Origin of the sequence: Faecalibacterium sp., from assembly GCF_052358865.1 — a bacterium.
Classification (GTDB): domain Bacteria; phylum Bacillota; class Clostridia; order Oscillospirales; family Ruminococcaceae; genus Faecalibacterium; species Faecalibacterium butyricigenerans.
The window spans coordinates 1-55,345 of record NZ_DAWCVJ010000003.1; the positions used below are offsets into that span (position 1 = coordinate 1).

55 protein-coding genes and 1 tRNA gene (1 of these 56 cut by a window edge) are annotated in these 55,345 nt (G+C 62.1%); 25 read left to right on the forward strand and 31 right to left on the reverse strand.

Features of this window, described 5'->3' with window-relative positions:
- The 4 genes from ACT8X9_RS00885 to ACT8X9_RS00900 all read right to left on the reverse strand — a co-directional run.
- The coding region (locus tag ACT8X9_RS00885) for a hypothetical protein (RefSeq protein WP_444267812.1) at positions 1-345 on the reverse strand (345 nt) is incomplete at its 3' end.
- Between the two features lie 28 nt (positions 346-373).
- Entirely contained in the window at positions 374-1,336 is a 963-nt protein-coding gene (locus ACT8X9_RS00890) for a TIGR03943 family putative permease subunit (RefSeq protein ID WP_227621815.1), read from the reverse strand.
- A gap of 26 nt (positions 1,337-1,362) precedes the next feature.
- Positions 1,363-2,586: a GTP-binding protein gene (locus ACT8X9_RS00895; protein WP_444267813.1), complete on the reverse strand. Its 1,224-nt coding sequence runs from the start codon at positions 2,584-2,586 to the stop codon at positions 1,363-1,365.
- Between the two features lie 203 nt (positions 2,587-2,789).
- Positions 2,790-3,674, reverse strand: coding sequence for a PH domain-containing protein (locus tag ACT8X9_RS00900; RefSeq protein WP_444267814.1), 885 nt, complete (start codon positions 3,672-3,674; stop codon positions 2,790-2,792).
- Positions 3,675-3,845: 171 nt separating this feature from the next.
- On the opposite strand from ACT8X9_RS00900, the gene ACT8X9_RS00905 reads away from it, so the two are divergent.
- On the forward strand, positions 3,846-5,645 hold the full coding sequence (locus ACT8X9_RS00905; RefSeq protein WP_444267815.1) for an aminopeptidase P family N-terminal domain-containing protein: 1,800 nt from the start codon (positions 3,846-3,848) through the stop codon (positions 5,643-5,645).
- Positions 5,646-5,840: 195 nt separating this feature from the next.
- On the opposite strand, the gene ACT8X9_RS00910 is transcribed toward ACT8X9_RS00905, so the two are convergent.
- Positions 5,841-6,800, reverse strand: a complete 960-nt coding sequence (locus tag ACT8X9_RS00910; RefSeq protein WP_444267816.1) for a glycosyltransferase family 2 protein — start codon at positions 6,798-6,800, stop codon at positions 5,841-5,843.
- A gap of 142 nt (positions 6,801-6,942) precedes the next feature.
- Here ACT8X9_RS00910 and ACT8X9_RS00915 point away from each other — a divergent pair, with 142 nt between their 5' ends.
- On the forward strand, positions 6,943-7,674 hold the full coding sequence (locus tag ACT8X9_RS00915; RefSeq protein WP_227621809.1) for a LytR/AlgR family response regulator transcription factor: 732 nt from the start codon (positions 6,943-6,945) through the stop codon (positions 7,672-7,674).
- Between the two features lie 83 nt (positions 7,675-7,757).
- Here the strand turns inward: ACT8X9_RS00915 and ACT8X9_RS00920 are convergent, their stop codons facing one another.
- Positions 7,758-8,408, reverse strand: a complete 651-nt coding sequence (locus tag ACT8X9_RS00920) for an HAD family hydrolase (protein WP_444267817.1) — start codon at positions 8,406-8,408, stop codon at positions 7,758-7,760.
- A gap of 135 nt (positions 8,409-8,543) precedes the next feature.
- Here ACT8X9_RS00920 and ACT8X9_RS00925 point away from each other — a divergent pair, with 135 nt between their 5' ends.
- Both ACT8X9_RS00925 and ACT8X9_RS00930 read left to right on the forward strand, forming a co-directional pair.
- Positions 8,544-9,716 carry a patatin-like phospholipase family protein gene (locus ACT8X9_RS00925; RefSeq protein ID WP_444267818.1) on the forward strand — a complete coding sequence of 391 codons (1,173 nt, stop codon included), beginning with the start codon at positions 8,544-8,546 and terminating at the stop codon, positions 9,714-9,716.
- Positions 9,713-11,323 (forward strand): phosphoenolpyruvate--protein phosphotransferase, encoded by a 1,611-nt coding sequence (locus tag ACT8X9_RS00930; RefSeq protein ID WP_444267819.1) that lies wholly within the window; start codon positions 9,713-9,715, stop codon positions 11,321-11,323. Before ACT8X9_RS00925 ends, ACT8X9_RS00930 begins: the two co-directional genes overlap by 4 nt.
- 46 nt (positions 11,324-11,369) lie before the next feature.
- Here the strand turns inward: ACT8X9_RS00930 and ACT8X9_RS00935 are convergent, their stop codons facing one another.
- Together ACT8X9_RS00935 and prmA are read right to left on the reverse strand one after the other, a co-directional pair.
- Positions 11,370-12,113, reverse strand: a complete 744-nt coding sequence (locus tag ACT8X9_RS00935) for an RsmE family RNA methyltransferase (RefSeq protein WP_444267820.1) — start codon at positions 12,111-12,113, stop codon at positions 11,370-11,372.
- 155 nt (positions 12,114-12,268) lie between these two features.
- Positions 12,269-13,183, reverse strand: coding sequence for a 50S ribosomal protein L11 methyltransferase (gene prmA / locus ACT8X9_RS00940; protein ID WP_444267821.1), 915 nt, complete (start codon positions 13,181-13,183; stop codon positions 12,269-12,271).
- A 206-nt stretch (positions 13,184-13,389) separates the two neighbouring features.
- Between prmA and ACT8X9_RS00945 the strand changes: the two genes are divergently transcribed.
- The 11 genes from ACT8X9_RS00945 to sstT all read left to right on the forward strand — a co-directional run bounded on the left by ACT8X9_RS00945 (position 13,390) and on the right by sstT (position 22,890).
- Positions 13,390-13,821, forward strand: a complete 432-nt coding sequence (locus ACT8X9_RS00945) for a glucose PTS transporter subunit EIIB (RefSeq protein ID WP_227620636.1) — start codon at positions 13,390-13,392, stop codon at positions 13,819-13,821.
- Positions 13,822-13,905: 84 nt separating this feature from the next.
- On the forward strand, positions 13,906-14,508 hold the full coding sequence (locus ACT8X9_RS00950) for a GNAT family N-acetyltransferase (protein ID WP_444267822.1): 603 nt from the start codon (positions 13,906-13,908) through the stop codon (positions 14,506-14,508).
- A gap of 336 nt (positions 14,509-14,844) precedes the next feature.
- Positions 14,845-15,729 (forward strand): phosphate ABC transporter substrate-binding protein, encoded by an 885-nt coding sequence (locus ACT8X9_RS00955; protein ID WP_444267860.1) that lies wholly within the window; start codon positions 14,845-14,847, stop codon positions 15,727-15,729.
- 28 nt (positions 15,730-15,757) lie between these two features.
- Positions 15,758-16,654: a phosphate ABC transporter permease subunit PstC gene (gene pstC / locus ACT8X9_RS00960; protein ID WP_227620638.1), complete on the forward strand. Its 897-nt coding sequence runs from the start codon at positions 15,758-15,760 to the stop codon at positions 16,652-16,654.
- Positions 16,644-17,501 (forward strand): phosphate ABC transporter permease PstA, encoded by an 858-nt coding sequence (gene pstA / locus ACT8X9_RS00965; RefSeq protein ID WP_227620639.1) that lies wholly within the window; start codon positions 16,644-16,646, stop codon positions 17,499-17,501. Before pstC ends, pstA begins: the two co-directional genes overlap by 11 nt.
- 13 nt (positions 17,502-17,514) lie before the next feature.
- Positions 17,515-18,279, forward strand: a complete 765-nt coding sequence (pstB, locus tag ACT8X9_RS00970) for a phosphate ABC transporter ATP-binding protein PstB (RefSeq protein ID WP_444267823.1) — start codon at positions 17,515-17,517, stop codon at positions 18,277-18,279.
- 17 nt (positions 18,280-18,296) lie between these two features.
- Positions 18,297-18,965, forward strand: a complete 669-nt coding sequence (phoU, locus tag ACT8X9_RS00975; protein WP_227620641.1) for a phosphate signaling complex protein PhoU — start codon at positions 18,297-18,299, stop codon at positions 18,963-18,965.
- Positions 18,966-19,211: 246 nt separating this feature from the next.
- Entirely contained in the window at positions 19,212-19,598 is a 387-nt protein-coding gene (locus ACT8X9_RS00980; RefSeq protein WP_227620642.1) for a helix-turn-helix transcriptional regulator, read from the forward strand.
- 171 nt (positions 19,599-19,769) lie between these two features.
- Positions 19,770-20,252, forward strand: a complete 483-nt coding sequence (locus tag ACT8X9_RS00985) for an N-acetyltransferase (RefSeq protein ID WP_444267824.1) — start codon at positions 19,770-19,772, stop codon at positions 20,250-20,252.
- Between the two features lie 14 nt (positions 20,253-20,266).
- Entirely contained in the window at positions 20,267-21,367 is a 1,101-nt protein-coding gene (locus ACT8X9_RS00990) for a dipeptide epimerase (protein WP_227620644.1), read from the forward strand.
- 275 nt (positions 21,368-21,642) lie between these two features.
- Positions 21,643-22,890 carry a serine/threonine transporter SstT gene (gene sstT, locus ACT8X9_RS00995; protein WP_444267861.1) on the forward strand — a complete coding sequence of 416 codons (1,248 nt, stop codon included), beginning with the start codon at positions 21,643-21,645 and terminating at the stop codon, positions 22,888-22,890.
- A 64-nt stretch (positions 22,891-22,954) separates the two neighbouring features.
- On the opposite strand, the gene ACT8X9_RS01000 is transcribed toward sstT, so the two are convergent.
- On the reverse strand, positions 22,955-23,491 hold the full coding sequence (locus ACT8X9_RS01000; RefSeq protein ID WP_444267825.1) for an ECF transporter S component: 537 nt from the start codon (positions 23,489-23,491) through the stop codon (positions 22,955-22,957).
- A gap of 407 nt (positions 23,492-23,898) precedes the next feature.
- Between ACT8X9_RS01000 and ACT8X9_RS01005 the strand changes: the two genes are divergently transcribed.
- Together ACT8X9_RS01005 and ACT8X9_RS01010 are read left to right on the forward strand one after the other, a co-directional pair.
- Positions 23,899-24,750: a transketolase gene (locus tag ACT8X9_RS01005; RefSeq protein ID WP_412588844.1), complete on the forward strand. Its 852-nt coding sequence runs from the start codon at positions 23,899-23,901 to the stop codon at positions 24,748-24,750.
- Between the two features lies 1 nt (position 24,751).
- Positions 24,752-25,699, forward strand: coding sequence for a transketolase family protein (locus ACT8X9_RS01010; protein ID WP_444267826.1), 948 nt, complete (start codon positions 24,752-24,754; stop codon positions 25,697-25,699).
- 81 nt (positions 25,700-25,780) lie between these two features.
- Here the strand turns inward: ACT8X9_RS01010 and ACT8X9_RS01015 are convergent, their stop codons facing one another.
- The 13 genes from ACT8X9_RS01015 to ACT8X9_RS01075 form a co-directional block, all read right to left on the reverse strand.
- Positions 25,781-27,154 (reverse strand): MATE family efflux transporter, encoded by a 1,374-nt coding sequence (locus ACT8X9_RS01015; RefSeq protein WP_444267827.1) that lies wholly within the window; start codon positions 27,152-27,154, stop codon positions 25,781-25,783.
- A 131-nt stretch (positions 27,155-27,285) separates the two neighbouring features.
- Positions 27,286-28,110 carry a histidinol-phosphatase HisJ family protein gene (locus ACT8X9_RS01020; RefSeq protein ID WP_444267828.1) on the reverse strand — a complete coding sequence of 275 codons (825 nt, stop codon included), beginning with the start codon at positions 28,108-28,110 and terminating at the stop codon, positions 27,286-27,288.
- A 6-nt stretch (positions 28,111-28,116) separates the two neighbouring features.
- Positions 28,117-28,752, reverse strand: coding sequence for a bifunctional phosphoribosyl-AMP cyclohydrolase/phosphoribosyl-ATP diphosphatase HisIE (gene hisIE, locus ACT8X9_RS01025; protein ID WP_227620650.1), 636 nt, complete (start codon positions 28,750-28,752; stop codon positions 28,117-28,119).
- A gap of 66 nt (positions 28,753-28,818) precedes the next feature.
- On the reverse strand, positions 28,819-29,574 hold the full coding sequence (gene hisF / locus ACT8X9_RS01030) for an imidazole glycerol phosphate synthase subunit HisF (RefSeq protein ID WP_249233983.1): 756 nt from the start codon (positions 29,572-29,574) through the stop codon (positions 28,819-28,821).
- 11 nt (positions 29,575-29,585) lie between these two features.
- Positions 29,586-30,305 carry a 1-(5-phosphoribosyl)-5-[(5-phosphoribosylamino)methylideneamino]imidazole-4-carboxamide isomerase gene (hisA, locus tag ACT8X9_RS01035; RefSeq protein ID WP_249233984.1) on the reverse strand — a complete coding sequence of 240 codons (720 nt, stop codon included), beginning with the start codon at positions 30,303-30,305 and terminating at the stop codon, positions 29,586-29,588.
- Between the two features lie 137 nt (positions 30,306-30,442).
- Complete coding sequence (gene hisH / locus ACT8X9_RS01040) at positions 30,443-31,051, reverse strand: imidazole glycerol phosphate synthase subunit HisH (protein ID WP_444267829.1); 609 nt, start codon at positions 31,049-31,051, stop codon at positions 30,443-30,445.
- On the reverse strand, positions 31,048-31,638 hold the full coding sequence (gene hisB, locus ACT8X9_RS01045; protein WP_444267830.1) for an imidazoleglycerol-phosphate dehydratase HisB: 591 nt from the start codon (positions 31,636-31,638) through the stop codon (positions 31,048-31,050). Before hisB ends, hisH begins: the two co-directional genes overlap by 4 nt.
- A gap of 3 nt (positions 31,639-31,641) precedes the next feature.
- Entirely contained in the window at positions 31,642-32,703 is a 1,062-nt protein-coding gene (gene hisC / locus ACT8X9_RS01050; protein ID WP_444267831.1) for a histidinol-phosphate transaminase, read from the reverse strand.
- Positions 32,704-32,715: 12 nt separating this feature from the next.
- Complete coding sequence (hisD, locus tag ACT8X9_RS01055; protein ID WP_444267832.1) at positions 32,716-33,993, reverse strand: histidinol dehydrogenase; 1,278 nt, start codon at positions 33,991-33,993, stop codon at positions 32,716-32,718.
- Entirely contained in the window at positions 33,990-35,588 is a 1,599-nt protein-coding gene (gene hisG / locus ACT8X9_RS01060) for an ATP phosphoribosyltransferase (RefSeq protein WP_444267833.1), read from the reverse strand. The genes hisD and hisG overlap by 4 nt, the downstream gene beginning before the upstream one ends.
- A gap of 271 nt (positions 35,589-35,859) precedes the next feature.
- Positions 35,860-36,168 (reverse strand): thioredoxin, encoded by a 309-nt coding sequence (trxA, locus tag ACT8X9_RS01065; protein WP_249233989.1) that lies wholly within the window; start codon positions 36,166-36,168, stop codon positions 35,860-35,862.
- A gap of 235 nt (positions 36,169-36,403) precedes the next feature.
- Positions 36,404-37,501: a DUF3048 domain-containing protein gene (locus tag ACT8X9_RS01070; RefSeq protein WP_444267834.1), complete on the reverse strand. Its 1,098-nt coding sequence runs from the start codon at positions 37,499-37,501 to the stop codon at positions 36,404-36,406.
- 21 nt (positions 37,502-37,522) lie between these two features.
- A complete protein-coding gene (locus tag ACT8X9_RS01075; protein ID WP_412588854.1) occupies positions 37,523-38,749 on the reverse strand; it encodes a DUF3048 domain-containing protein in 1,227 nt (408 codons plus the stop codon).
- 259 nt (positions 38,750-39,008) lie between these two features.
- Here ACT8X9_RS01075 and ACT8X9_RS01080 point away from each other — a divergent pair.
- Positions 39,009-39,084: transfer RNA gene (locus ACT8X9_RS01080), tRNA-Lys, on the forward strand.
- Between the two features lie 230 nt (positions 39,085-39,314).
- Here ACT8X9_RS01080 and ACT8X9_RS01085 read toward each other — a convergent pair.
- Positions 39,315-39,689 carry a UxaA family hydrolase gene (locus tag ACT8X9_RS01085; protein ID WP_444267835.1) on the reverse strand — a complete coding sequence of 125 codons (375 nt, stop codon included), beginning with the start codon at positions 39,687-39,689 and terminating at the stop codon, positions 39,315-39,317.
- 169 nt (positions 39,690-39,858) lie between these two features.
- Positions 39,859-40,155, reverse strand: coding sequence for a hypothetical protein (locus ACT8X9_RS01090; RefSeq protein ID WP_444267836.1), 297 nt, complete (start codon positions 40,153-40,155; stop codon positions 39,859-39,861).
- A 286-nt stretch (positions 40,156-40,441) separates the two neighbouring features.
- On the opposite strand from ACT8X9_RS01090, the gene ACT8X9_RS01095 reads away from it, so the two are divergent.
- Entirely contained in the window at positions 40,442-41,320 is an 879-nt protein-coding gene (locus ACT8X9_RS01095) for a LysR family transcriptional regulator (protein ID WP_444267837.1), read from the forward strand.
- Positions 41,321-41,477: 157 nt separating this feature from the next.
- Positions 41,478-43,046: a lipase family protein gene (locus ACT8X9_RS01100; RefSeq protein ID WP_444267838.1), complete on the forward strand. Its 1,569-nt coding sequence runs from the start codon at positions 41,478-41,480 to the stop codon at positions 43,044-43,046.
- 61 nt (positions 43,047-43,107) lie between these two features.
- On the opposite strand, the gene ACT8X9_RS01105 is transcribed toward ACT8X9_RS01100, so the two are convergent.
- Positions 43,108-44,634, reverse strand: a complete 1,527-nt coding sequence (locus tag ACT8X9_RS01105; protein WP_444267839.1) for a sensor histidine kinase — start codon at positions 44,632-44,634, stop codon at positions 43,108-43,110.
- Between the two features lie 18 nt (positions 44,635-44,652).
- Positions 44,653-45,339, reverse strand: a complete 687-nt coding sequence (locus tag ACT8X9_RS01110) for a response regulator transcription factor (RefSeq protein ID WP_227620687.1) — start codon at positions 45,337-45,339, stop codon at positions 44,653-44,655.
- A 269-nt stretch (positions 45,340-45,608) separates the two neighbouring features.
- On the opposite strand from ACT8X9_RS01110, the gene ACT8X9_RS01115 reads away from it, so the two are divergent.
- The 4 genes from ACT8X9_RS01115 to ACT8X9_RS01130 all read left to right on the forward strand — a co-directional run bounded on the left by ACT8X9_RS01115 (position 45,609) and on the right by ACT8X9_RS01130 (position 50,168).
- Positions 45,609-46,922: an SMP-30/gluconolactonase/LRE family protein gene (locus ACT8X9_RS01115; protein WP_444267840.1), complete on the forward strand. Its 1,314-nt coding sequence runs from the start codon at positions 45,609-45,611 to the stop codon at positions 46,920-46,922.
- A gap of 14 nt (positions 46,923-46,936) precedes the next feature.
- The gene (locus ACT8X9_RS01120) at positions 46,937-47,497 is read left to right on the forward strand and encodes a TIGR01440 family protein (protein WP_227620689.1); all 561 of its coding nucleotides are present in this window, start codon (positions 46,937-46,939) and stop codon (positions 47,495-47,497) included.
- Between the two features lie 5 nt (positions 47,498-47,502).
- Entirely contained in the window at positions 47,503-48,222 is a 720-nt protein-coding gene (locus tag ACT8X9_RS01125; protein WP_444267841.1) for a YggS family pyridoxal phosphate-dependent enzyme, read from the forward strand.
- Between the two features lie 161 nt (positions 48,223-48,383).
- Positions 48,384-50,168: an ABC transporter ATP-binding protein gene (locus ACT8X9_RS01130; RefSeq protein WP_249233999.1), complete on the forward strand. Its 1,785-nt coding sequence runs from the start codon at positions 48,384-48,386 to the stop codon at positions 50,166-50,168.
- 61 nt (positions 50,169-50,229) lie between these two features.
- On the opposite strand, the gene ACT8X9_RS01135 is transcribed toward ACT8X9_RS01130, so the two are convergent.
- From ACT8X9_RS01135 to ACT8X9_RS01155, 5 genes are all read right to left on the reverse strand, one after another.
- The gene (locus tag ACT8X9_RS01135) at positions 50,230-51,180 is read right to left on the reverse strand and encodes an ROK family glucokinase (RefSeq protein ID WP_444267842.1); all 951 of its coding nucleotides are present in this window, start codon (positions 51,178-51,180) and stop codon (positions 50,230-50,232) included.
- A gap of 221 nt (positions 51,181-51,401) precedes the next feature.
- On the reverse strand, positions 51,402-52,037 hold the full coding sequence (locus ACT8X9_RS01140; protein ID WP_444267843.1) for a phosphoribosyltransferase: 636 nt from the start codon (positions 52,035-52,037) through the stop codon (positions 51,402-51,404).
- Positions 52,038-52,285: 248 nt separating this feature from the next.
- On the reverse strand, positions 52,286-52,849 hold the full coding sequence (locus ACT8X9_RS01145) for a twin-arginine translocation signal domain-containing protein (RefSeq protein ID WP_444267844.1): 564 nt from the start codon (positions 52,847-52,849) through the stop codon (positions 52,286-52,288).
- A 162-nt stretch (positions 52,850-53,011) separates the two neighbouring features.
- Positions 53,012-53,635 carry a twin-arginine translocation signal domain-containing protein gene (locus ACT8X9_RS01150; protein ID WP_227620695.1) on the reverse strand — a complete coding sequence of 208 codons (624 nt, stop codon included), beginning with the start codon at positions 53,633-53,635 and terminating at the stop codon, positions 53,012-53,014.
- Positions 53,636-53,765: 130 nt separating this feature from the next.
- On the reverse strand, positions 53,766-54,467 hold the full coding sequence (locus tag ACT8X9_RS01155) for a helix-turn-helix domain-containing protein (protein ID WP_227620696.1): 702 nt from the start codon (positions 54,465-54,467) through the stop codon (positions 53,766-53,768).
- Positions 54,468-54,748: 281 nt separating this feature from the next.
- On the opposite strand from ACT8X9_RS01155, the gene ACT8X9_RS01160 reads away from it, so the two are divergent.
- Positions 54,749-55,345: the 5' portion of a histidine phosphatase family protein gene (locus ACT8X9_RS01160; protein ID WP_444267845.1), read on the forward strand. The gene runs 78 nt beyond the window's last position; 597 of the gene's 675 nt are visible here — the first part of the coding sequence; the start codon lies at positions 54,749-54,751; its stop codon lies off the right edge, out of view.

Consider the following 55,345-nt stretch of genomic DNA (forward strand, 5'->3'; position numbering starts at 1 on the left):
CTGGTTGGGGTTCGGGGCCTCGGGGTCATAGACCGGGTGCTCCTCGTCCGGGCTGGCCGGTGCCGCAGGTTCTTCGGCCTCTGCCTTTGGTGCGGCAGGCGTTTCGGCGGGAGAGGCCTCTTCCGCCGGTGCGGCGGCTTCGGCCTCTGCCTTGGCCTCACCCTCGGCGTATGCCTCGGCGGTCTTGGCGGCCTCTGCATCGTCCTGCTCGGCGTCCTCGGGAAACTCGATGGATTCGATGAAAGGAGCGGCCTTCTCGTTCAGGAACTTGTCCATGATGACGATGGCAGCACCAGTAGCCGCCACAGCGGCGGCAGTGCCCAGAATGCGGAAGATTGCTTTCATGTCATGACCTCCTTGGCAGTGTGGTGATTTAAGAGAACGTGACCACGTCGTTCAGCGGCTTCTCGGCAGGCTCCACCGAAAGAGCAGTGAGCACCGGGCCTTTGCCGCGGTAGATGTTGTGGAACTTGTAGCCCACCTTGGCCGTTACCTTGACCCAAGCCCGCTGCTCGAGGGCCTTGTAGCCGTCGTAGCTGCAGGGGAAGCCCACGAACTGGATGTCCTGCACGCAGCAGGTCATGGCGAACCGGCCGGGCACGAAGCTGTTCTTGCCGGCGCGGTTGGTCTGGCAGACCTGCGCGAGGAACTTGACGGTCTTGCCCGTGTACTTCTGCGGCTCGTCCTGACAGTCCATATACCAGATGCCGAAATCCTCGTCCGGGATGTCGATGACCGGGGCGTTGATGTCAAAGGGCAGCGGGTCGGGGATGTCGTCGTAAGCCACGCTGCCGTCCTTGAACTCATAGGCGATGTCGCACTTGCGGGAGGCCTGACGCACCAGCTTGTGCAGCTCCTGACGGGCAGCGTCGTTGTTGACGGCTTCGGCGCGGTTGAAGACGATCAGCTCGCTGCGGGCGATCTTGTCCAGCATCAGCGCGCGCATGGAGTTGTCGCGGGCGTAGGTCAGGGCGGTGGTGCCGTCGGCGGTGGCGATGCACTGGTAGACGATCCAGTTCTCGGGCAGGTTGTTTGCCAGATCCTGCAGCATCCACATACCGTTGTACTCGATGACCACGCGGCCTGCATCGGCCTCCTTGGCCAGCTTGGCGAGGTTCTGGGGGTTCAGCTCAGCCTTGTCCTCGAGGTTGTAGAGGGTCACGCCGGGGAAGGCGAACTTTTTCTGATTATATTCCTCTTCGCCCTCCTCGCAGACCAGCAGAAGGGTCTTGTCGCCGGAGTCGAAGTTGGGGTCTTCAAAGGTCTCCTGAATGAACTTGGTCTTGCCGCTCTCGAGGAAGCCCACAAACAGGTATACCGGGATCTCATTTGCCATAATCGTTTATCCTTTCAGGGCCAATATCAGCAGCCGAACAGTGCTGCGATGGCCTTCTCATCCAGCTTGGAGCCGATGACCACCAGCTTGCCGCCGACATCTGCGCCGCGTGCGCGGACTTCCCACTCGCCGGGAACGTAGTCGAACTCCAGCCAGCCGTCGGCGCCGCCGTCCACGATGCCCTTGGAGCGGAGGATCATGCCGTAATTGCCGGAGTCCAGCTCGGTGAGGGCGTGCTCGATGTCTGCCTTGGAGAATTTCTTGGCCGTCTCGACGCCCCAGCTGGTGAAGACCTCGTCGGCGTCATGGTCGTGATGATGGTGATGATGGCCGCAGCAGCAATGACCGTCGTGGTCATCGTGGTCGTGGTGGTGATGCTCATGCTCGTCCTCATCATCGTCCTCGTCGTGGTCGTGATGATGACCGCAGCAGCAGTGTCCGTCGTGGTCATCGTCATCATGGTCGTGGTGATGATGGTGCTCGTGCTCCTCATCCTCATCATCGTCGTCATCCTCATCGTGATGATGGCCGCAGGTGCAGACGCCGTTCTCATCGTAATGATGATGGTGGTGATGATGCTCTTCCTCCTCGTCCTCGTGAGCGCGCTCCTCGTTGGCCTTGGCCGCCATGGCGATCAGCTCGGCCTTGAAGTCGTTCTTGGTGGACATGGCCTTCAGGATCTGCTCGCCGGTCAGAGCGTCCCATGCGGTGGTGACGATGGTGGCGGTGGGGTTCTTCTCACGCAGCAGGGCCACAGCGGCGGCGATCTTCTCCTCAGAGGCGGTCTGGGTGCGGCTGAGGATGATGCAGCTTGCGTGGCTGATCTGGTCGTCGTAGAACTCGCCGAAGTTCTTCATATACATCTTGACCTTGTTGACATCGGCCACGGTGACAAAGCTGCTGAGCTGGACGTCCAGATGCTCGGCCACGCCCTCGACAGCGCGGGTCACGTCAGACAGCTTGCCGACGCCGGACGGCTCGATGACGATGCGGTCGGGGTGGTACTGCTCCACCACCTGCTGGAGTGCGGCGCGGAAATCGCCCACCAGAGAGCAGCAGATGCAGCCGGCGTTCAGCTCGTTGATCTGGATGCCGGACTCCTTCAGGAAGCCGCCGTCGATGCCGATCTCGCCGAACTCGTTCTCGATGAGCACGACCTTCTGGCCTGCAAAGGACTCCTTGATGAGCTTCTTGATCAGAGTGGTCTTACCGGCACCAAGGAAGCCGGAGAAAATGTCGATCTTGGTCATATTCGAAATGCCTCTTTCTTTTATGCAGCCGCCCGCAAAAGGCGCTGCCCAGCAGGCCCTTCGGGCCTTACAAGCAATCCGGGGCGCTGAGTGCTGACCCGGAAAAATTCCTACACTCCTATTATAACAAGGCTGTCAATGGCAAACTGGCCTTTTTGATGAGAAAATTGTAACATTTTTTGCAATTTGCTTGCGTTTTCGGGTCAGCTCAGCTCTTCCGTGAGCCAGTCCGCTACTTTTTCAGTTTGTTCGTCCGTCTCGTCGGTGAGCCAGAAAATGCCGCCCTCCGTTTCCACTCGCAGGAATTTTCCGGCGGTGGGGTCGAGGCAGAGGTGGACAGTGCCGTCGTGTACCATGACGAAGGTGCCCTGCCAGTAGTGCTCCAAGTCGATGCCGCCGACCCGGCTTGCCTCCGGCAGAGAGGAATAGACCTGTACTTTGGTGATGCTGTCCAGAGGGATGATGTACTTCCGGGTCTTGCCGTGGTAAGATTGCAGCTCTACGGTGGGTGATACCTGCAATTCCAGCCTTGCGGGCGTGTGGTCGAGGACGCCTAGCACCGGCCCGGTCAGCAGGATAGCAGCGATTGCAATGACATTGACCGTCACAGCGAGCTTCCCCCGGAGGGCGGCGAGGTTGGCGGTAGTCCCCTTGCCGATGCGCTTAGGCACAGAGGCGCGCGTGTCGTCAGGAGCATAATAGAACAGACCGTATTTCCATGGGACATCTCCGGGGGCTGCGGGCCAGCCGTGGGCGTCCCGCAGCCTTTGGAGGGTGCGGTTTGCCCACAGACAGGGCAGATACGGCAGAGCCAGACTTCCGAAAAAGAAATAGACCCAGACCATGACCCGGAGCAGCGAATCGGGCAGGAAAAACAGCCCGACGCCCCCGGCGGCGCAGAGCAGGCAGATGATGCGCAACCAGCGCAGATATTTTTGCACGATGCTCTGCACCTCGGGCAGGGCGGCAGCGTCCGGTGGCAGTGTGACGCCCAGCAGAGCGCCGTTCTGGTCGATGTGCTTCAGGCTCAGATAATCGATGCCGACGCAGACGATAAGACAGGTGAGCATGATGATGGAAAATGCCATAAGAACGCCTCCATTCAATAAGTCTATGGCCCTAGGATACACGGAACGCGGCAAAAAGTCAAAATGATGCCCACGAATTGCATTCTGTGGCGCAGAATGATACAATAGACCCGGCAGATCATCGCCGCCGGGCGTTTTTCCGGCAGAACAAAGAAAGAAGGCTTTTTTGATATGAGCATGAATACCGTTCCTGAGCGTCTGGCCGCCCTGCGCGCGGCCATGAAGGCAAATGGTGTGGACGTCTACCTCATTCCGGTGGGCGACCCGCACGCCAGCGAGTATATGCCGGACCACTACACCGCTCTGACCTACTTCTCCGGTTTCCACGGCGAGAACTCCAACTTCGTCGTGACCATGACCGAGAGCGCCGTCTGGGCGGATGGCCGCTACTTTGTGCAGGCCGAGAAGGAAATTGCAGGTACTGAGATCCAGCTGATGCGGATGGGTGAGCCGGATGTGCCCACCGCCGAGCAGTACTGCGCCAAAGTCCTGCCCGAGGGCGGCAAGCTGGGCCTCTGCGGCCTGACGGCCTCCTGCGGTCTGGTGCGCAGCCTGCAAAAAGAGCTGGACGCCAAGAAGGGCACCATCAAGCTGCTGAACCTCGAGGACGAGCTGTGGACGGAGGGCCGTCCCGCCCTGCCTGCTACCCCGGCGTGGATCCTGCCGAAGGAATATGCAGGCTTCTCCCCCGCCGAAAAGCTGGGCCAGCTGCGTGCGAAGCTCTCTGAGCTGGGCTGCACCGCACAGCTCGTGGGCAAGCTGGACAACCTCGCATGGCTGCTCAACCTCCGCGCCATGGACATCCAGTGCACCCCCTATGCCATGGCCTATTGCTACGTTACCCCGGACAAGGCGACTCTCTTCATCAACACCGCCCGCGTCAGCGCAGAGGCAGCGGCCGAGCTGAAGGAGAACGGCGTCGAGCTGGCAGAGTACGACGATGTGCTCTCCTTCCTCGCCGCCCAGACCGAGACCCAGACCGTGCTGGCCGACCCCGCCTCCGTCAACTATGCTGTCTATCAGACGCTGGAGGCCAACCCGGCCCTTACCGTCAAGGATGAGGCCGACCCCCTGCTGCCCATGAAGGGCGTCAAGAACGAAGTCGAGCTGGCCCACACCCGCGAGGCCCACCTCCGGGACGGCGTGGCCATGGTGCGCTTCCAGATCGAGTTGGAGAACCGTCTGGCTGCCGGCGAGGAGCTGACCGAGCTGACCATCGACGAGATCCTCCACAAGTACCGTAGCGCACAGGACAAGTTCCTGACCGAGAGCTTCGGCACCATCGCCGCCTACGGCCCGAACGCCGCCATGATGCACTACCACGCCACCGAGGAAGATCACGCAAAGCTGGAGAAGAAGGGCTTCCTGCTGGTGGACAGCGGCGCGACCTACATGGACGGCACCACCGACATCACCCGCACCTACCCGCTGGGCGAGCTGACCGAGGACGAGCGGCTGTTCTACACTTGGACGCTCCAGTGCCACATCGACATCGCCCGGGCTGTCTGGCTGGACTACTGCGACGGCCATATGCTGGACACCATCGCCCGCGAGCCGCTGTGGCGCCACCTCATCAACTACCGCTGCGGCACCGGCCACAGCGTCAGCCATGTGGGCAACGTCCACGAAGGCCCCCACGCCCTGAATGGCCGCAACACCACCGTCTTCAAGCCCGGTATGATCGTCACCGATGAGCCGGGCGTCTATGAGGGCGGCGTCGTGGGCATCCGCATCGAGAACGAGCTGGAGTGCTATCACAAGGCCTCCAACCAGTACGGCGAGTTCCTCGCCTTCCGTCCGGTGACGTTCGTGCCCATCGCTACCTCCCCCATCGTCCCCGGCGTGCTGAGCCGCGACGAGCTGGATTGGCTGAACGCCTACCACCGCGAGGTCTTCGAGAAGCTGGCTCCCCGCCTGACCGAGGATGAGCGCGACTGGCTGGCCAAGAAGTGCGCCGCCATCGGGGCATAACAAATAAAAGAAGGGCTGCGGCATATCGACAACCTCTCCGTCATTGCTTCGCAATGCCACCTCTCCTATCGAGGAGAGGCCTTGGCATTCCGGAAAGCTTTCCCTCTTCGCCAGAGGCTCCCCTCGGTAGGGGAGCTGTCGAGCGAATGCGAGACTGAGAGGTTGGGATGTGCAACAGCCCGTTTTTGTTTCTCGTCAGGACCTCTGCTCCAGCTCGGCCTTGTGCTCCTTCCAGTAGGCTTTTGCCTCGTCGATGACCTTTTTGAAGGGGCCGGAGGGATAGGTGCTCTCGGCGATGTCGATGAGGAACTTGTAGAGCTGAGGACGCACCTCCTCGTACATCCCGAGGCGGGTGTAGAGGTCTTTGTAGTAGCGGAACACCTGAATTTTGTTCTGCACGAGGGTGGCGGGCTTGATCTGGGTGTGGCAGATGCTCTGGGGGTTCTGGACGTAGTAGTAGCCGGGCTGCGGGATGGACGCAAAGACCTCGGCGTACTGGATATACTGCATATTGAACACGAGGTCTTCGGCCCAGCGCATCTCGCTGGTAAAGCGGATGTCGTGGGCCGCGAGAAGGTCGCGGCGGTAGAGCTTGTTCCAGAGCACGCCGTAAAAATACGAAGCGGGCTTGTCCATCAGGCGGAGGGCGAAGGTGTCCTTGTCGTAGATGCCTGCGGGCAAGAAGCCGTATTCCCTCGTTTCCGGCGGGCGGGCAACGTGCATGACGCCGAGGTCGTCCTGGACCTTTTCCAGCACCTGCTCGGGCTTGGATGCCCCGGCGGGGATGACCATGGTGTAGGGCGAGATGACGAGGTCGGCGCCCGACTGCTCCGCCGCCTCCACCAGCCGGGCCGTGTAGTCCGGGGCGATGTAGTCATCGCTGTCCACGAACTGGACGTACTTACCGCTGGCCAGCTTGAGGCCGAGGTTGCGGGTGTCGGACACGCCGGAATTGGCCTTGTCCACCAGCAGGATGCGGCTGTCCTTTTTGCGGAACTCCTCGCAGACGGGCAGGCTCTGGTCCTTGGAGCCGTCGTTGATGACGATGATCTCGAGATCCTCATACTGCTGGGCACAGATGCTGCCAAGACAGCGGTTCAGATGGCTCTGGGCATTGTACACCGGCAGGATGATGCTGACGAGGGGCATTTCCATAGCAGTTTCTCCTTTTATCGCAATTTTCAAAAATAGCGCCTATCAAAACGGCATCTTTGCGATAGCGCTTTTTACAGCAATGATACTCCCACCGGGCCGAAAAAGCAAGCACCCGGCGGCAGGCCCGAAAGGGGGCTTTGAATTGATCTTCCATATCGCAGTGTGCAGCCCGGACAGCGTCCTCCGCAGCCGGGTGGAGCGGCAGTGCCTCGACTATTATGCCCGGCGGGACGATGCCTGCATCGTCGAGCAGCTGGACGGCCCGGAGGCCCTGCTGGCCCGGGACGACGCCGGGGAGCGGTACGAGCTGTATCTCATCGAGCTGCCCAGCACGGCGGCCGCTGCGTCGCTGCGGGCGGCGGCGGCGCTCCGCAGCCGGGGACGCAGGACGCCGATGGCCTTTCTGGCCCACACGCCCGCCCACGCCTACAGCGCCTACCGGGTGGACGCCATGCAGTATTTATTGCTGCCCGTCCCGCCCGAGCAGCTGATGGCCCTGCTGGCCCGGGCCACCGAGCCGGAGTACGGCCCGGCCATCCCGGTGGCCACGGCGTCGGGGTTGCGGGTGCTGCCCTTCGCGGACATCGAGTACCTCGAGTGTACCCACCATGTGGTGCATTTCCACCTCGCCAGCGGCGAGGATGTGCCTTCCCTCTCGGTCCGGGTCCCCTTCGCGCAGGTGGCCCAGCCGCTGCTGGCAGACGAGCGCTTCGTCCAGCTCCACCGCTCCTATGTGGTCAATCTGGCGGCAGTCTCCCAGCTGGCAGCGAGCGAGTTCTGGATGCAGAGCGGCGCGCGGGTGCCTGTGCCGCGCGGACGGGAGCCTGCGGCCCGGACGGCGCTGCGGGATTATCTGGAAAAGCAGTTTCAATAAACAGCAGTGGGGAGGCCCGGAATGAGCCTCCCCACTGCTGTTTTCATGTTGCTGTAATTCTTGCCTTGCGCTAAAACCGCTTCTTAAAGCTCCGCCCAGTCCAGCTTCGTCCAGTCGGGGATGTACTGATCTGCGAGCCGCTGCAATTCCGGCTTGTCGGCGGCGCTGCACGCATCCTCGATGTCGATGAGGTAAAAGCCGCACTGCTTTGCGGTGCGGGAGGCGTAGACGGCGTCTTCACAGACGACGGCGTCGGCGGGGTCGCTGCCGCCCAGACGGCCCAGCACCTCATGGAACACGGCGGGGTGGGCCTTGCTCTTCGCGCCCTGTGCGGTGCAGAAAAACTCGAAATAGTCCGCCACGCCCAGCCGGGTGAGGACCTCTTCGCACTGGTCAGCCCATGTATTGGAGCAGATGCACATCCGCGCCCCCTCGGCCTTCAGCCGGGCCAGCATCTCCCGGACGCCGGGCTTCAGCTCGACCTTTTGATACAGGTCCCGGATGACCTGCCGCATGGCGGGTTCGTAGTCCCGGAGGGTGAGGGGCAGGTCGTAGGTGTGGATGAGATACTCCGCCCCCTCCACCATCCCCATGCTCAGAAGGACGTCGTGGATGCCGGGCCGGGCCTCGCGGCCATAGCGGCGCAGCAGCTCCAGCGGTGCGCCCTGCCACACCACGGTCATGCTGTCGGTGAGGGTGCCGTCCATGTCGAATATCCATTGTTTGCGGTGCATCTGTGGTCCTCCTGAATCGTTCTGGCAAAGTGAATTTATTATAGCATATTTTTTGTTACAAAAACAGAGAGAAATCTCCCGGGAAATATGCTATAATCTAGGAAAAACCGGAGCGCATCAAAGGAGGCGGCAGATATGGCGCAGAACAACACCCCCATAAGGGCGCTGGTGCTGGCAGGCGGCGGTGCACGCGGCAGCTATCAGGTGGGCGTCTGGCGGGCGCTCACCGAGCTGGGCTGGCGGCCCCAGATCATCACGGGCACCAGCGTGGGCAGCCTCAACGGTGCGATGTTCGCCCTCGACCTCTACGAGACGGCCCGGGATATGTGGCTCACCATCCGCAGTCAGGATGTGATAGAGCTGCCCGCCGAGGACGCGCCCCTGCCGGAGCTGCACGCCTTTCTCAAGGACGCCGTGACGCAGGGCGGCATGGACGTCACCCCGCTGGAAGAAATCGTGGAGCGGGTGCTGGACGAGGACGCCCTCCGCCGCAGCCCCATCCGGCTGGGTCTCGTCACGGTGGAGCAGAAGACGCTCAAGGCCCGGGAGCTTCCGCTGGAAGAGATCCCGGAGGGAAAGGTGAAAGACTACCTGCTGGCCTCGGCGGCCTGTTTCCCGGCCCTGCGCGCCCACACCATCGACGGCGTTTCCTATCTGGACGGCGGCTACCGGGACAATATGCCCACGGCGCTGGCCCAGAAGATGGGGGCGGAAGAGCTGGTCTGCGTGGACCTTGAGGGCGTGGGCATCACCCGCCCCAACCGCACCGGCCTGCCCACGACCCTCATCCGGAGCTACTGGGAGCTGGGCGACATCCTTCACTTCGACCCCGCCACCGCCCGGCGGAACATCGAGCTGGGCTATCACGATACCCTGCGGGCCTTTGGGCGGCTGCGCGGCTGTGCCTACGCTGTGGACAGCGGGGCCGGGAGCAGCGCGGACGCTGCCGCGTTCCACGCGGCCTTTGAGGCCGTCCAGAAGGAGGTGCGGGAGAAGCACCCCTCCACCCTGACGGCGGACATTGCCCTCCTGCTGGCGAAGCTCTCGGATGCCGAGCTGGCCCCGCTGGAAGCCGTTGCCGAGGATGTGGGCGTAGACCCGGCCCCCTACTATACCACCCGCAGTTTGGAAGAAGCGTTCCTTGCAAAATGCGACTTTGGGCGTCTTTCGCGCTTCGGGCCGCTGTTCGAGGGCGAGGCAGGCCCGGCACAGGCCGCGCGGGCCGCGCTGCTGCCCAACACCTTTTTGCAGGCACTGGTCTGCCGGGCGCTGACCGGCAGGGTGCCGCCGGAGGAAATGGAAACATGAAGAGATACAAGGGCTTTACCGCCTCGCCCGGCCTTGTGCTGGGGCAGGTGAGCCGTCTTGAGCGCCCGCCGCTGGTCTTTGGCGAGGGGCCGTTCCATCCCGAGCAGGAAAAGCAGGCGCTGGAAGATGCCATTCAGCTGGCTCAGAAGGAGCTGGACGATATGGCAGACCGCGCCGCCCCCACCGAGCAGGCCATCTTTCTGTTCCAGAGCATGATGCTGGAGGATGAGGGCTTCATGAATGAGGTCAACTTCCAGATCCGGGCCGGTGTGGGTGCGGCCGAGGCGATGGACCGTGTGGGCCGCCGCTATGCGGCCCAGCTCTCGGCCATGAAGGACAACGCCTATATGCAGCTGCGGAGCGTGGACATCCTCGACGTGACCCAGCGCATCACCAACATCCTCTGCCGCCGCCCCCGCAGCTGGCTGGCCCTCGACCACCCGGTCATCATCGCGTCGGACCTGCTCATGCCCACCGACCTGTTCAGCGTCCCGCCGGGACGCATCCTCGGCCTCATCACCGCCGAGGGCAGCGGCCAGAGCCACGCGGCCATCATCGCCCGCTCGCTGAACATCCCGGGCATCACGCAGGTGGGACGGGACTTCCTCGAGGACTGCGATGGCCGCGAGGTCATCCTGAACGCCACCGAGGGCGAGTGCATCCTTGACCCGGACGCCGCCGCCCGCCAGAGCGCCATCACCCGCATCTGCGAGCTGCAGCGCCAGAACGAGGAGCTGAACGCGCAGCTGGAGCTGCCCAACCGCACCCGGGACGGCGAGGAGTTCGAGCTTCTGGCCAACTGCTTCGGCCCGGAGGATGTGGGCACGGCCATGAGCTCCGGAGCGTCCGGCGTGGGCCTGCTGCGCAGCAGCTACATGATGCTGCCCGGCCACGCCATGGACGAGCAGGAGCAATATCTGTTCTATACCTCCTGCCTCGCCGCCGCCAAGGGAAAGATGGTGACGGTGCGTACCTTCGACTTTGGTGCCGACCGCACGATGGCGGACGCCTATCAGGGCGTCCAGTCCTCCAAGCTGGGCCTGCGGGGCATCCGCAGTAGCCTGCGCAACCTGCCCCAGATGGCAGTCCAGATCTGTGCCCTCATGCGGGCCGCCGCCAAAGGCCCCCTGCGGGTCATGTTCCCCATGGTGACGGACATCGAGGACTGGGACTCCGCCATGCAGGTGGTGGATTACTGCCGCCGCAAGCTCACGGAGCGGGGGGAGGAGTTCGAGCCGGATGTGCCCTTCGGCGTCATGCTCAGCATCCCTGCCGCCTGTCTGACGGCAGAGGATTTTACGGCCCACGGCTGCCGCTTTTTTGTCATCGGCACTAACGACCTGACCCAGTACACCCACGCCGTGAGCCGGGAGCTGGCCATTGCAGAGCACTACTACCGCCCCGCCAGCCCGGCCATGAAAAAGCTCATCGCCATGGTGGTGGACGCCGCGAAAAAGGCCGACATCCCTGTGACGATCTGCGGCCTTGCCGTCGGCAACGCCGTCAACGCCACCCAGTATCTCCGCCTCGGCCTGCGCAGCTTCTCCATGAGTCCCCAGAACCTTCTGGCCATCAAAAAGGCCCTGCGGGATGCAGAAGCAAGATAAAGAAGAAGGGCGTCCTGCCGCGGCGGGACGCCCTTTTTGCTGCATATCATTCGAGATTTCCCGTCAGGGTCATGACGGCGGAGACGACGGCCAGCGGGGCCGTCTCGCAGCGGAGGATGCGGGGGCCGAGGCCTACGGTCTTTGCCCCGGCCTGCGCGGCCATCTCGGCTTCCTCGGCGGCAAAGCCGCCCTCTGCGCCGGTGATGACGGCAATCTTCCGCTTTTGGCCGTCGGCGGGCTTTGCCTCGGCCAGCAGCTGGCGAAGGGGCGCGCCGCCGCATTCGTAGCAGAAGAGCACGAGGTCGTACTGCCCGAGGCTGCGGCAGACTGCGCCGAAGTTGGGCAGCGGCAGGGCTACATCCGGCAGCACCCCCCGTCCGCACTGTTTGGCGGCCTCGAAGGCGATGCGGTTGTAGCGCTCGTTTTTCTGCTCCTCCTTCTTGGGGGCGGCCACGCAGTACCGGCTGAAGAAGGGGATGAAGTGGTCACAGCCCAGCTCGACGCCGTGGCGGATGACCTGCTCCAGCTTGTCCTGCTTGGGGTAGCCCACCAGCAGGGTGACGTCCACAGTGGGTTCGGCGGCGCTGGGATAGCCCGGCTCGACGGAAAACTCCACCGTCTCGTCGCCGAAGCCGGTGATGGTGGCGGTGTATTCCACGGCGTTGCCGTCGCAGAGGATGACGGTGTCCCCCGGCTTCCCCCGCATGACGCGGGAGAGATGGTGGGCGTCAGCCCCCCGCAGCACGGCAGTGCCGTCGGAGATCTCGGTGGTAAAATAACGGTGCGGCATAGTTCCTCCTGAGCGTCCTTGCCCTCTCAGTCACCTTCGGTGACAGCTCTCCCAGAGGGAGAGCCAAAGACGCGGCGGTGAGGCTTTGAGCCTCTCCCTTTGGGAGAGGTGGCATTGCGTAAGCAATGACGGAGAGGGCAAGCCCGTTAAAAAATTTACGCCTTCTTGCAGACGATGCACTCCCAGCCGCGCTTCTCCTTCACTTCCAGCACGGCGAGGCCGGCAGCTTCCAGCGCGGCGATGACCTCATTCTTCCGGCTGTCGATGATGCCGCTGGCGATGAAGACGGCGTCGTCGGCCATCAGGCCGGGGACGGCGGGGGCCAGCGCCATGATGGCGTTGGCCACGATGTTGGCGGTGATGATGTCGTACTTGCCGCTGGCCTTGTCGGACAGGTCGCCCACGAGGACGGTCAGCTTGTCGGCCACGCCGTTGAGGGCGGCGTTCTCCCCGGCCGTGCGGACGGCCACGGGGTCGATGTCCACGCCCTCGGCCACGGCTGCCCCCAGTTTAAGGGCCGCGATGGCGAGGATGCCGCTGCCGGTGCCGATGTCCAGCACCCGCTCGCCGCCCCTGACCCGCTCGTCCAGCACCTCAAGGCAGAGGTTGGTCGTCTCGTGGCCGCCGGTGCCGAAGGCGAGGCCCGGGTCGAGGATGAGCTTGACGCGGCTCGTCTCGTAGTCCTGCCACGAGGGCACGACGGCGAGGCGCTGGCCCACGTCCATCGGGTGGTAGTACTTGCGCCAGCCGTTCTGCCAGTCCTCCTGCTCTACGCCCTCGGTCTCGGAGGTGTAGGGGATGCCTGCGGCCTCCATCCGGGCCGCAATGAGGGCCAGCGTCTCCACCGGGGAGTCCCCCGGCTCGAGATACATATGGATGATGACGGTGTCCCGGGGCTTGTCCAGCAGCTCCTGCTCGATGAGGTCTACGTGGGCGATCTGCTCCACCTGCTCTTCGATGTCACTGTAGTCTTCGATATAGATGCCGCCCTCCGCGATCATGGTGGCCACGGCCTCGGCGGCCTCGGCGTCGGCTTTGGATACGGTCAGGCGAATATCAGTCCATTCCATAAGGATGCTCCTTCCGTGTATTCGGGATATACTGCCTTTATAGTACCCGATTCCGGCCCGGGATGCAAGCTCCCGGGGCGAAAGATGTGCGAAAAGGCTTTCTTTTTTTCCGGCGGTATGTTAATATGGAGTCGTACCCGGATCAGACCCGGGCGCTTCCTGCCAGGAGTGCCCGCCGCTGTGTTCCCCAAAGGAGGAATTATCGTATGTTTTTGGGAATGGATATTTATAGCTGGATCGCTGCCATCGTCATTGCACTCATCGTCACCTTCCTTCCGGTCTCTCTGCCGGTGAAGATCGTTCTGGCGATGGCGGCGATGGCCTGCTTTTATTTTGGCCGCAAGTACTGCCACGACCACAAGAACGGCGGGGCGGAGACGCCCAGCATGACCTCGGCCGAGAGCGAGGCAATGGCCTCCGGCCTCCTGAAAGCCCTCGGCGGCAAAGAGAACATTATCAAGATGGACTACTGCGCTACCCGCCTCCGCTTCGAGGTGCACAGCTATGCCTCCGTGGATGAGGCCGCAGCCAAGGCCGCAGGTGCAGAGGGCGTGATCCGCCCGGCCAAGAACGCCTGTCAGGTGGTCATCAAGGGCGATGTGCAGGCCGTGTACGACGCCCTGCGCAAGCAGCTGTAAAACATCCGATGCAGCGCCGCCGGGAGCGGGCCTCAGTGCCCGGCCCGGCGGTATTTTTTAATTCAATAGGAAAGGAAACCCGATATGAAGCCCCAGAACCTCACTTGGAAAAAACTTACCGCCGACGAGCTGACGCGGGTGTATCTGGACGAGATGCGCCGCGACTTCCCGCCCAGCGAGCTGAAACCGCTGAGCATGATATTGAACAGCGAGGCCGCCGGCATGGCCCACACATGGGGCGTGTTCGCGGAGGACACGCTGGTGTCCTACCTGCTGATGGTGCGGCCCGCGGGCTGCGAAGTGAGCCAGCTGGACTATTTCTCCGTCCTGCCCGCCTACCGCAGCTCGGGGGTGGGCGCAAAGCTGCTGGCCGCTCTGCCCGCCCACGAGGAGGGTGCAAAAGCCATCCTCATCGAGGCCGAGTGCCCCGAAAAGGCGGACGACAGGGCGATGGCCGTCCGCCGTCTGGGCTTCTACGCCCGCTGCGGCGCTGTTGACACCGGCTGGACCGAGCATCTCTTCGATGCATGGTTCCGGGTGCTGGTGCTGCCTGCCGAGGGCGGCGCGATGGAGGCCGGAGAGGCCAACAAGGCGCTGGCCGACTGCTACAGCCGGGTCATGGGCGAGGACAAGTGGCGGAAATACGTCCAGCTCTACCGCCCGGACGGCGCAGAAGAAAAATTCTAAGAAAAAAGAACGCAAAAGGCTGCTTCACGGAGGGTGGAGCAGCCTTTTTTGTCCCCTCCGCCGGGCGGGATGCACAAAGGTCAGCGGCTGTTTTTGACAGTTTGACCGGAAATGTAAAATCGACTGCTATGTTTTCCACGCGGACTTTACCAGAGGATGACAGTGGGGCAAAACAACAGCGCAAAGCTTTACCTGCATTTTGCGCCGGCATGGTCGCAGCAGGATGGGCGGCGCGCTACAATAAAGACGTTCCGAGAGAGACAACAGGGAACAAGAAAAAGGAAAACACATCCCGGCCAGAGCGAAGGGCCGGCCCATCCGAAGGAGATATTTATGATGAAAAAGATCACTCGTCGTTCGTTCCTGTCCATCTGCGGCGCTGCTGCCGCTGCTGCTGCCCTGACCGCCTGCGGCGGTGCAGCTTCTTCTGCCGCTGCTTCTTCTGCAGCCGTCTCCAGCACGGCGGAGTCTGCCGCTTCCGGCGCTGCCCTGTCCGGCAATGTGGCCACCGGCGGTTCCACCTCCATGAAGAACGTCATCGCTGCTCTGACCGAGGGCTTCGCCGAGATCGAGCCGGACGTCACCGTCAGCTATGACCCCACCGGTTCCGGCGCAGGCATCACCGGCGCGACCGATAAGACGCTGGACATCGGCCTGTCCTCCCGTGCTCTGAAGGCAGATGAGACCGGCGTCACCGGTACCACCGTGGCTCTGGACGGCATCGCCATCATCGTCAACAAGAGCAGCAAGGTCGAGGATCTGACCGTCGATCAGCTCAAGCAGATGTTCACCGGCGAGATCACCAACTGGTCTGAGGTCGGCGGCGACGACGGCGAGATCGTTCTGGTGGGCCGTGAGGCTGGCTCCGGTACCCGCGACGGCTTCGAGAGCATCGTGGACGTCAAGGACTCCTGCAAGTACGCACAGGAGCTGACCGCTACCGGCGCTGTCATCAGCGCGGTGGAGGCCAACCCTCTGGCCATCGGCTACGCTTCCCTGTCTGCTGTCGGTGACACCGTCAAGGCTGTGACCGTCGGCGGCGTGGAGTGCAGCGAAGAGACCGTCAAGGACGGCAGCTACGAGGTGCAGCGTCCCTTTGTCTTCGTCACCAACGACTCTGTCACCCTCTCCGCTCAGGCTCAGGCCTTCCTCGACTTTGCTACCAGCGCTGACGCAGCCGACCTCATCCGCACCGCTGGCGCTGTCCCGGTGAACGAGTGATTTTGAGCGCGAACGCTCAGGTGTTTTTATGAAAAAGTTTGAGCTGCCCCGCACTCCGGCCCAGTGGCTGGAGGCCATCATGAATGCCATCTTCTTTCTCTGCGGCATCCTCGCGGTGGGCTGTGTGGCTGTCATCACGGTTTATATGTTCCTGTCGGGCCTGCCCGCCATCGGGAAGATCGGCCCGCTGAAGTTCCTCTTCGGCACCGAGTGGGCCTCCACGGCCGCTGAGCCGAAGTACGGCATCCTGCCCTTTGTGCTCTCCAGCATCTACGGCACGCTGGGCGCATCCCTCATCGGCGTGCCGGTGGGCCTGCTGACGGCGGTGTTCCTCTCGAAGGCCGCTGCGCCCGGCGTGCGGAACGTCGTGGTCACGGCGGTGGAGCTGCTGAGCGGCATCCCCAGCGTGGTGTTCGGTCTGCTGGGGATGCAGGTGCTGGTGCCTGCGGTGGCAAAAGCCTTCGGCAAGGCCTCGGGCGCCTGCCTGCTGTCGGCCATCGTGGTGCTGTCCATCATGATCCTGCCCAGTATCGTCTCGGTGTCGGTGACGGCCCTCAACGCCGTCCCGCCGGAGTATGAGCAGGGCAGCCTCGCGCTGGGCGCTACGGACACCGAAACATGGTTCAAGATCAGCATCCCAGCGGCAAAGAGCGGCATCGCAGCGGGCATCGTGCTGGGCATCGGCCGCGCCATCGGCGAGGCCATGGCCGTCATGATGGTGGCCGGCAACAGCCCGAATATGCCGGACAGCCTCTTCCGCAGCGTCACCTTCCTGACTACGGCCATTGCGAAGGAGATGAGCTACGCCAGCGGCCTGCAGAAACAGGCGCTGTTCAGCATCGCGCTGGTGCTGTTCGTCTTCATCATGGCCATCAATGTGCTGCTCAACGCTGTGCTGAAGGGAGGAAACAAGGATGAAACGTGATTTCTCCCCCTCCCGCCGTGCGTGGAACATCGCGCTGACGGCGGCGGTCTGGGCTGCGGCGGTGCTGGTCATCGCCCTGACGGCGGGCGTCATCGGGCTGGTGCTCATCCGGGGCATCCCCCACATCAGCTGGAACTTCCTTTCCACCACCGCCAGCGTCCTCAAGGGCACCGACGGCATCCTTCCCGCCATCCTCAACACCTTGTATGTCATCTTCCTGACCCTGCTCATCGTGCTTCCGCTGGGCGTGGGCGCGGCGGTCTACCTGACCGAGTACGCCTCCAACCGGAAGCTCATCGAGGTCATCGAGTTCACCAATGAGACGCTGGCGGGCATCCCCAGCATCATCTACGGGCTTGTGGGTATGCTGGTCTTCGCCCAGACCATGGGCTTCAAGACCTGCCTGCTCTCCGGCAGTCTGACGCTGGTGGTCATGAACCTGCCCACCATCATCCGCACGACGCAGGAGTCGCTCAAGACGGTGCCTCAGGGCTACCGTGAGGGTGCCTTGGGCCTCGGCGCAGGCAAGTGGCACATCATCCGCACCATCGTGCTCCCGTGCAGCATCGACGGCATCGTCACCGGCTGCATCCTTGCTGTGGGCCGCATCGTGGGCGAAAGCGCCGCCCTCCTCTTTACCGCAGGTGCGGCGGAGGTCATCGCGGGCAGCATCGCCAAGGCCTACACCTCCAACGGCGCGACCCTCTCGGTCCTGCTCTATCTGCGGGCTTTTGAGGACGGCGACTTTGCCTCCGCGTGGGGCATCGGTGCGGTGCTGCTGGTGCTGGTGCTCCTCATCGACCTTGCAGCCCGTCTGGCAAAAACAAAGCTGAAACAGAAACAGTAAGAGGTCATATTTTATGGATAACAATACGCCGGTCATCTCGGCCAAGAACCTGAACCTCTGGTACGGCGACTTCAAGGCCCTCAAGGGCATCTCGCTGGATGTGGGCGAAAAAGAGATCACGGCCCTCATCGGCCCCTCAGGCTGCGGCAAATCCACCTTTCTGAAGACCCTGAACCGGATGAATGACCTTGTGCCGAATGTCCGCATCGAGGGCGATGTCCGGCTGCGGGGCGAGGATATTTTCTCGAAAGAGATGCAGCTGACCGACCTGCGCCGCCGCGTTGGCATGGTCTTCCAGAAGGCAAACCCCTTCCCCATGAGCATCTACGACAACATCACCTACGGCCCCAAGCTCCACGGCGTCCACAATAAGGCGGAGCTGGACGAGTTGGTGGAAAGCTCTCTGCGGGGCGCTGCCCTCTGGGACGAGGTGAAAAACCGCCTCAGGAAGAGCGCGCTGGGCCTTTCCGGCGGCCAGCAGCAGCGCCTGTGCATCGCCCGGGCACTGGCGGTCAAGCCGGAAGTGCTGCTGATGGACGAGCCGACCAGCGCCCTCGACCCCGGCTCCACCATGAAGGTCGAAGAGCTGATGAGCGAGCTGAAGAAGAACTACACCGTGGTCATCGTCACTCACAATATGCAGCAGGCAGCCCGTATCAGCGACCGCACGGCCTTTTTCCTGCTGGGCGAGCTGGTGGAGTGCGGCCCCACGAGTGAGATCTTCAGCACCCCGAAGGACAAGCGCACCGAGGACTACATCTCGGGCCGCTTCGGTTAAAAAGGAGGGTTTGCGATATGAGCACACGCACACAGTACGACGCCGACCTCGCGGCCCTGAAGGCTTTGCTGGCCAAGATGGGCCAGCTGTCCGCCGACGCGGTGGAGGATGCGCTGGAGTCCCTCTGCACGGCTGACGCCGAGGGGGCAAAGGAGATCATCAAGGGCGACTCTGAGGTCAACCGGATGGAGCGGGACATCGAGCACCGCTGCATGACCCTGCTGCTCCGCCAGCAGCCGGTGGCCAGCGACCTGCGCTTTATCTCCGCAGCCATGAAGGTTGTGACGGATGTGGAGCGCATCGGCGACCACGCCGCCGACATCGCGGAGATCGTGCCCCATCTGGCCGGTGTCCGCAAGGCGGGCGACCCCGCCGTGAGCAAGAGCATTGAGATGGGCCGGAAAGCCCACAAGATGCTGAACGACGCCATGGCCGCCTTTGCGGCAGAGGATGAGGCAGCAGCAAAAGCCGTCATCGAGGCCGACGATGCCGTGGACTACGACTTCAACAGCATCAAGCGGATGCTGGCAGCGGAGATCGCTGCCGACCCCGGGAAGATCGACGCCGCCCTCGATGTGCTGATGGTCATCAAGTACCTTGAGCGCATCGGCGACCACGCTGTGAACGTCGCCGAGTGGGTGGAGTTCCTGCGCACCGGCCGGTATCACCACGAGAATATGTTCTGAGTTCTGTTTTCCTCTTTTTCTTTTCCTGAAAAGCTGCTGCCCGGGTGTGGGCGGCAGCTTTTGTTTGTGCGCCGAAACCCCGTCTGAAAAATTTTGGGGATTTTTCCTCTCCGGTGCAATTTCAGGCCGCGCTGTGTCGTATTATAAGCAGAAGCCTCCCAAAGGGGGCGCTTGTGAGACCTGAGCGCGGCCCGGCTCCGACATCCCCTTGTCTCCCGGCGGGCCGCGCCGCAACGGAGGATACCTATGGACACCAAGAAATTCCCGCTGGAAGCCCACGGTGTGGCCGTCAGCCGCGCCGAGCTGGTGCAGGCGGCTTTGGATGAGATCACCCAAAATTACCGCGAGGCCAGCCTTTCCAATGTGGCCCGCAGCTACGGCGTCTCGCTGGCCTATGTCAGCGAGTGCGTCCGGGCGCAGACCGGCCGCACCTACAAGGAGCTGCTTCAGAAGCACCGGATGGAGACGGCCGCCCGTCTGCTGCGCCGCAGCGACTGGAACATCCAGCAGATCATCACCTATGTCGGCTACGAGAACACCAGCTACTTCTACCGCCTGTTCCATGAGCGCTACGGCCAAAGCCCCCGCGAGTACCGCCAGAGCCGCGCCGTCCGCACCCGCACCCCGGCCTGAGCTGGTAAGATCAAGATGCACCAAAAGGCGTCCCGTGCCTTCGGGACGCCTTTTGGTGTCTGTGCATGGAAAAATGAGGCGGAGTGTGCTACAATAGAAGCCAGACGTGCGCCGCGGCGCACAGAAAGAAAGGGTGGAAACGGAATGTTTCGTGGAGCAAGACACTCTGATTTGGAGCAGATCTTAGATATCTATGCCCGTGCCCGGAAGGTGATGGCTGCTTCGGGCAACCCGACCCAGTGGGGTGACGGCTATCCACCGAGAGAGATGCTGGAAGAGGACATCGACGCCAACCGGCTGTTCATCTATACGGTCAACGGCCGGCTTGAGGCGGTGTTCGCCTTCATTCTGGGGCCGGACCCCACCTATGCAAAGATCGAGGGTGGCAAGTGGCTCAACGACACCCTGCCCTACGGCACCATCCACCGGCTGGCCTCGGCGGGCCATCGCAAAGGCGTGACGGACGAGGTCATTACATGGTGTCTCGAACACTGCGAGAGCCTGCGCGCCGACACCCACGAGGACAACAAGATCATGCAGCATCTTCTCGAGAAGAACGGCTTTGCCCGCTGCGGCATCATCTTAGCGGATGACGGCAAGCCCCGCATCGCCTATCAGAAGCTGTCTGCGACTCTGCCTCTGCGGGCAGAATAAGGAGGGACTGGACATTGAAGATCACACAGGTAAAGCTGGGCCGCATCTCGACCCCGCTCCGCGTCCCCTTCAAGACGGCGCTGCGCACCGTGCGCAGCGTGGAGGACGTCATCGTTGAGCTGCACACCGACACCGGCGCGGTGGGCTACGGCGAGGCACCTCCCACCGGCGTCATCACCGGCGACACCACCGGGGCCATCATCGGGGCCATCCGGGACCACATCGCCCCGGCCATCCTTGGCCGCGACCTCGACGAGTTCGAGGATCTGACCGCTGCGGTGCAGAAGGCCCTCGTGCACAACACCAGCGCAAAGGCGGCGGTGGACATGGCCCTGTGGGACCTGCTGGGCCAGAAGTACGGTGCCCCGGTCTACCGGATGCTGGGCGGCGCGCGCAGCAATATCGTCACCGACATCACCATCAGCGTCAACCCGCCGGAGGAGATGGCGCGGGACGCCCGCACGGCCCTCGAGCGGGGCTATGACTGCCTGAAGGTCAAGGTGGGCATCGACCCGGAGCTGGATGTGGCCCGTCTGGCCGCAGTCCGCGAGGCTGTGGGAAAAGAGGTCAGGATCCGCATCGACGCCAATCAGGCGTGGAATGCGAAGCAGGCCGTCCGCATCCTCGACCAGATGCAGGAAAAGGGCCTCGACATCGAGTTCGTCGAGCAGCCTGTGCCTGCCGCTGACCTCGAGGGGATGCAGTACGTCACCCGGAACGCCAGCGTGCCTGTGCTGGCCGACGAGAGCGTGTTCAGCCCCGCAGATGCCCTGCGCATCATGCAGACCGGCGCGGCGGACTTTGTGAACATCAAGCTGATGAAGTGCGGCGGCATCACCAACGCCCTCCGCATCGCCTCGGCGGCGGAGGTCTACGGCGTCGAGTGCATGATCGGCTGTATGCTGGAGGCAAAGATCTCCGTCAATGCGGCGGTGGAGCTGGCCTGCGCCAAAAAGATCATCACGAAGGTCGATCTGGACGGCCCGGTGCTCTGCAGCGAGGACCACATCCTTGGCGGTGCGGTCTTCAACGAGAAGGACATCACCGTCTCGGACGCCCCCGGCATGGGCATCAAGGGCTTCGTCCCCGGCAAAGTGACCTATCTGGACGACTGAAAATAAATAAGAATGACTTTCCCCCGGCAGAGTTTCTCTGCCGGGGGATTTTTCTGCCTTGCTGGGTGAAATATCTTAACTTTGTATGCGGCATAAATACAGCTTTGCCGGCGGGGTCGGGAGGAAAAGGGGGAAATCGGATGGAATCGCCCGAAATATCTGCGGAAAACCTTTGACTTTTCTGCCGTGTGTGCTATAATAACACTTGTCTTTGGGAAAGAGACAGAAAAGTGTGCGCGGTGCACGCACACATTGTGGAGGAGTGTTTTGATATGATGAATGGCGTAAAAGCCGTGGCAAAGAAGTACAATGAGGTCAGCCTCATCCTTCGCATCGTCGCCGGTCTGGTCATCGGTGCGGTGCTGGCGCTTGCGGTGCCGGGTGCGGGCTGGGTCGGCGAGCTGGGCAGCCTGTTCGTCGGCGCGCTGAAGGGTATCGCCCCGGTGCTGGTGTTCGTCATCGTGGCCAGTGCGCTGGCGCAGGGCAGCTCCAAGCTGGACCGCCGCTTCGGTACGGTCATCTGGCTGTATATGCTGACCACCTTCCTTGCGGCGGCCATCGCTTCCGTTACGAGCTTTATGTTCCCCGTGTCGGTCGTTCTGGCTGATGCCGCCCAGTCGGACGTGGTGCCGCAGGGTCTGGGCGAGGTGCTGAGCACCCTGCTCACCAACTTTGTCGCCAACCCCATCAGCGCTCTGATGAGCGGCAACTACATCGGCATCCTGTTCTGGGCCTGTATGTTCGGCCTTGCCATGAAGAACATCGGCTCTGACACCACCAAGAAGTTCCTTGCCGATACCGCCGATGCGGTGTCGCAGGTGGTGCGCTGGATCATCAATCTGGCCCCCTTCGGCATCATGGGTCTGGTGTATACCAACGTGTCGGGCAACGGTCTGGCCATCTTCACCCAGTACGGCAAGCTGCTGGGCCTGCTGGTGGGCACCATGCTGTTCATGGCGCTCATCGTCTCCCCCTTCATCATGTTCATCTATCTGCGCTGCAACCCCTATCCGCTGGTGTTCCGCTGCCTGAAGGAGTCCGGCCTGACCGCATTCTTCACCCGCAGCTCGGCGGCCAACATCCCCGTCAACATGGCCCTGTGCGAGAAGCTGGGCCTCGATAAGGATATGTATTCCGTCTCCATCCCTCTGGGCGCGACCATCAACATGGACGGCGCGGCCATCACCATCACCATTATGACGCTGGCTGCGGCCAACACGCTGGGCATCCCCGTGACTCTGCCTGCCGCCATCGTCCTGAGCGCCATGTCTGCTCTGGGTGCCTGCGGCGCTTCCGGCGTGGCCGGCGGCTCCCTGCTGCTCATCCCGATGGCCTGCTCCCTGTTCGGCATCTCCAATGATGTGGCCATGCAGATGGTCGGCGTCGGCTTCATCATCGGCGTGATCCAGGACTCCGTCGAGACGGCGCTGAACTCCGCCGGCGACGTGGAGTTCGCCGCTACCGCTGAGTATCATCAGTGGCGCAAGCAGGGCAAGCCCCTGCCGGACTTCCTCCGCAAGTAAAGTGCAAAAAAACAATGGCTGGAGCCGCGCGGCTCCAGCCATTGTTTCGTTTTCCGGAAAAGGCTCAGTCGATGACCTTTGCCTTCTGCAGTGCGGTGACGATGAGGGGGATGAGCACCAGCTGGGCGATGATGCCGGGCACAGCGGTGAAGAGTGCGCCGGACAGGAAGGCCGAGAAGGGAAAGCTGGAGCCGCTGAGGCCTGCCAGCAGGAAGCGGACTGCGCCCCAAACGAGGCGTCCGGCCACCATGGCCGCCGCGAGGGCAGCATAGGTCATGGGCAATGTGTGGTTCACCCGGCGGTAGAGCCAGCCGGACACCGCGCCGTAGGCAGCCAGCTCAAAGGCCATCGAGAGGGCGATGGGGTACAGCGGGGGCATCCCGAAGAGCACCGAGCGGAGCAGCGGGGCCGCGAAGCCCACGGCCAGACCCCATGGCCCACCCAGCACGAAGCCGCAGAGCAGGATGGGGAAATGCATGGGGCAGAGCATATTGCCTACCTGCGGCACATGGCCCGTCACCATGGGCAGGACGAAGGCCAGAGCCAGAAAGAGTGCAGCCAGCACGATGCTGCGGGCCGGAGAGGTGTGTTTCGTTTTCATCGGAGTTCCTCCTTGCAGGCCGCACCGGGACAGAAAAAGGGGTCTGCCCTTGGAAATGCATCCCAAAGGCAGACCCCTTCATGGCGTCTGTTGCAAAAAGTACGGCGGAAAATAAGCGTGCGGCGGGCTTCGGCCCGCAGGCCCGGCTTCCTGCCGGAAATCGTGAAAATTATAGCAGAGTGCCGCAGGATTTGTCAAGACCAGTGCAAATCAGACCGCAAATTGACCAAAAAAGGATGCGTTTGGGGCGGTTTTTGACCGCGTGTGTACATTTTGCTGGAAGAAGCTTGACCTTTTTGCACAGAATAGATAATATAAACTTGAATTATAGCGCAATGAGGCGGCAGGAGCCGCACCTTGCGCGGCTGTTACCTTGCAAATTCTGAGGTTCATACGGGAGGACCATCATGACAAATGCAGAAAAGCTCACCCTTGCCAAGCACGCCTGCCACATCCGCATGGGCGTGATCGAGGGAACTCACAGCGCCAAGTGCGGCCATCCGGGCGGCAGTCTGGACATCGCCGAGGTGCTGTCTTACCTCTATTTCGTGGATATGAATGTTGACCCCAAGGCTCCGAAAAAGCCGGACCGCGACCGTCTGGTGCTGTCCAAGGGCCACGCCGCCCCGGCGCTCTACGCTGCGCTGGCCGAGCGCGGGTTCTTCCCGGTGGAAGACCTCAAGACCCTGCGCAAGATCGGCAGCTACCTGCAGGGCCACCCCAACATGAATGAGACGCCGGGCGTGGATATGTCCACCGGCAGTCTGGGTCAGGGTGTGTCCGCCGCCTGCGGCATGGCTCTGGGCGCAAAGATCAGCGAAAAGCCGGTCAATGTCTACACCATCCTTGGCGATGGCGAGGTGGAAGAGGGCGAGTGCTGGGAGGCGTTCATGTTTGCCGCCCACTATAAGCTCTCCAACCTCTGCGTCATGCTGGACCGCAACCATCTCCAGATCGACGGCACTACCGAGACGGTCATGAACAGCGCCCCGCTGGAAGAGAAGCTGAAGGCGTTCAACTTCAACGTCCTGACCATCAACGGCCACGACTACGACCAGATCGAGGCGGCTGTCAAGGCGTTCCACGCTGAGAACGACAAGCCCACCTGCATCATTCTGGACACCGTCAAGGGCACCGGCGTCTCCTTTATGACCAACTCTGTGGATTGGCACGGCAAAGGCCCCAACGACGAAGAGTACGCTGTGGCCATGCAGGAGCTGAACGCAGCCTACGCCGCGCTGGAACAGGAGGACAAGTAAGATGGCAGATGTGAAAATGATCGCGACCCGCGAGAGCTACGGCAATACTCTGAAAGCACTGGCCGCTGAAGGCCATGATGATCTGGTGGTGCTGGACGCCGACCTCGCCGCCGCCACCAAGACCGGGATGTTCCGCAAGGCTTACCCGAGCCGCCACTTCGACTGCGGTATCGCCGAAGCCAACATGATGGGCGTTGCCGCCGGTCTGTCCACCATGGGCTATGTCCCCTTCGTGTCCAGCTTCGCCATGTTCGCTGCGGGCCGTGCCTTTGAGCAGATCCGCAACTCCGTGGCCTATCCCCGCCTGAACGTCAAGATCGGCGCCACCCACGGCGGTATCTCCGTCGGTGAGGACGGCGCTTCCCACCAGTGCTGCGAGGACTTCGCCCTCATGCGCAGCCTGCCCGGCATGACCATCATCTGCCCCGCTGACGATGTGGAGGCCCGGGCTGCTGTCCGCGCTGCCTACGAGATGCAGGGGCCGGTCTACCTCCGCTTCGGTCGTCTGGCCGTCCCTGTGTTCCACGACGAGGCCAACTACCACTTCGAGATCGGCAAGGGCGAGCAGCTCACCGAGGGCAATGACATCGCCATCGTGGCCACCGGCCTGATGGTCAACGAGGCCCGCAAGGCCGCTGAGACGCTGGCCGCCGAGGGCATCCACGCCCGCGTCCTCAACATCCACACCATCAAGCCTCTGGATGAGGAGATCATCCTCAAGGCAGCCAAGGAGTGCGGCAAGATCGTCACCGCCGAGGAGCACAACGTCATCGGCGGTCTGGGCGAGGCCGTCTGCTCGCTTCTGAGCGAGAAGCTGCCCACCCCCGTCCGCCGCGTGGGCGTGCAGGACAAGTTCGGCTGCTCCGGCCCTGCATGGGATCTGCTGCGCGAGTATGGTCTGGACGCCGCCACCATCTGCAAGACCGCAAAGGAGATGCTGGGCCGATAAGCAAGGCGTTTCCTGCATAAGAAAAAAGAGACAGGCTTCCCCGGAAGGGGCTGCCTGTCTCTTTTTTTATGCGAGGATGCTTTATTTCTTCTTCTTCGGAAAGACGAACGAATTGTGCAGATAGACCGTCATCAGCTCGGCGGTCATGAAGCACCAGATGACCGGCTCACAGAGGATGACTGCGTTGTACGCGAAGCGGGGGATGAACACCATGACAAAGACGATCTTGCCCAGAAATTCGATGACGCTGGACAGGAGGGGCAGTACTTTTTCGCCCATGCTCTGCAGTGCATACCGGCTCGCCAGCAGGACGCCCAGCACGGCGTAGAAGGGGCCGTTCCAGATCAGATACCGTGCGCCGTTTTCCAGCACCACCGGCTCAGAGGAACCGGACACCAGCCGTACCATCCATTCTGCCCCCACGCTCATCAGCACCGTGATGGCGGCGGCCACCACGATGCTGTAGAGGATGACGTCCCGCATCCCGCGCCGGACGCGGTCGGGGTGGTTCGCGCCGTAGTTCTGGGATACGAAGGTCGAGCAGGCGGAGGCCATCGCCACCAGAGGCATATCCGTGAAGGAAAAGAGCTTCCGGGCGGCGGTGTGGCCCGCGATGACCAGTGTGCCCAGCCCGTTGATGCCATATTGCAGCACCACCGAGCCTGCCGAGACGATGCTGCTCATAAGGCCCATCGAGATGCTCTGACTGAACAGCTCCCAGTAGAGGCGGCTGCCCACATGGAAGTGCTTTTTCTCGGGCAGGAGCAGCCGGGCACTGCGGAAGACGTACAGGATGCAGAGCGCCACCGACACTCCCTGCGAGATGACCGTGGCCACGCCCGCACCGGCCACCCCCATGCCCAGCACGGCGATGAACCAGAGGTCGAGGATGACATTGAGCACCGACGAGAGGATGAGGAAGACCAGCGGCATGAAGCTGTTGCCGATGGCTCGCAGCAGACCGGCACAGAGGTTGTAAGCGAACATGATGAAGACGCCGTAGTCGATGATGATGATATAGCGGTAGGCGTCCTCAAAGATCTCGACCGGGGTGTCCAGCAGCTCCAGCAGCGGGCGCAGGCCCATCGCGCCCGCCAGTGTGATGACCGCCGACGCGATGAGTCCGATGACGATGGAGCCTGCAACGGTCTGCTTGAGCTGCTCGTTGTCTCCGGCCCCGTAGGAGCGCGCTGCGACGATGGCAAGGCCGTTGCCGATGCCGATGCCGAAGCCGACCAGAAGCTCGTAGATGGCCCCGCAGGCCCCGATGGCAGCAAGGGCGGTGTCACCCAGCACATTGCCCACGATCATGGTGTCCACGGTGTTGTAGAGCTGCTGGAAGAGGCTCGACACCAGAATGGGGAGCATGAAGATGACGAGGCTCTGGAAGATAGGGCCGTTCATCAGGTCCACGCTCTGGCTGAAAAACGATTTTTTTGCGGGGGATCGGGTCATAGGCGTTCTCCTTCATAACTTCAGGCGGCTTGCCCTCTCCGTGAGCGCCTGAGAGGGCGCAGGCCGTTTACCAGAAAACAAGGCCGCCGCACAGATAAACTGCACGGCAGCCTTGCTGCAAAATTCAGGGGTTACAGCTCCTGCGTCTCGAAGCCGTTGGCCGTCAGCACGTCCACGCTGGAGAAGTCTGCGGCCTTGATGGCAGCTGCGGCCTCGTCGAAGCCGAAGGTCAGGCTGCCGATGTCGTGGGCGTCGGAGGTGATGATGACCCGGCCGCCCATCTTCTGCCACTCGCCCAGCATCCATGCGCCGGGGTAGAAGTCCTTGCGGTAGCCGCGGTAGACGCCGCCGGTATTCACTTCCAGCCGACAGCCGTGCTCTTTGGCCACAGCCAGTGCCTTGAGGGCTGCGGCCTTGTAGCGGGGAGCCTCCTCATCGAAGAACTCGCCGTCGGCGTTCAGCTTCTTGATGAGGTCGATGTGGGCGAGGATGTCGGGACCCATGGCCGCCACCTTCTCCACCTCGGCAAAGTAGGCCTCCACAGCGGCCAGCGGGTCGCCGTCGAAGTCGTCGTAGATGCAGTCGTGCAGATCCTGCGGGCGGAAGTCGATCTCATAATACTTGCCGGTGTTCTTGCCGTAGAGGTGGTGCGCCGAGCCGATCCAGTAGTCGTAGCCGGTGCGCTTGTCCTCGCTCAGCAGGTCCCACTCGATGCCGCAGAGGATGTCCACCTTGCCCTTGTACTCGGTCTTGAGCTTGGCGATGGTGGCCTTGTACTGGGCCGTGCGGCTGGGACTCATGCAGTATTCACGGTCGCGCTGGGTGTAGCTATGGCCCGTGAAGCCCAGTGTGGTCAGCCCCTGCGCACACGCGGCGGAGGCCATCTCCTGTAAGGTGTTTTTGCCATCGCACATCGTCGAGTGACAATGGACACTGGACTTCTTGTAATCTGCCATAGTGAATCACTGCATCCTTTCCTGTTTGACCTTGTGGTCGATAACGTGGCGTTTTTCCAGCTCGCGGGTGACGTCCTCCACCGTGATGCCGGCCTGCACCATCAGCACCAGCACATGGTATGCCAGATCGCTGATCTCGTAGACCGTCTCGGCCTTGTCTTCCTTTTCGCCCGCGATGATGACCTCCGTGCACTCCTCGCCCACCTTCTTGAGGATCTTTTCCTTGCCCTTCTCGAAGAGGTAGGTGGTGTAGCTGCCCTCCTTGGGGCTGGTTTTGCGGCCCTTGATGAGGTCATACAGCCCCTGCCAGCTGAACTGCTTCAGCTCGGGGGAAACATACACTTCGTTGAAGAAGCAGCTCTCGGCACCGGTGTGGCAGGCGGGGCCGCTCTTGACGACCTCCACCACCAGCGCATCGGCGTCGCAGTCGGCGGTGATGGACACCACCCGCTGGACGTTGCCGCTGGTCTCGCCCTTGCGCCAGATCTCCTGACGGCTGCGGCTCCAGAACACCGTCCGGCCCTCCGCGATGGTCAGCGCCAGCGTCTCGGCGTTCATGTAGGCGAGGGTCAGCACCTCTTTGGTGTAGTGGTCCTGCACGATGGCAGGGATGAGGCCCTTTTCGTCAAACTTCAGATCCATAATGTTTCTCCTTCCCCGCAGGGGGACAGCTATAGTTTAGCGTATTCGGCGGGCAAACGCAAGCATTTACAGCCGCATTTCCACACCATTTTCGTTTAAGTACTCCTTTAGTGCCCGGATGGTGAGCAGCTTCTGGTGGAAGATGCCCGCCGCAAGGCCCGCGTCGATGCCCTCGTGGCGGAACAGCTCGAGGAAATCTTCCTTTTTGCCCGCGCCGCCGCTGGCGATGATGGGCACGTTCACCCGGGCCGCCACGGCGTCCAGCATCTCAAGGTCGAAGCCGTTGCGCACGCCGTCGGTGTCGATGCTGTTGAGGCAGACCTCGCCCGCGCCGTTGTCCACGCACCACTTGATCCATTCCAGTGCGTCCCGGCCGGTATCCTCGCGCCCGCCCTTGGCAAAGACGCGGAACTGCCCGCCCACCCGTTTGACGTCGGCGGAGAGGACGACGCACTGGTCGCCGTAGCGCTTCGCCGCCGCCGGGATGAGGGAGGGGTCCTTCAGCGCGCCCGAGTTGACGCTGACCTTATCGGCCCCGCACTTGAGTACCCGGTCGAAGTCGTCCAGCGTGTTGACGCCGCCGCCCACGGTGAGGGGGATGAAGATCTCGCTGGCCACCCGGGTAAGGATGTCGGTGAAGAGGGAGCGGCCCTCGGCGCTGGCCGTGATGTCGTAGAACACCAGCTCGTCTGCGCCGGCCGCGTTGTACATCCGGGCCATCTCCACCGGGTCGGCCACGTCCTTGATGCCCTCGAAGTTCGTGCCCTTGACGACCCGCCCGCTGCGGACGTCCAGACAGGGAATGATGCGTTTTGTGATCATGATCCAGCTCCTTACTTCTGCACCAGCGCAACGCAGCGTCGAAGGTCCAGTGCGCCGGTATACAGGCTCTTGCCGAGGATGGCGGCGGCGGTGCCCATCTCTTCCAGCTCCAGCAGCTCCTGCTCCGAGGAGATGCCGCCGCTGGCCGTGATGGCGACGCCGGGCACTTCCCTTGCAAGCTGACGGTAGAGGGCGAGGTTGGTGCCCTGCATCGCGCCATCGCAGGCGATGTCGGTGTAGATGATGGCCTTGCAGCCCGCCTCGGCCAGACGCTGGCAGAAGGCCACGCCCGGCTCGGCGCTGACCTCCTTCCAGCCGTGGATGGCCACATAGCCGTCCTTGGCGTCTACGCCCACGGCGATCTTGTCGCCGTATTTTTTCAGCATCCGGGCCGTGAAATCGAAGTCCGTCACGGCCACGCTGCCGAGGATGCACCGGCCCACCCCGAGGGAGAGGTATCGTTCGATGCGCTCCTCGGTGCGGATGCCGCCGCCCACCTCGATGTATAAGCCGCCCTGTTTGGCCAGCGCGGCGATGGTGTCGTAGTTGGAAAGGGTGCCGTCCTTCGCGCCGTCCAGATCGACGACATGGAGGTTCTTGGCCCCGGCGTCCAGAAAGGCCCGCGCCTGTGCGCAGGGGTCTTCGCCGTAGACGGTCATTTTATCGTAGTCGCCCTGCGTCAGGCGCACGACGTTTCCGCCCCGCAGGTCAATGGCTGGGAATAATTGCATTTCGTTTCTCCTTTAGCGGGCTTGCCCTCTCAGTCACCTTCGGTGACAGCTCCCCCAAAGGGGGAGCCAAAAGCCTCTCCCTTTGGGAGAGGTGGCAGCGCGGCAGCGCTGACGGAGAGGGCAAGCCGCCTTTAAGTTTACAACTCGCTGAACGCCCGCAGCAGCCGCAGTCCCGCGTCGCCGCTCTTTTCCGGGTGGAACTGAGTGCCGTACACCCGGCCCGCCTTCACCACACCGGTGACGGGGAGGGAATAGTCGCTGACGGCCAGCGTGTTGGCGGCGCAGTTCTTGCCGTAGTAGCTGTGGACGTAGTAGAAATACTCGCCGTCCCGGACGTACTTGAAAATCGGGTCGTCGTGCAGGATGTGGACGGCGTTCCAGCCGATCTGAGGCACTTTCAGGGTCTTATCGCCAAGGTCAGGGGCCAGCGGGCAGACCTGCCCCGGCACAAAGCCGAGGCCCGGGTGCTCGCCGTATTCGAAACTCTTTTCAAACAGCAGCTGCATCCCGAGGCAGATGCCAAGGAGGGGCTTTTTCTCCGCTTCCTCCTTGATGACCGGCACAAGGCCGGTGGCCTCGAGCTTTGCCATGGCGTCCCCGAAGGCCCCGACCCCCGGCAGGATGAGCCGGTCGGCGGCACGGATGTCGGCGGGGTCGGCGCTGACCGCTGCGTCCAGCCCCAGATGGGCCAGACTGGACTTCAGGCTGAACAGGTTGCCCACGCCGTAGTCGATGATGCAGATCATACCAGCAGTCCTTTCGTAGAAGGGATCTCGTCCCGGTGGGCGGTGTCGATGCGGACGGCGTCGGCCAGTGCCCGGCCGGCACCCTTGAAGGCCGCCTCTAAGATGTGGTGGGTGTTCTCGCCCGCGAACCGGACGAAATGGACGGTGGCGGGCACGCTGCGGGCAAAGCCCAGCCAGAATTCCTTGGCGCACTCCACGTCGAAGTCGCCCACCTTCTCGGTCTGACAGCGGATGTCCCAGTTCAGGGTGCAGCGGCCCGAGATGTCCACGGCGCAGAGGATGAGGGCCTCGTCCATCGGCAGGTAGAAGCTGCCGTACCGGTGGATGCCCCGCATATCGCCCAGCGCCTCGGCAAAGGCCTGCCCCAGCGCGATGCCCACATCCTCGGTGGTGTGGTGATAGTCCACCTCCACATCGCCGTGGCAGGTGAGCACCAGATCGAACCGGCCATGCCGGGCGAACAGCTCCAGCATATGATTCAGAAAGCCGCACCCGGTGTCCACCTGATACCGGCCTGCGCCGTCGAGGTTCAGGGTCAGCTCGATCTGTGTCTCGTTCGTGTTCCGCTCTATGGTCACTTCCCGCATGGCTCAACCCTCCAAAATTTCATCCAGCGCCCGCAGCAGGGCTTCCATATCCTCCGGCGTGCCGATGGTGATCCGCAGCCAGTCGGTGATGCGGGGCGCGTCGAAATGGCGCACCAGCACCCCCTTTTCCTTCAGCTTCCGATACAGCTCGCCGCCGCCCTTTTTCCCGGTGGAGGCGAAGAGGAAGTTGGTCCGGCTGTCCAGCACGGTGAAGCCCCGCGCTTCCAGCTGCTGCTTCGTCCAGCTGCGGGTTTCGACGATGGCGGCACAGGTCTTTTCGAAATAGGCCGTATCCTCCAGCGCGGCCTTGCCGGCCTTCAGGGTCAGGCGGTTGATGTTGTAGGGGTTGAGGCTGAACTTGACCCGGTTGAGGTCGGCGATGAGCTTTGCACTGCCCATCGCAAGGCCCAGACGGGCACCGGCCAGCTGACGGGACTTCGAGAAGGTCTGGATGACCAGCAGATTTTCGTACTGGTCGATGAGGGGTACACAGCTCTCGCCGCCGAAGTCCACATAGGCCTCGTCCACGATGACCACGTTGTCGGGGTTCGCCTTCAGGATGCCCTCGATGGCGCTGCGGGGCAGGGCCAGACCGGTGGGGGCGTTGGGGTTGGCGATAACGATGGTCTCGTTCAGGCCGTAATAGTCGGCTGGGTCGAGGGTGAAGTCATCCTTCAGAGGGATGATGTGGCTGGGAATGTGCATCAGGCCGCACCAGACGCCGTAGCAGCCGTAGGTGATGTCTGCATAGGCCAGCGGATGCGCCTCGTCGCAGAAGGCCCGCAGGGCGAAGAAGAGGTTCTCGTCGCTGCCGTTGCCGGGCATGATCTGGTCGGGCTGCAAATTGAAGTGGGCCGCTGCCGTCCGCAGCAGCTCGGCACAGGCGGGGTCGGAGTAGAGGCGGAGCTTTTCCACCTCGGCCTCGCTCACCGCCGCCACCACCGCCGGAGAGGGGCGGTAGGGGCTTTCGTTGGTGTTCAGCTTGATGTACTGCTGGTCCTGCGGCTGCTCCCCCGGGGTGTAGGGAGTGACAGCTTCCAGCGTGGGAGAAAGAAAACGGCTCATAATGATCCCCCTTTATTTATCGTATCGTATGGTCACACTGCGGGCGTGGGCGTGCAGGCCCTCCCGCTCGGCGAAGTCAGCGATGCGGGGCGCGGCCTTTTCCAGCGCCTCCCGGGTGTAATAGAGGAAGCTGGACTTCTTGACGAAGTCGTCCACGCCCAAGGGGCTGGAGAAGCGGGCCGTGCCGCTGGTGGGCAGGGTGTGGTTCGGGCCGGCGAAGTAGTCCCCCAGCGCCTCGGGGACGTTCCGCCCGAGGAAGATGCTGCCCGCGTTTTTGATCTCGTTCAGCACGCTGAAGGGGTCGTCGATGCAGACCTCGAGGTGCTCCGGTGCGATGATGTTGCAGGCTTCGATGGCCTTGCGCAGGTCAGAGCAGACGATGATCTTGCCGTTGTCGTCCACGCTGGCCCGGGCGATGGCGGCGCGGGGCAGCTGGGGGATCTGAACTTCCAGCTCGGCCTGCACGGCCTTGGCAAGGTCGGCGCTGTCGGTGACGAGGACGGGGCTTGCCAGCTTGTCGTGCTCGGCCTGACTCAGAAGGTCGGCGGCGACCCATGCGGGGTCACAGCCGCCGTCGGCCAGCACCAGGATCTCGCTGGGGCCGGCGATCATGTCGATGCCCACCTTACCGAAGACCTTCCGCTTGGCGGTGGCGACGTAGATGTTGCCCGGGCCGACGATCTTATCGACGGCCGGGATGGTCTGGGTGCCGTAGGCCAGCGCAGCCACGGCCTGTGCGCCGCCGGTCTTGAAGATCTTCGTCACGCCTGCGGTGGCCGCGGCAGCGAGGATGACGGGGTTCACCTTACCGTCCTTCCCTGCAGGAGTCGTCATCACGATCTCCGAAACGCCCGCCACCTTGGCCGGGATGACGTCCATCAGGACGGTGGAAGGGTAGGCCGCTGTGCCGCCGGGGACGTAGACGCCCGCCTTCTCGATGGGGCTGTATTTCTGGCCCAGCACGATGCCGGGCTTGTCGTTCATCACAAAGTTCTTGTGCACCTGCTGGCGGTGGAAGGCCTCGATGTTGGCCGCGGCCTCCCGCAGCGTCTCGAGGAAGTAGCCGTCCATCCCTGCAAAGGCCTCTTCGATCTCCTCCTGCGTCACTTGGAGGTTCTCGAGCTTTGCCCCGTCGAACCTGAGGGCGTATTCCTTCAGGGCCTCGTCGCCCCGGGCGCGGACGTCGGCGATGATGCCGTCCACCACATCCTCTACGTTTTTCTCCGCGCGGATGTCGCGGTTCAGGATCTCTTCAGGCTTCAGCTCATCGAAGTTGTACAGCTTTATCATTTTTTCTCCTCCTTTGCGGCAAGGGCGGCGCGCAGCTTTTCCAGCATCTCGTCCATCTCCCGGTGCTTGAACTGGTAGCTGGCCTTATTGGCGATGAAGCGGGCCGAGATGGGCATGAACTCTGTCACCACCCGCAGGCCGTTCTCCCGCAGGGTGGTGCCCGTCTCCACGATGTCCACGATGACGTCCGACAGGCCCAGAATGGGGGCCAGCTCGATGGAGCCGTTGAGCTTGATGATGTCGATGTCCCGCCCGATGGATGCATAGTAGCTCTTGGCGATGTTGACGAATTTGGTGGCCACCCGCACCGGGCGGCTGGGGTCGTCCTGATAGTCGGCCGGGGCGGCGACGCACATCCGGCACCTGCCGAGGCCGGTGTCCAGCAGCTCGTAGACATCGGCGGAGGCCTCGGTCAGGATGTCCTTGCCCACGATGCCCACATCCGCTGCGCCGTGCTCGACGTAGATGGCCACATCGCTGGGCTTGACGAGAAAATAGCGGATGCCTGCCGCCGGGTTCTCCACCACCAGCTTTCGGGTGGCGTTGTAGTCCTCGGGACAGCCGTAGCCGATGCCTGCCAGAAGGCCATAGACCTTATCGCCCAGACGGCCCTTTGGCAGGGCCACGTTCAGCATGGTCTTTTCCGTGGGCTGCTTCTGCACCGGCGGCAGCGGGGCGCTCAGGCGGTCCAGCTCGTCGAGGTAGACTGCGAAGCCGATGGCCCCCGCCCCCGGGGTGAATTTCTGCATCAGCAGGTCGTACCGCCCGCCTTTGAGCACCGGACGGGGGAGGGACTCCAGATAGCCCTGAAAGACGAGGCCGTTGTAGTACTCCATCTCACCGGCCAGCGTCATGTCCAGACGGATGCTTCCGTCCGCACCGTTCAGCTCGGCGGCGATGGCGTTCAGCTCGGCGGCGGCGGCCCGCATCCGCTGGTTCCGGCAGGCCGCTTCCACCCGGGGCAGCACCTCTTCGCAGCGGCCGCAGAGCTGCATCAGCCCGGCCAGCGCCTCTGCGCCCGCCTTGTCCAGCCCGGCGGCAGAGGCCGCCGCCCGCAGCTCGTGGAGGTTCTTGGCCCGCAGCTTGGCCAGCAGGGCTGCGCGGGAGGCCTCGGGTACGCCCAGCGCGTCCAGCAGGCCGAACAGATAGCCCATGTGGCTCACTTCCAGCACCCACGGCTTTCCCAGCTGGGCGAGCGACTGGGCCGCCAGCGACACGGCCTGCTGCACCTGCGTTTCGCCCACCTCGCCCAGCAGCTCAAGGCCCATCTGGCCGATCTCCTGAAAAGTGTGGCTCTCTGCCGAGGGACGGTAGACGTTTTCGTGGTAGTAGTAGCGCAGCGTCTCGCCCGGGGCGGGCTGTGCCGTCTTGGCGATGGAGAGGGTCACGTCCGGCTTGAGGGCCAGCAGCCGTCCGTCCAGATCGGTGAAGGTGATGACCTGCTCCGACGAAAGAAAGCTGCGGTTCTCCTGATACAGCCCGTACTCCTCGAAGCGGCCCATGTGATATTTGCGGCAGCCCGCCGCTTCGTACAGCGCCCGCAGCGCAAAGGAGGCCTGCTCCTTCGGCTGCAAGCAGGAGATGTCAAATTTCATACCCTTTTCCTCATTTCTGCCGGACACCTGACTGCGCCGGCCCTCTGCGTTCCGGGGACGCTCCTTGATGTAAGACTATTTTACTTTATCAAGGTAAAGCTGTAAAGTGTGAAAGTGACCGTGTTTTCAATTTTATGATACGATTTTTCTGTGCGTTTGTACAGAAAGGCGAAATCATTTCACGAAAGCCCGCTTTGAGATGATGGGAGCGCAAAAAAGGAGCCGCTGCACAGCGTTTTCCTGTGCAGCGGCTCCCCGCAGTTCTTGGTTTTCAGCCCAGCAGCTCCAGCACGCCGCTCTTGGGGCGGGCACCGACGGCCTGACGGGTCAGTTTGCCGTTCTCGAACAGCAGCAGGGTGGGGATGCTCATGACGCCGAACTCAGCCGCCAGCTCGGGCTGCTCGTCCACGTTCACCTTGCCCACCTTGACGTCGGTGCGCTCCTCGGCCACCTCGTCCACAATGGGGCTGAGCATCCGGCAGGGGCCGCACCAGCTGGCCCAGAAGTCCAGCAGGACGGGCTGGGCGCTCCGGAGCACCTCAGCGTCGAAGTTTTCTTTCGTGATGGTGATGACTGCCATATTTACTGCCTCCTGAAAGAGTATTTTTTCATCTGACAGGGACAGTATACCCCAAAGCGCGGCGTTTTTCCGTGACCGAATCACAAAAAGCCCGGCACAGGAGGCTTCCTGCGCCGGGCTTCGGAAAAGATAGTCTCAGGCTCAGATGTCCTTCAGGGCATTCTTGCCGGCGACGTAGCCGTAGTAACGAAAAAAGGACTGCCGCACGAGGAAAACCTGTGCGCAGTCCTTTTGTTCATCCGAGAATCTCTTCCCCGCTGGAATTCGTGACGGTCAGCTCCTGCCCGGTCACACTGGTGACGAGGGCGATATAGCTCGTGCCTGCCTTGATGTTCATGGTACGGCCATCGGCGTCGTAGAACAGCAGGGTGTTGTCCTGCCCCTGTGTCCATGTGATGGTCCACAGATGTCCGCCGTTGAGCCAGACGCCGCCGCCCATGCTCAGGTCGAAGTCGTAGGTCCTGCCGTCGTCCCGCAGCGCGGAGGCGCTGAACAGCACCAGCAGATTGTCGAATCCGGCCTGCTGGCCGTTGTTGGCGTCGAGCTGGGGCGTGCCGTCGGCGTGGAGCATCCGGTAAAGGCCGCTGTCCGGGTCGTAGGCGAAGCCGGTGGCGTTGTTGTCGTCAAAGCAGACCCGGACGTTCACGGCGTCCGGCGCGGTGGCATCGGGCAGCTTGCCGTCTTCTTCCTGCGGCAGAAGCGCCGGAACGGTCAGTACGGCGTCTGACCCGGAAGAGGCACTGGCGGCAGCCGCAGACGCAGCACTCGTCACCCGGGACTCGGTCAGGGCGGCGGAGATGCTCAGTGCATCCAGCACCTTGGAGACGGCACTGCCGCTGGTGTACCACAGCGGCGCATTGCTCCACTCGCTGCCACAGTCGAACGCGGTGCGTCCGGCTTCCAGCGCGTCCACGGCGCGGATGGAGTAGTAGTCCAGATAATTCTGGTCGAACTGTCCCCCGCCCCGCTGCACGGGAAGCGGCTGCTGACCCACCAACAGCCGCCAGTAGATGTCCTGTCCGGCAGCCACCGGCCCGACCTTGGGGGTGGTGGCCAGCGCCGGATAGACGAGGCAAAGCTCGGTGGCCATCCCGGCTTCTGTGAGGGCTTCCAGCACTACCGACGCGGAGGAGATGCCCCACTGGGTGGTGGAGGCGGTGCTGTTCTCGATGGTCACGGCCACCGGGCGCTGGCCCGGCCATTCCAGCGGATGGCCGGTGAGGGGGTCGGCAGGTGCCAAGGCCTCCGGTTCGCTCTCGCTGGGCAGAAAGGCGCAGCCTGCCAGCAGCGCAGCGGCTAAAATGAGGCAGAGCGCGGTTCGAATGCGTTTCATCATCGTGTCCCTCATGGAGCGTTACTGGTAGCTGAAATTGCTTCGCTCGTCCTCGTCCACCAGCGCGAAATAGGTCTTGCCGCGGTTGAGGGTCATTTCCTCGCCGGACTTGGTGTAGAGCTTGAGGGGGTTGGTGGGATAGGTCTTTTCCCAGCGGCCCACCTGCACGCCGCCGCGGGTGAAGAGATAGGCCTTTCCGCCCTGAATGTACCGGACCTCCTGCACATCGTGGGAGTCACCTGCGTAGGCGTCCATGTCGGCGAAGCAGACCACGACGTTCTCGAAGGTGAGCTGAGCGCCGGTCAGCTCATCGACGGTGTTCTCGGTGGCCTTTTTGGAGGAATTGTACATCTGCATCGCATAGGTGTGGCTGAACGCGGAATAGCTGAACGAGGTGCGGTAGCTCTCGGAATGCAGGATGGTGAGCTTCTTGGCGGAAGGCTCGCCCGGGAGCTTGTTCACCTCGTCGGTGCGGTAGTCGGCGAAGTGGAAGATGGTGCCCTCGCTGGGAGCGTAGAGGCTGATCTTGGCATCAGAGGCGGCTTTGCAGATCTCCTTGCCGGAGGTGAACTCGGTGTGCTCGTAGGCAACGTCCCGGCCGCGGTTGTTCCGATGAGAGACGATGGGGTGGGTGGGGGTGTTGAAGTAGCTCTTGCCGCCGATGTTCAGCCCGGAGTAGCCGTACACATTGACGAACTGAGTGCAGAAGATACTCTCGCCGTCGTGGTAATAGAGGATGTTCCACGGCATGAGCAGCTGGAGGAACTGGTCGCGGCCCGAGCGGATGGGGCCGACCTCGGGGATGCTGTCAGCGTCGCTGAACACGGCGCACAGGCGGGTGATGCCGCCCTCGACCTTCGCCTCGATGAGCAGGTCGGCGCTGCCGATGCCCCGCTGGGGGCGGGCGTTCTGACGCTGGGAGTTGGCGATGTTGTTCACCATCACGGCCACCGGGCGGCTGTTGGTGCTGCGCTCGATGCCGGTGAGCAGGTCGGCGTCGTAGTCGGGCAGGGCGGAGGGGCCGGGTTCCGGTTGTTCGATCTCGGGCAGCGAGGAGGCGGCCATCTCGCTGGATGCCTCGGACGGGGCTGACGAAGCGGCCGCTTCGCCTTTCCCCAGCAGGCCTTTGAGCAGGCCGGGCAGTCTGCCGCCCAGCGCGGCGCTGCCGGATGCAGAGCAGCCGGTCAGAGCCAGCGCTGCCGCTGCCAGACCGGAAACATGAAGGACGGACCGACGAGAGATCTTCATAATAAAACAGCCTCCTATCAAAAAGCCCCGCCGCATACGGGACGGGGCGGTGCGTTCTGTTTTGATTGTACTGGTTTGCGTCCCATTTGTAAAGAGGGAGTTGCCGCCAGAGCACAGGGCTGGCCCGGAGTCTTTTTATAAAAGAAAGCGGACGGCTCCGCTGTGGGCGGTGCACAGGCCACTTTTTTGCACTTCCCTCTTGCTTTTTGGGCGCGGTTGTGGTATTATTATTCGGCAATATATGCAAAACTGAAAATATGCGCTCGTAGCTCAGCCGGTAGAGCATCTGACTTTTAATCAGAGGGCCAGGGATTCGAGTTCCCTCGAGCGCACCAAGAAAAAACCACGATTGACCGTTGAAAATGCGGTGCAAATCGTGGCTTTTCGTTTTTATATGCTGAAAATGGGCTGGAAAATGTGACAAATCTGAAAATTTTTGTAGTAAATATCCCCAATACCGGGTGTCCAGTATTGAGGGTATTTATCATTTTGCAGCGGCCCCGCTGCTTTCGGGTGTTATGCCCGAACAGGAGAAATAGGAGGAGATCTCTTGGGCGGTTGTGGATCAGATGACCGGGCCAAGAGTGTAAATATCGATGGAACTGTGATAGCCGAGGGTCTCATTTTTGGTCTGCTTGCCGGAGAGCAGGTCGAGAATGGCGGAAAAGGCCTCCTCGCCTACCTCCTCGATGCTCTTTTCGCCGGTGATGATACGGCCGGCGTTGATGTCCATATCGTGCGACATCCGCTCGTAGGTGTTGGGGTTGCCGCACACCTTCAGGACGGGCATGGTAGGAAAGCCCTGCGGCGCGCCGCGGCCGAGGCTCACCACCAAGACCGCTGCCACATTGGGGCTTTTGCCCAGCGAGATGAGCGTTTCGGTGACACGGTCGAGGTCAGGCGGAAGCTGGCAGCAGCCTTGGTGGTGGAAATAGCCCACTGCTCCGGGATGGTCTTGTCTGGGGGGATCTGCGAGAGATAAGCCTCGATCTCTTCTTACGACGGGGCACTGAGACTGCTCACAGATAAAGGCGACGCCCACAGCATGAGCCTCTTCCAAGTCACCGGCAAAGGCAGCTACGACATTCTTTTTTCGCCCAAGGTCACATTCAGGATGAACTGTACATTTTGCCCAGAAGCACCGGCTCTGCGGAGCGGACGATGAGGTCTTTCAGGTCGCTCTTTCGGAAGTGATCGACAAAATGGTTCAGCAGGATGACGAAAGCGCCCGCAAAGGTCGCCGAGATGTTGCCGACGATGATGATGGCAAGGATCAGAATCAGAGTCCAGAGGTTGCGTACCAGCGCCATAAGCTCCCTGCCGAGGCCCATGATGGCAGGAGAGATGATGGTATTCAGCCGCCGGTTGCGCAGGAGGTGGTCGAAGGAGTCCCGGGCGTTTTTCAAACGGCCCTAAGAGAACGATGAAATTTCGGAAGCCGAGAAGTTTCCGCCCGGAAAATTTGTGAAAAATGACCGAGAACCGCCCCGAAAGGGCGCAAATATACCCGATAAATGGCGTTTTAAGAGCAGAAATTTAGTCCAACGTCCAAAATTGAGGTCCGGACGCTTGACAAAGCGGAGATAGGATAGTACACTCAAAAAGAAAATTGATGCATAGCATCTACAAGGTGAAAAAGATTCACAGAAGAACGGGCGTCTCCGAACTGAAAAACGGAAGGAGGCTTGGGGCATGACGCTGTTTTCCTACGAGATTTTCGATGCAGTTGCGCGGCAGGGCAGCTTTAACAAGGCGGCCCAGCAGCTGCACCTGACCCCCTCTGCCATCAGCCACGCCATCGCGGTGATGGAGGCAGAACTGGGCTTTACCTTATTTAACCGCGGCAAAAACGGCGTGACCATGACCAGCTACGGCGCCTCGCTCTACCCGTCCATCCGGGCGGTGCTCAACAGCGACGAAGCCCTGCAGCAGAGCATCGCCCGCCTCAACGGTCTGGAAAAGGGCAAGGTGAAGCTGGGTGCGTTCAACTCGGTCTGCGCCGGTCTGCTGCCCCAGATCCTCAAGAGCTTTATGGCCAGCTTCCCTCAGATCGAGGTGGAGGTCTATCAGGGCACCTACGATGATGTGAAGGAGTGGCTGCGCACCGGTCAGGTGGATCTGGCTTTCCTGTCCGCCACCTGCCGGGAGGAGTTCAACCTGACGGAGCTGTTCCGGGAGCCGCTGCTCTGCATCGTGCCGCAGGACTGGCCCGAGCCGCCAAACGGCATCATGACCCCCGAGCTGATGAACGGCCAGAGCTTCGTTGTCCAGTGCGACGCCACCGACGCCGAGATGCGCCAGTTCCTCAAGAAATATTCCATCTCTACAGAGCGCCGCTGCCATGTCATCGATGACCAGTCCAACATTGCGATGGTGGAAGCGGGCCTTGGCATCTCCATCATGCCCCGGATGCTGCTGCGCAGCTGCACCGCGGCCGTCAAGATTTATCCCATCGAGCCGGAGGAAGACCGCGTGGTGGGTCTGGCGGTCCAGCGCCCCACGGCGATGGCCCCGGCGGTCGAACAGATGTTCCATCACATCGTGGACTTCTGCCACCAGATGGACGCATAGCCTCTTTAAGAATCGTGAGAGAACGGGCCGCAGCACTGCGGTCCGTTTTTTTCATGCAGAACTGTAGAATGATGATTGTATCCGGAGGCAAAATACGGTATACTATAGCAAACCTCAAATAAAATGGAGTTTATCATAACAGCAGGGGGCAAAGAACATGAAACGACGTGATTTCTGCAAAGCGCTGGCTTGCAGTGCCGCTCTTGCGCCCGGGCTGACTCTGCCCCGGGCCGAGGCAGCCGCGAAGAACCAGACGGTGGGCCGCGCGGTGCCGTCGGGAAAATACAGCCTGTCGTTCCGCAGCGAGCTGAGCCAGATGGACATTGAGCACGAATATTACTACAGCGACAGCTTTTTTGCGCACTCGTCCCTCCAGTATGACCACCAGCTGGCGCTGGCCACGCTGGGCATGGTGGGCGCGGCATTCAATACATGGGCCAGCGAGGCGAAATACTGGGCCAACGGGGATGTGGGCCGCGAGAACAGCCTCGACGCGGCCTATACGAAGCTGGGCTACGGCGATGCGAAGTATCGTTACTACGACATCGACGTGGGCAAGGCCGGTGACTTCGTGGGCTGGTCCACCGCCCGCAAGACCATCACCCTGAATGGCAGGCGGACCACCATCGTGGCGCTCATCCTGCGGGGCGGCGGCTATGGCGGCGAGTGGGTGAGCAACCTGCACACCGGCGCAGGCCATGCCCACAGCGGCTTCATCATCCCGGTGAACGAGGTGTTCACCGATTTGAAAAATTATCTGGCCGCAGCCCAGAAGGCGGGTGGACTGGGCCTTGTCAAGCTCTGGATGGGCGGCTACAGCCGGGGCGCTGCGGTGGCGAACCTTCTCGCCGCCCGCCTCAACAAAGAGCTGCCCGGATTGGCGCGGGAGGACGTCTTCGTCTACACCTTTGCCACGCCGGTGGCCCTCGGCCCGCAGGACTACCCCAACCTGCAGCAGGACTACGACAACAACCACAACGCCGACGGCACCCTGAAGGAGAGCTGGGGCGAGAGCAATATCTTCAACATCGTCTCCAGCGGCGACATCGTGCCCTGCCTGATGCCCGAGGAATGGGGCTACCACCGGAACGGCAACGACCGCTTCCTCCCCTCCACCCGGAACGAAGAGGAGCTGAACGACCTCAACGAGATGGGCAGGAACGATTTCGGCCCCGTGCCGCTGGATTTCAGCTGGCTTGCCACCAACGAAGAGACCCACGAGCTTATGCTCAAGATGGAGGAATATTTCATCTCCCGGGAGAACTACCATGAGAACTACGAGGCGGCCCTGATGGACATGATCCAGTGCACCTTCATCCGCTCGGAGGAAGAGGTGACGGAGAACAAGATCCTCGACGACGGCGAGGTCATCCAGCGTCTGCGCACCCTCACCCACCTGAAGAACATGGACTACTGGAAGATCTCCCACGCCGTCTGGGCGGCGTCCACCATGAGTCGTGCCGTCCTCAAGCGGGTCGATACGGGCAGCATCCCCATCCGTGCCCAGCAGATCGTGGTGCCGGTGCTGGCCGTGGGCCTCTGCTATGGCCTTGAGAGCGAGGCGGTGAGCCTCATTGCAAAGTACATCCTGATGTTCGTGTCTATGCGGAGCGCCCCCGACAATGCGATCCGTGCAGCGTTCTGCCACCACTTCGAGAACTACACCGCCCTGATGGAGTATTACGCCCCCTCGGAGCACTGCATGGAAGCCACGACCCGCACCTGAGGCCCGGACAAGAGCAAAACAGAAAAACGGACAACGATTTTGGGTCGCTGTCCGTTTTTTGTTATGCCGAAGTTTCTTCGGCGTCGGTCATGATGAACCAGAACACGGTGCCCCTGCCCACCGTGGAGTGGACGCCGAAGCGGAAGCCGTGCTGCTGGAAGATGGCTTTCGTGATGGAGAGGCCGAGGCCGGTGCCCTGTTTGCCCGCGTCGGAGCGGGAGCGGTAATACCGGTCAAAGATATAGGGCAGGTCTTCCGCCGAGATGCCGGGGCCGTGGTCCTCTACCTCGACGCGCACCCCCTCGGGGCAGCGCAGCGCCCGCAGCACGAAGATGCCGTCCTCGCCGATGTGGTGCATGGCGTTGCCCAGCAGGTTGTGCAGCGCCCGCTGCATCATGTCGGGGTCGGCGCAGACGGGCAGCTCCTCGTCGGGCAGCTCCAGCTTGAGCTGCCAGCCGTTCTGGGCACAGACGGCGTCGTACCGCTCGCTGACCTCGTCGCAGAGCTGGCCCATGTCGAAGTGGACCTTCTCACACTTGAGCGCGCCGCTGGTCACTTTGCTCAGCTCCATGACGCTGGACACAAGGGCTGTCAGGCGGTCGGTCTCGTCCACGATGATGTTCATCTGCTCGTCGCGGTGCTTCTTGTCGTCGCCGGTCAGGTCGCGCACCGTCTCGGCGTAGCCCTTGATGAGGGTCAGCGGGGTGCGCAGGTCGTGCGAGACGTTGGCCAGCAGGTCGCGCTGCATCTGGGAGGCGTGCTGGACCTCCTTCGCCATGTGGTTGAACTCCTGTGCCAGATCGCCCAGCTCGTCGTTCCGCACCGAGTCCACATGGACGGCGTAGTTGCCCTGTGCCACCTGCCGTGCGGCCCCGGAGAGGGCGCGCAGAGGCTTTGTGAACCATTCGCTGAAGAGCCACGCCGCCGACATGGAGAAGGCGAAGATGAGGGCTGCAGCCAGCGGCAGGACAGTGCTCAGCACCTTGCCGGCCTCAGCGACGTGCATGAGGCTGGTGGTGACCAGAACGGTGTAATTTCCGTCGGCGGTCATCCGCCCCACCATCAGCTGCACCGAGCCGGAGGGCGAAGGGGGATTGATCTTCCGCACCACCGCGCCGCCGCTCTCCCGGCAGAGCTGGCGCATGGCGCGGGCCGTGGTGTAGGCCGCCTTCTCGTCGGAGGAGTCGGTGGGGCGGGTGCGGTGGAGGTTACAGTAGGAGAGGTTGTCCACCTTGAAGATCTGCCGCAGGGTGGTGTCGGAGATGTCGATGCAGAAGCTGCTCATCCCGCCCGTCTCGAAGATGTCGTCCCGCAGCGAGTTGAAGAAGGTGTTGTTGACGTAGAGCTGGCTGCCGAAGGCCCAGTAGGACAGCGTCTCGCCCCGCTCGATGGCTTCATCCATCCGGGCGACGATGGCCTCGGCCTGCTCGGTGAGCTGCTTCTGGATATGGGTGGTGTAGAGAGGCTCCAGCAGCTGGGTGCTCAGGAACCAGAACAGCCCCACCAGCAGGAAGCAGATGAAGCAGAGAAAGCCCATGAGCTGGCCCCGGATGCCGATGGTGCGCCGTGTCTTGCTCGTTTGCCGCATGAAGAGCAGAACCTCCGCTTAACGCGCCGCGTCGGGGTCGAACTTATAGCCGATGCCCCAGACCGTGGCGATGTAGCTGCGGCACTTGCCCAGATGTCCCCGCAGCATCTTGACGTGGGTGTCCACGGTGCGGTCCTCGCCGAAGTAGTCGTAGTTCCACACCTTCTGCAGGATCTTCTCCCGGCTCAGGGCGATGCCCTTGTTGGAGGCGAGGAAGACCAGCAGGTCGAACTCCTTGGGGGTCAGGCTCACTTCCTCGCCGGAGACCTTGACGGTGTGGCTGGCCGTGTCGATGGACAGCTCGCCGAAGGTCATGGTGCTGTCGGAAGCCTCTGTGCGGGGCATGGTGCGGTTGAGCACGGCCCGGACGCGGGCTACCAGCTCCCGGGGGGAGAAAGGCTTGACCACATAGTCGTCGGCACCGCCCTCGAGGCCCGCCAGCTTGTCGTACTCCTCGCCGCGGGCGGTCAGGATGATGACGGGGGTGTTGATGCGGCGGGTGCGCATCTCCCGCAGGCAGGTCATGCCGTCCATGAAGGGCATCATCAGATCGAGGATGACCAGATCATAACCGCCGCCGGACAGCAGGGACAGGGCGGCAGAGCCGTCGCCGGCCTCCTCGCAGGTGTAGCCCGAATATTGCAGATTCTCCCGGATCAGCTCCCGGATGCGCGGCTCATCGTCAACGATCAGAATTTTTGCCATAAGGCATTCCTCCTCATAAGCTTATATCTCTCAAAGCGCCGGGACGGCTCAGATGCAGCCCGGCGGAACTGGATACGAAGTCTGATTCTATCATACCCTATCAATTAGGAATTTCTGTGAATTTTGGGTAGATTTTTTGGGAAAACATCCCAGCCTGGGCATAAGGGGCGTGTCAAGTCCAGCACCGTCTTGGAAAAAAAAACGAAGTGTGCTATACTACAATGATAAAAGCAACACCAAAAATCTGACACAGCAAAGGAAAACTGTTCATGCGCATTGGATTTGTAGAGCTGGTACTGCTCCTCTTCATCGCATCCCTCACGGTGGGGCCGAACGTGGCCCTTTTCGTAGACCGGTGGCTCCGCCGCGCCCAGCGCACCTCGGCGGCAGCGGCCCGCCGGAAAGCCCAGCTGGAAGCACAGGCCGCCATCGAGCGGGAGGCTCTGCTGACCCGTTTCCGGGTGGCCAGCAATGTCTTTGCCCTGCTGCTGCTGGCGGCGCTGGCCTACGGCTTGCTGCTGCGGCCCATTGAGACGCCGCCGAAAGCCTACACCGTCCCGGATGTCCGGCAGGACGCCGGCGCGGCCCGGACGGAGCTGTCCGCCGACAGCAAAGACGGCTGGAAGCTGGGGGACTATCTGGGCGTGAACTGTGTCCGCACACAGGACGGCCTTGTCTACGCTGCGGCCTACGACGGTGCATCAATGAAAAAGCGGAAAAGCGATCTGGTCCGCACCGACGGCGGGCACGATGCGGCCATCCTGTCCGTGGAGGGGGAGCTGACAGGTTTTGCCTTTGACGGAAACGGGGATCTGTGGCTGACGGTCGTGACGCCCACCGGCGGGACCCTCTGCCGTGCCCGGCATGACAGCTGGGGCACCTCGGTGGAGCCGGTGGTCACCCAGCTGGACGGCGCACCGCTGGGTGCGCTGTCGGCGGTGGAGGTCGGCCCGGACGGAAAAGTCTATTTTGCCGCCGCGGCGGAGACCAGCGTGAAAAACGGGCTGGAAGGTGCGCTGCGCACCGAGCTTCTGGCCCACACCGGCACGGGCTGGGTCTACGTCTACGACCCGGCCGACCGTTCGGTGCAGCGGGTGCTGGGGGGCATCGCGGGCGCGTCGGGGCTGGCCCTCTCGGAGGACGGCAGGACGCTCTATGTCTCCGACCTCGGCAGCCGCTGCGTCTGGGCCGTGGACGCCGACGCCCGGGAGCTGACTGCCGGGGGGAAGAACTGCAAAAGCTTCCTTTCCGGCCTGCCGGGCTACCCCGGCGCACTGGCGCTGGACGAGGACGGCATCCTCTACGTCAGCTACCGCTGGGCGCGCAGCAACTGGCTGGAAAAGAACGCGGACCGCACCCTGCTGCGGAGCATCGCTCTGCGGGCCGGTGAAAATATGCAGCAGAAGCTGTTCGGCCTGTCGGCGGACGCGCCCTGCGCTGAGGCGGTGGATACGGCGGACGGCAGCTGGGAGCGGACCTTCACGGGCCGGGAGATGGACGGCTGTACCGCAGTCTGCCCGGCGGGCAGCAAAGTGTATTTCGGTGCGGCAGGCTCTGCCGGCCTGCTGTCGGCAAGAGTGTAAACGAGGTGTTATTTATGACGGAAGAGTTCAAAAAGCAGATCGAAAACGAGGCGCGGCAGGCTGTGACCGAGCTGCTGGCGCAGGCAAAGCTGAAAAAGGGGGATGTCTTTGTGGTGGGCTGCTCGTCCAGCGAGATCGTCGGCGGGCACATCGGCAAGGATTCCAGCCTTGAGGCTGCGCAGGCGGTCTACGCGGGCATTGCGCCGGTGCTGGCCGAAAATGGGATCTGGCTGGCGGCACAGTGCTGTGAGCACCTCAACCGGGCCATCATCCTCGAGCGGGAGGCCGCCGGGAAATACGGCTGGGAGGAGGTCTGCGTCGTGCCCCGCCCCCACGCGGGCGGCAGCTGGGCCACCACCTGCTGGAAGCAGTTCCGTGACCCCATCGCCGTCGAAGAGATCCGTGCCCACGCCGGAATCGACATCGGCGGCACCCTCATCGGGATGCATCTGCGCCGGGTGGCCGTGCCGGTGCGGCTGAGCCTTTCAAAGATCGGCGAAGCGAATATTCTCTGCGCTCGCACCCGCCCGAAGCTCATCGGCGGCGAGCGCGCAAAATATACCGAGGAGGATTGAGCTTTATGGCAGAAAAGAATCTGGACGAGATGCGGGAGGCCGTAGAGGCCATCCGGGAAAAGATGGCCGTTGCGGCCCGGGAGGCGGGCCGCGACCCCGCCGGGGTGCAGCTCTGTGCGGCCTGCAAGACCCGCACCGCCGACACCGTCGCCGCCAGCGCGGCCCTTGCCATCGACGTCTTTGGCGAAAACCATGTGCAGGAGCTTTGCGCAAACTTCGACGCCGGAGCCTACTGCGGCAAGCCCTGCCACTTCATCGGCCATTTGCAGACCAATAAGATCAAGAAGGTGCTGGGCCGGGCCAGCCTCATCCAGAGCGTGGACAGCGAGCACCTGCTGACCGCCATCGAGAAGGAGGCGGCCAAGGCCGGTATCGTGCAGGATGTGCTGCTGGAGGTGAACATCGGCGGTGAGGCGTCGAAGTCGGGCGTCTCGCCGGAGCAGCTCTGGCCCCTGCTGGACGCTGCCGCCGCCGAAGAGCACATCCGGGTCAAGGGCCTGATGGCCATTCCCCCGGTCAACGACGACGATGCCCAGAACCGCCGGTATCTGGCCGAGGTGTACCGGCTGTTCGTGCAGGCCGGAGAGCGCGGCTACGCCAACGTGAAGATGGAGACCCTCTCCATGGGCATGAGCGGCGATTTCGAGAATGCCATCCGCGAGGGCGCGACCCTCGTGCGCATCGGCACGGCCATCTACGGCGAGAGAGATTATTCGAAGAAGTAACCTCTCAGTCTCGCTTCGCTCGACAGCTCCCCTATCGAGGGGAGCCTCTGGCGAAGAGGTGAAGCTTTACGGAATGCCAAAGCCTCCCCTCGTTAGGGGAGGTGGCACGCCGCAGGCGTGACGGAGAGGTTTAAACCCAGAAACTTAAAATTGGAGGAACCATGCAAAACGTCAAAGACCCCGCAGCGCGGCATACCAGCAGCGGCGCACTCATCCGGCGCTTCCTGCCCTATCTGGCAAAGTACAAAATGACCCTGTTCATCGACCTGTTCTGTGCGGCGATGACCACCCTGTGCGATATCATCCTGCCCAAGATCATGAGCACCATCACCAACTCCGCCATGGGCGTGGGCATCACCCTCACGGCGGGCATCGTGCTCAAGCTGGCGGCGGTGTACTTCGTGCTCCGCATCATCGACGGCGCAGCGCAGTATTTCATGTCCGGCATCGGCCACATCATGGGCGTCCACATCGAGACGGATATGCGCCGGGACGCCTTCGACCACCTGCTCAAGCTCGACCACACCTACTACAACAACACCAAGGTCGGCACCATCATGGGCCGCATCACCAACGACCTGTTCGATGTGACCGAGTTCGCCCACCACTGCCCCGAGGAATTTTTTATCGCGGGCATCAAAATTATAGCCTCCTTCCTCATCCTGTGTCAGGCCAGCGTGCCCCTGACGCTGGCGGTGTTCGCCTGCGTGCCCCTGATGGGCATCGTGTCTGTCAAGCTGAACCAGCGCCTGCGCGCCCGGTTCCGCCAGCAGCGCATCCAAATCGGTGAGCTGAACGCCACCATCGAGGACAGCCTGCTGGGGCAGGGCGTCGTGAAGGCCTTCGCCGCCGAGGACGAGGAGCGGGAGAAATTCGCCAAGGGCAACAAGGATTTTGAACACATCAAGACGCTGGGCTACTACGCGATGGCGGCCTTCAACACCTCCACCCGCCTGTTCGACGGTCTGATGTATCTGGTGGTCATCCTTGCAGGCGGCCTGTCGCTGGTCTATGGGAAGATCACCGCCGGCGATCTCGTGGCCTATATGCTCTATGTCACCACCCTCATCGCCACCATCCGCCGCATCGTGGAGTTCGCCGAGCAGTTCCAGCGGGGCATGACCGGCATCGAGCGCTTTGCGGAGATCATGGACACCCCCGTCACCATCAAGGACGCCGAGGATGCCAAGCCCCTGCAGCCCGGCCCGGGCGCCATCCGGTTCGAGGACGTCAGCTTCGAGTACCCCGACGACCACAACAAGGTGCTGCACCATGTCAGCCTCGACATCCGGGCCGGAGAGCGTCTGGCGCTGGTCGGACCCTCCGGCGGCGGCAAGACGACCCTGTGCAACCTCATCCCCCGCTTCTACGAGGTGACGGGAGGCCGCATCCTCATCGACGGGCAGGACATCCAGCACGTCACCCTCAAGAGCCTGCGGGAGGACATCGGCATCGTCCAGCAGGAGGTCTACCTCTTCAGCGGCTCTGTGGCGGACAACATCGCTTACGGCAAGCCCGGCGCGACCCGGGAGGAGATCATCGAGGCGGCCCGTCTGGCGGGCGCAGAGCGGTTTATCCGCGCCCTGAAGGACGGTTTCGACACCTATGTCGGCGAGCGCGGCGTCAAGCTCTCGGGCGGTCAGAAGCAGCGCATCGCCATCGCCCGGGTCTTCCTGAAGAACCCGCCCATCCTCATCCTCGACGAGGCCACCAGCGCCCTCGACAACGAGAGCGAGATCCTGGTGGGCCAGAGCCTCGAGAAGCTGGCCCATGGCCGCACTACCCTGACCATCGCCCACCGCCTGACCACCATCAAGGACTACGACCGTATCCTCGTGCTGGGCGCGGAGGGCATCGAAGAGTCCGGCACCCACGACGAGCTGCTGGCCAAGAAGGGCGTCTACTACCGCCTGTGGAACCAGCTGCCGGGGGAAGACACGTTATAATTTTTCCATAAAAACAAGGGGCTGCTTGCAGCAGCCCCTTGTTTTTTTATAGTGAGAAATATCAGTCGCCCACGATGAGCCGCACTGCGCCGTAGATGCCGGCGTCGTTGCCAAGGCTTGCGGCCTTGATGGGCGTCTCGCGGCAGGACTTGAAGGCGTAGGTCTTGTAGTGCTCCACCAGCGGGTCAAAGAGGACGTCGCCTGCGCGGGACACGCCGCCGCCCACAAGGAACATCTCGGGGTCGGTGGTGGCAGCGATGGTGGCCAGAGCCATGCCGAGGGTGTCAGTCATCTCGTCCACCTCGCGGGCGGCGAGAGCGTCGCCATTGCGGGCGGCGTCAAAGACGTCCTTGGCCTCAAAATCTCTGCCGCGCAGGACGCAGTCAGCGTCGGGGTTCTCGTCCAGCAGCTTCTTCATGCAGCGGACGACGCCGGTGGCGCTGGAATACTGCTCGAGGCAGCCGTGCTTGCCGCAGCCGCAGGTGGCCGTCTCGTGGCGGTTGACGGTGATGTGGCCGATCTCGCCGCCAGCGCCGTGTGCGCCGTCGATGACCTTGCCGTTGACGATGACGCCGCCGCCCACGCCGGTGCCCAGCGTGACCATGACGGCGCTGCGGCAGCCCTTGGCCGTGCCCATCCAGATCTCACCCAGAGCGGCGACGTTGGCGTCGTTGCCCACCAAGACCTTCATGCCATCCAGCAGGCCGGACAGCTGGGCCGAGACGTTCCGTTCGCCCCAGCCGCCGAGGTTGGCGCAGATGATGGGGACGATGCGGCTGTCCAGCACAGGGCCGGGCACGCCGATGCCGACGCCCTCCACCTGCTCGGAGGGGATCTCCTTCTCGGCCATCTTGGCGTGGATGGCGTCGGCCAGATTTTCGAGGATGTGCTCACCGGCGTTCGAGGTGTCGGTGGGGACTTCCCACTTTTCCAGCAGTGCGCCCGAGGTGGTGAACAGGCCGACCTTGGCGGTCGTGCCGCCGAGGTCGATGCCGAATGCGTATTCTTTCATGATTCATTTACCCCTTTTTCTGCGGCGGTCGTCCGCCGTTTTTAGCTGACAACAGTATAACATACTCCGGCCCAAAAGAGCAGAGGGCAGGCCGGATTTTATGCAATCGGACGGAAATGGACTGCGATTTTTGGCGAAATCGCAGAAAGGAAGCGCGGATGCAAAAACTCCCCGCCATGCACGCTGCACAGCGGGGAGAAAGAGGGAGGAAGGGGCAGAGTTCAGAGAGCTGAGTAGCCGAAGCTGTTCACCAGCGCGTCGATGTGCTGGCCCGCCTTGCACATGGGGCAGTCGCGGCTGTCGAAGCTGGCGTAATCGGGCAGGCTGGAGGGGTCGAAGATGGATGTGACCGGGATGCCCAGACACTCGTGGGTGGTGGCAAAGATGGCCGACAGGCCCGCCACAGTGCCGCCGTAGTAGTTGACGGCCTCGATGGCCGCCTGCGCGGTGTAGCCGGTAGTGATGGAGGCGGCCAGAATGAGGACGTGCTTGCCCTTGACCATCGGGGCGAGGTTGTCGCGGAGGATGATCTGGCTGCCGCTGGCGTACTCAGGGGTGATGACGTAGATGGTCTGGTGGGCGTTCATGTTGGCGAAGCCGTCTTTGGTCAGCTCGTTGGCCAGACAGGTGCCGATGACCTGCGTGCCGTCCAGACAGAGCACGGTGTCCACGATGGTGCTGTGCTGATAGGCGGCCACCAGCTCCTTGGCGACGGCCTTGGCCTCCGAGAGGCGGGCTTTCTGGGTGGTGACGTCGATGTAGTAGTTGATGTGGCTGTGGCTGGTGGCGAAGTGGCCCTTTGCCACGCGCAGGAACAGACTGCTCTTGTTGGTGGGAAGTTTTACCATATTGATCATAAACTGCACACTCCTGTTCTTGTGAAATCAGGCAGGACGCCCATCCCTCAAAAGGAAACAGCGCGGCGGCACTTGACCGGCCGCTGCGCTCCCCGGTTGGTATGTCCCTATTGTAGCAGGAAAAGCCCCCTGTGCACAAGACATAAAACTGCTAAAATTCTTTGCCCTGAATTTAGCATATCGACGAAACAGGGCGAACAAAAACGCCCAAGGCGTGAGCCTTGGGCGCGGAGTGCAGAAATAAGAAATTATCCGAAGGTAACCTTGCCAGTATTGCTATCGACCTTGGCGGTCATCTTCCAAGTGCAGAAAGCACGGGTATAGCCGCTGTTGCCGCTGCTGGCCTGAATACGGGGCCAGTACTTGAACTCGACCTTGTCGCCATCCTTAAGAGTAACGCCGGTAACAGTAATATCGAAATCCTGTTCACCGTCATCAGTCGTCAAATCGAACTTTCCGCCAGAAGAGCCTGCACCCTGACGCTTGACAGTGATGGCATTGTCCAGATAGTCCACGTCATCCTTGCTCTTGCCAGTGCTGTTTACAGTAAGCTCGAAGTTACCCCTAGTCACGCAAAGAGGAACCTTGTCCGTAGTGCACTTAATGTTGATGGTGGTCTTGAAAGTACCGTTATCGAATGTGGGCGCATCCTTCATCTTGAAGGTGCCCATCAGCTTCAGGGTGCTGCCGATTTTACCGGTCTTCTGGTACTCATCCTCACCACAGCCGGTCAGCAGGCTGGAACCAGCTACAGCCACAGCAGCGGCGGCGCTGTACTTCAGGAAAGAGCGGCGATTGAATTCTAAGGACATGATCGTTCCTCCTTTATGTAGAAACACAGAAATCATTGTACTGCCCCGAAGGGCGTCTTGCCTATACAATAGGCGAAAAATGAGCAGATGTCAATGGTTTTCACAAAATTTTGTGGGGAAAGATCTGCCCGTGGGACGGAATTTCGTCCGGGAAAAACGCCTTTAGGCCTGTGCAATATCGGAAGAGCTGAGGGTGAAGGTCAGGCTCTTGTTGGCCACGAAGGTGGGGACGAAGGTGACGTTCAGCTTCTGCCAGCCGGTGGGGACGCAGCAGATCAGCTCAATGTAGCCGGAACCCTGCGGGGGCAGGTTGGTGGACTCAGAGAAGCTCTGGGCGTCAGCGTTGTAGAGCTGGATGTAAGCGCCCACCTCGGCCTCGGCACCGTCACAGGTGGCGGTGAAGTCGGTGGTGGAGGCAGCCAGAGCGTGGAAATACTGGCGGGCGACGTCGATCTTGGTGGCCTCATTGTCCAGAGGGTAGGCCGCATCCAGCTCGGCGAGGTTCTGTGCGCCGATGTTGAAGGTGGTCGCGCCGGAGCGGTTGACCGCAGTGATGAGGACGGCGACGTACTCGTGGTCGGGCAGGTCGGGGGTGGTGCTCATGGTGAAGACGCTGGTGAGCTGGACGCCCAGATTGTTCCAGTTGCTGACCTTATCGCCCACCTTGACCTCGATGGCGTCGCTGGTGCTGGAGCCGCAGCCGCCCAGCATGGCAGCAGCGCCCAGAGCGGCGGCGGAAGCGCCGGTGCACTTGAGGAAGGTGCGGCGGGAAATCTTATTGGACATGGATGTGTCCCTCCTTGAAATCGTTTTATGAATAAAAAAGCACGATGAAAATGTTCTGTCTTGTTTATAACATTTTTTGCACGCAGATGCAAGCAAAACAGAGCAGAATTTACACTAGTTTCACAGAGAGTTAAGTGCGGTCCTCGCCGGTCAGCTCCCGGGCGCGGGTCTCGCTGGTCTTGACCAGATTGAGCAGGCTGGGCGTATACAGCGGGTATTCCCGGGTCAGGCTCTCGGTGGTCATGGCGAGGCAGGACGGGTCGGCTACGCCCTCGCCGCCGGGCAGCTCTTCTCCGGCCAGCAGAGCCTCCACGTTGGCCTGTGCGGAGTGCATCACGGCGTCAGAATAGCCGGGCCAGCGCCGGGCGTCCACGCTGAACATACTGGGGGCGTTGTGGGGCTCGGCGGAGTAGAGCAGCCGGAACATCTTGGCTACGGCGGTCATCAGGTAGGCGCTGACCTCGGTGGTCAGCGCTTTGCTGTGGCACTCGCCGATCTTGGCGTAGAGCACGTTCAGGCTGTTGGAGATGAGCTTCTTGTTCATGGTGGGAAGGACGCTGCCATGGTAGATGTTGTCCTTCATCTTGTCGGGGTTGGGGATGTCCTCTGCCGAGAGCATCATGCCGTTGCGCTCTGCCGAGCGGCCCAGCAGGTAGTCGCAGGAGACATTATAATAATCGGCGACCCGTACCACAAAGTCCAGGCCGCACTCCCGGATGCCTTTTTCATAGTGGGAAAGCAGGGCCTGCGAAACGCCCAGATCCTCTGCCGCCTGTTTCTGGGTGATGCCGCGCTCCTTGCGCAGCAGTTTGATGATACGATTGAACTCCATGATGTTTGGCTCCTCAGATAAAAGATGGGACTTCCTTGATTTTTGGTTTACAGCACGTTGATTATACACAATGGAAAACGACTTGTAAAGCGAAAAAGTGACGGATTTTCCGCGATAATTTCGGCGTTTTTGTCAAAGGGGTTGCTCTTTCCACCATATCTATGTTAAACTAAAGCCTGACGGCATACATTTTGTGTCTGAGGATGCCGGGAATTTTAGCAGAAAAGCAAGATTTGTGCGAACCAGCACAGTACAAGATAGCTCACAAGAGGTGTTTTTGCATGAAAACCTTTAAGCTCCATCTCATCCGCCATGGCCTGACGGCCGGTAATTTACAGGGCCTTTACATCGGCAGCGGCACGGACATCCCCCTGTGCGACGAGGGCCGCGCCCAGCTGGCCGAGCTGAAGGAGCGGTTCGAGTATCCGCAGGTGGATACCGTCTTCTCCTCCCCCCTGATGCGCGCCGTGGAGACGGCCAACATCCTGTTCCCGAATGCCACCCACCAGTTCTCGGTGCACGACCTGCGGGAGGCGGGCTTTGGCGTCTTTGAGAACCATCCCGTCAAGGAGCTGGTGAAGAACGAGGACTTCAAGAAGTGGATCACCCCCGGCTCGGGTTTCGTGCCGGAGGGCGCAGAGCCTACCGAGCAGTTCCACGCACGCTGCTCGGAAACGCTGCTCAAGCTGTTCGAGTATATGATCCGGATGGACGTCACCGAGGCTGCCTGCGTGACCCACGGCGGCGTCATCATGAGTATGCTGAGCCAGCGCGCCCTTCCCTCCCGCCACCCGGAACAGTGGATGGCTGACCCCGGCTGCGGCTACACCGTCCAGACCGATGTTCAGCTCTGGATGCGCGACCGTCTGGTGGAGGCC

Bases quoted from the DNA above. Each gene is read 5' to 3' on its own strand.
- prmA (WP_444267821.1), bottom strand. From the start codon at position 13,183: ATGGAATGGACTGATATTCGCCTGACCGTATCCAAAGCCGACGCCGAG.
- hisC (WP_444267831.1), bottom strand. From the start codon at position 32,703: ATGAGCCGTTTTCTTTCTCCCACGCTGGAAGCTGTCACTCCCTACACC.
- ACT8X9_RS00945 (WP_227620636.1), top strand. From the start codon at position 13,390: ATGTTTTTGGGAATGGATATTTATAGCTGGATCGCTGCCATCGTCATT.
- pstB (WP_444267823.1), top strand. From the start codon at position 17,515: ATGGATAACAATACGCCGGTCATCTCGGCCAAGAACCTGAACCTCTGG.
- ACT8X9_RS00980 (WP_227620642.1), top strand. From the start codon at position 19,212: ATGGACACCAAGAAATTCCCGCTGGAAGCCCACGGTGTGGCCGTCAGC.
- ACT8X9_RS00925 (WP_444267818.1), top strand. From the start codon at position 8,544: ATGGCGCAGAACAACACCCCCATAAGGGCGCTGGTGCTGGCAGGCGGC.
- ACT8X9_RS01145 (WP_444267844.1), bottom strand. From the start codon at position 52,849: ATGTCCTTAGAATTCAATCGCCGCTCTTTCCTGAAGTACAGCGCCGCC.
- ACT8X9_RS00900 (WP_444267814.1), bottom strand. From the start codon at position 3,674: ATGGCATTTTCCATCATCATGCTCACCTGTCTTATCGTCTGCGTCGGC.
- ACT8X9_RS01015 (WP_444267827.1), bottom strand. From the start codon at position 27,154: ATGACCCGATCCCCCGCAAAAAAATCGTTTTTCAGCCAGAGCGTGGAC.
- ACT8X9_RS01020 (WP_444267828.1), bottom strand. From the start codon at position 28,110: ATGGCAGATTACAAGAAGTCCAGTGTCCATTGTCACTCGACGATGTGC.
- ACT8X9_RS01110 (WP_227620687.1), bottom strand. From the start codon at position 45,339: ATGGCAAAAATTCTGATCGTTGACGATGAGCCGCGCATCCGGGAGCTG.
- hisB (WP_444267830.1), bottom strand. From the start codon at position 31,638: ATGCGGGAAGTGACCATAGAGCGGAACACGAACGAGACACAGATCGAG.
- ACT8X9_RS00950 (WP_444267822.1), top strand. From the start codon at position 13,906: ATGAAGCCCCAGAACCTCACTTGGAAAAAACTTACCGCCGACGAGCTG.
- ACT8X9_RS00895 (WP_444267813.1), bottom strand. From the start codon at position 2,586: ATGACCAAGATCGACATTTTCTCCGGCTTCCTTGGTGCCGGTAAGACC.
- ACT8X9_RS00930 (WP_444267819.1), top strand. From the start codon at position 9,713: ATGAAGAGATACAAGGGCTTTACCGCCTCGCCCGGCCTTGTGCTGGGG.
- ACT8X9_RS00905 (WP_444267815.1), top strand. From the start codon at position 3,846: ATGAGCATGAATACCGTTCCTGAGCGTCTGGCCGCCCTGCGCGCGGCC.
- hisF (WP_249233983.1), bottom strand. From the start codon at position 29,574: ATGATCACAAAACGCATCATTCCCTGTCTGGACGTCCGCAGCGGGCGG.
- ACT8X9_RS01005 (WP_412588844.1), top strand. From the start codon at position 23,899: ATGACAAATGCAGAAAAGCTCACCCTTGCCAAGCACGCCTGCCACATC.
- ACT8X9_RS01075 (WP_412588854.1), bottom strand. From the start codon at position 38,749: ATGAAGATCTCTCGTCGGTCCGTCCTTCATGTTTCCGGTCTGGCAGCG.
- phoU (WP_227620641.1), top strand. From the start codon at position 18,297: ATGAGCACACGCACACAGTACGACGCCGACCTCGCGGCCCTGAAGGCT.
- ACT8X9_RS01100 (WP_444267838.1), top strand. From the start codon at position 41,478: ATGAAACGACGTGATTTCTGCAAAGCGCTGGCTTGCAGTGCCGCTCTT.
- ACT8X9_RS01140 (WP_444267843.1), bottom strand. From the start codon at position 52,037: ATGATCAATATGGTAAAACTTCCCACCAACAAGAGCAGTCTGTTCCTG.
- ACT8X9_RS00935 (WP_444267820.1), bottom strand. From the start codon at position 12,113: ATGCCGCACCGTTATTTTACCACCGAGATCTCCGACGGCACTGCCGTG.
- ACT8X9_RS00920 (WP_444267817.1), bottom strand. From the start codon at position 8,408: ATGCACCGCAAACAATGGATATTCGACATGGACGGCACCCTCACCGAC.
- ACT8X9_RS01125 (WP_444267841.1), top strand. From the start codon at position 47,503: ATGGCAGAAAAGAATCTGGACGAGATGCGGGAGGCCGTAGAGGCCATC.
- ACT8X9_RS01000 (WP_444267825.1), bottom strand. From the start codon at position 23,491: ATGAAAACGAAACACACCTCTCCGGCCCGCAGCATCGTGCTGGCTGCA.
- ACT8X9_RS01155 (WP_227620696.1), bottom strand. From the start codon at position 54,467: ATGGAGTTCAATCGTATCATCAAACTGCTGCGCAAGGAGCGCGGCATC.
- ACT8X9_RS00955 (WP_444267860.1), top strand. From the start codon at position 14,845: ATGAAAAAGATCACTCGTCGTTCGTTCCTGTCCATCTGCGGCGCTGCT.
- pstA (WP_227620639.1), top strand. From the start codon at position 16,644: ATGAAACGTGATTTCTCCCCCTCCCGCCGTGCGTGGAACATCGCGCTG.
- ACT8X9_RS01130 (WP_249233999.1), top strand. From the start codon at position 48,384: ATGCAAAACGTCAAAGACCCCGCAGCGCGGCATACCAGCAGCGGCGCA.
- hisD (WP_444267832.1), bottom strand. From the start codon at position 33,993: ATGATAAAGCTGTACAACTTCGATGAGCTGAAGCCTGAAGAGATCCTG.
- ACT8X9_RS01150 (WP_227620695.1), bottom strand. From the start codon at position 53,635: ATGTCCAATAAGATTTCCCGCCGCACCTTCCTCAAGTGCACCGGCGCT.
- pstC (WP_227620638.1), top strand. From the start codon at position 15,758: ATGAAAAAGTTTGAGCTGCCCCGCACTCCGGCCCAGTGGCTGGAGGCC.
- ACT8X9_RS01105 (WP_444267839.1), bottom strand. From the start codon at position 44,634: ATGCGGCAAACGAGCAAGACACGGCGCACCATCGGCATCCGGGGCCAG.
- ACT8X9_RS01095 (WP_444267837.1), top strand. From the start codon at position 40,442: ATGACGCTGTTTTCCTACGAGATTTTCGATGCAGTTGCGCGGCAGGGC.
- hisA (WP_249233984.1), bottom strand. From the start codon at position 30,305: ATGCAATTATTCCCAGCCATTGACCTGCGGGGCGGAAACGTCGTGCGC.
- trxA (WP_249233989.1), bottom strand. From the start codon at position 36,168: ATGGCAGTCATCACCATCACGAAAGAAAACTTCGACGCTGAGGTGCTC.
- hisG (WP_444267833.1), bottom strand. From the start codon at position 35,588: ATGAAATTTGACATCTCCTGCTTGCAGCCGAAGGAGCAGGCCTCCTTT.
- sstT (WP_444267861.1), top strand. From the start codon at position 21,643: ATGAATGGCGTAAAAGCCGTGGCAAAGAAGTACAATGAGGTCAGCCTC.
- ACT8X9_RS00910 (WP_444267816.1), bottom strand. From the start codon at position 6,800: ATGGAAATGCCCCTCGTCAGCATCATCCTGCCGGTGTACAATGCCCAG.
- ACT8X9_RS01010 (WP_444267826.1), top strand. From the start codon at position 24,752: ATGGCAGATGTGAAAATGATCGCGACCCGCGAGAGCTACGGCAATACT.
- ACT8X9_RS00890 (WP_227621815.1), bottom strand. From the start codon at position 1,336: ATGGCAAATGAGATCCCGGTATACCTGTTTGTGGGCTTCCTCGAGAGC.
- ACT8X9_RS01135 (WP_444267842.1), bottom strand. From the start codon at position 51,180: ATGAAAGAATACGCATTCGGCATCGACCTCGGCGGCACGACCGCCAAG.
- hisIE (WP_227620650.1), bottom strand. From the start codon at position 28,752: ATGGATCTGAAGTTTGACGAAAAGGGCCTCATCCCTGCCATCGTGCAG.
- hisH (WP_444267829.1), bottom strand. From the start codon at position 31,051: ATGATCTGCATCATCGACTACGGCGTGGGCAACCTGTTCAGCCTGAAG.
- ACT8X9_RS01115 (WP_444267840.1), top strand. From the start codon at position 45,609: ATGCGCATTGGATTTGTAGAGCTGGTACTGCTCCTCTTCATCGCATCC.
- ACT8X9_RS01070 (WP_444267834.1), bottom strand. From the start codon at position 37,501: ATGAAACGCATTCGAACCGCGCTCTGCCTCATTTTAGCCGCTGCGCTG.
- ACT8X9_RS01120 (WP_227620689.1), top strand. From the start codon at position 46,937: ATGACGGAAGAGTTCAAAAAGCAGATCGAAAACGAGGCGCGGCAGGCT.